We start from the raw sequence: 57,671 nt of genomic DNA, 5'->3' as shown, positions 1-57,671 counted from the left end.
TGCAATCTGATTTTCAGCAATCATAAAACTGATTTTTAAAACATCAGCTCTGCTTGCTTTGTCGGTATCGATTTGTTTTCCTGATCTTCTTTGTTTAACCGCCATAGTTTGCAAATTCAAAACCGATAATTTCGAACCTTTTTCAACTGTTTTTACAAGATCATCATTTTTAGCAACCAATGTATCACGAACTTTACGCGTATCTTCTAATACAACTTGCGTACTGTCACGCTGAGTTGTTAAAGTAGCGTTTTGTTTTTTCAATGCATTGTTTTCTTTCATCAGATTGTCCATTTCACGTTTTAAACGCAAATAGTCATTTTTGAATTTTGCCATTGAAGCCACATCACCCTGTGATTTTTCTAATTCGGCTTTTAATTGTACTAATTTTTCTCTTTCGGCAGACAATTCATCGGAAAGCGACGTATTTTCGGCAATTGCTTCGTCATATTTTGCAATTGACGCTTGTAATTCTTCACTTAATTTTTCCTTATCTGTCATTAATTTGTTTTCAGACGTCTGATTATCAGTACTCATTTTGTACATATAACCCAAACTTCCCAATAACAACAATGCTAAGACAATAATAATTGCTTTTAGACTAGAATTACTTTTTTGATTTTCCATGGTATATAGTTTTTTTCAAATTTAATTTTTTTTTATTTAAACCCAATTATTAAACGAAAGTTTTACAGAAAATAGTATTTTTGGCTACAACATTTACTGTTTTTATGGACAAACTTATTCGTTTTACACTAAGCGACTTAACAAAAATAACCAACCACAGAAGTACCGAAATTAAATTTGGGGAACGTATTCAAACCGTGCCTAAAGAAATGGATACGCTCGAATTTCTGGAAAGCAGTGATGCCGAATTTGTGCTTTTCGGAATACCCGAAGATATTGGTGTACGCGCAAATTTAGGTCGTCCCGGAGCTGCATCTGCCTGGGAAAGTACTTTGAAAAGTATTGTTAACATTCAGAACAATCGCTTTTGTAAAGGAAGCCGTCTGATGATTCTAGGCCATTTGGACGTAAAATCAGAAATGGAAGAAATTGAAGAGTTGAGTATTAACAATAAAGAGGATCGAAAGAAGTTCTTCAAACTCGTTGATAAAATTGACAAGGAAGTTTCCCATATTATAGGTAAAATTGTAAAAGCCGGAAAAATTCCAATCATTATTGGTGGCGGACATAATAATGCCTACGGAAACATTAAAGGTTTAGCTTTAGCCAAAGGAAAACCGGTAAATGCCATAAATTTTGATGCTCATACCGATTTCCGAGCCTTGGAAGGACGTCACAGCGGAAACGGATTTTCCTATGCGTATGAAGAAGGTTTCCTGAAAAAATACTTCGTTTTCGGTTTACACGAAAGTTATACCTCAAAAAGCATACTGGAAAATATAAAAAAAGCAGAAGATAAAGTAAAATACAATACTTACGAACAAATTGCCGTACGCAAGGAAAAAAACTTTGAATCGGAAATGGAATTGGCCCAAAAACACATTGGTACCGACCCGTTCGGAATCGAAATTGATCTGGATGCTATTCCGAATATTCCCAGCAGCGCTATGACTTTAAGCGGTTTTTCGGTAGAACAATTACGTCAGTTTCTAGATTATTTCGGGCAACATCCAAATGTTTCATATCTGCATATTTGTGAAGGCGCACCCGATTTGGATTTTGAGAAAAACAATCATCTCGTCGGAAAATTAATCGCCTATTTAATTACCGATTTTATGAAAGCAAAATCGATTAAATAACAATGTCGAAATTTTAGAGTACTTTTGTAAACGATAGTCAATAAACACTATCGTTTTTTTTATGCAATTTGACGAACTAAATTTACTCAAAAATATACAGCACGCGATAGCCGATGAAGGTTACACAAATCCAACCCCTATTCAGGAAAAATCCATTCCGATTATATTAGACGGAAACGATTTGGTAGGCTGCGCGCAAACCGGAACCGGAAAAACAGCGGCTTTCGCTATTCCTATCCTAAATCTTTTACACCGTATTGTTGGTTCTTCCAGCAAGACAAAGCACATCCGAACGCTTGTAGTTACTCCAACTCGTGAATTAGCCATTCAGGTGGCCGAAAGTTTTGATACCTACGGAAAATATACCAATATCAGAACATTAGTGATTTTTGGCGGTGTGAATCAGATCTCGCAAGTAGACCAACTAAAAAAAGGGGTCGACATATTAGTGGCTACTCCCGGACGTTTGTTGGACTTAAACAAACAAGGTTTCATCGACTTGAACCATTTACACCATTTGGTTTTGGATGAAGCCGATTTGATGCTAGACATGGGATTCATTAATGATGTGAAGAAAATCATCAAATTAACGCCGGATAACCGACAAACACTGTTGTTTTCTGCAACCATGCCGATAGCCATCCGTGAGCTTGCTGACAGTTTCCTGACAAAACCCGAATATGTTTCCGTAGCTCCGATTTCAAGTACTGCCGAAAAAGTGAATCAGAAGGTTTATTTTGTTGATAAGGAAAATAAGAGAAATCTTTTATATCAGATTATTGAAGGTGAAAAACTGGAAAGCGTTTTGGTTTTCGTGCGTACAAAACACGGCGCCGACAATGTGGTAAAAGCCCTGAAAAAACAAAACATCAATGCGGAAGCCATTCACGGAGACAAATCGCAAAATGCACGTCAACGTGTGCTGGAAAGTTTCAAACGCAACGAAACCACTGTTTTGGTGGCTACCGATATTGCAGCTCGTGGTATTGACATTGAAATGTTACCTTATGTAATCAATTTTGATTTACCGAATATTCCGGAAACCTACGTACACCGCATTGGTCGTACCGGACGTGCCGGAAACTCGGGTATGGCGATTTCATTTTGTTCCAGAGACGAAAAAACGTATTGGCAGGATATTGAAAAACTAACGCGTCAGAAAGTAAAAGTGGTTACAGATCATCCTTTTCAGTGGAGCGAAGTGAATCCTGATGCAAAACCGGATTTGAGAAATAAAAAGAAACCTCAGGGTCCAAAGAAAAAACCAGAATCGAATTCACGAAAATCGGAAGCTTCCAAAAAAAATAAAAAACGTTGGTATTAACATGTATTACAGGTAATTTATGATTTTAAAGAAATTATTTTCATTCTTCTTTCTGACCTTGGTTTGTCTTGTAAATGCACAAGAAACAAAGCAAAAAGATACAATTACAGATAAAAATTTAAAATTCAATTACAAACAGTTAATCATTCCGGCAGGATTAATCGGTTATGGAATTATTGCATTGGACAATCATGAGCTGCTTGGAATAAATACGCAAATTCGCACCGAAGTATATGAACATATTGACGAAAAAGTATCCATTGATGATTTTTCGCAATATGCTCCCGCTGCAACGGTTTATATTCTGAATAATGTTGGTGTGGATGGTAAAAACGATTTAAAAGACAGATCCATTATTTTAGGAACATCTTATTTAATGGTTGCGGCAACGGTGACCGGATTAAAACATATTACAAAAGTAGAAAGACCCGATGCTTCTTCTTTTAATTCATTCCCCTCAGGTCACACCGCAACCGCTTTTGCAGGCGCAGAATTCATGTGGCAGGAATACAAAGATGTTTCGGTTTGGTATGGCATCTCCGGATACCTTGTTGCATCTGGAACCGGTATGTACCGAATGTTTAACAACAGACATTGGCTTACAGATGTTGCAGCCGGAGCCGGAATTGGAATTCTGAGCACTAAAGTAGCGTATTGGCTATTCCCATATACCAATAAATTATTTTCAAAAAAAAATAAGAATGTTGAATCGGTCGGAATCCTTCCTTTTTACAATGGTAAGCAAACCGGAATTGGGATGGCCTTAAAAATCAACTAACTGATTAACAATACATTAACCTTAATCATATTGTTGTTTTTTCTTTTTTTCAGTATTTTTATAATGTAAACTATTTAATAATTTTAAATACAAACATTATGGATTTATTAGCAAACAGTGGTTCAAAATCAACCACACATTCGTTATTAGACGAGTTTTTCCCCAAAGACATTATGGAGTGGAGTTTCAAAAATTTTACCGACATCGGCAGCACCATGCCATCGGTAAATTTATCGGAAACCGAACGTGAGTACCAAATCGATTTGGCTGCTCCCGGAATGAAAAAAGAGGATTTTAAGGTTGAAATTGAAGATAAAACCATATCCATTGCTTCGGAAAAAGAAGAAAGATCAGAGGAAATGAACAAAAAAGAGAATTATACCCGAAAAGAGTTCTCTTACAGATCGTTCTGCCGTTCGTTCCATCTTCCGGATGCCGCTGAAACCGAAAGAATCGAAGCGACGTATAAAGACGGAATTCTTCATATCACAATTCCAAAAAATTCAAATCGTTTATCAAATAGCAAAAAGAACATCCCGATTCATTAATTCGAAAGTTGAACTGTTACTGCATTTTTAAAAAATTAATCGTGAAATCAATTGATATGTTAACTGGTTTCACGATTGATTTTTCTGTAAAAATATAAAGTCTTATTTCGTTACACTTTGGCTTTGGTTTCTTCCTCTTTTTTATTTGAAATATGGATTATCATTTTATACAAATAATTGGGATCAAATGGCTTAACAATAACTTCATTCATTTTAGAAGCCTGAACCTGTTCGATAATTTCCTGTTTATCAAAAGCCGTTACTGCAATAATTGGCGTTGTAACTCCTTTTTTACGAATCAATTTTGAAGTGTCAAATCCATTTATTTTTGGCATGTTGATGTCCATCAGAATTACATCAAAAACTTCATTTTCAAGTACTTTCAACGCTTCATAGCCATCATCGACAATAACACTTTCAAAATGACGGATATCCAAAATTTTCTTGGTAACAATCTGATTGATTTTATTGTCTTCCACAACCAGAATTTTATAGGTACGTTCTTCGGAGAAATCGACTTCTAGGTTTTTCAGTAAATCATTCCGTTTGGTCTCATCAGTGTCGAAACCTATGGTGAAAATCATTTTTGTACCTACATTTTCTTCACTTTCACAATGAATTTCACTACCATAAAGATTTACCAATTGTTTTACAATCGATAACCCTAAACCGGTTCCCTGATAATCGTCTTCTTTACGCTCAATCTGAACAAATTTTTCAAATATTTTTTGCTGATGTTCTTTTGCGATTCCGATACCATTATCAATAACCATAAAAGTCACAAAGCAAAATGAAGCTTCGTTTCGCTCCAATTTGGCAACAATTTTGACTTTACCATCTTTCGTAAATTTTAATGAGTTGCTTACCAGATTCATGAAAATCTGAGACAAACGCACTTTGTCGCCAATGATGAATTCCGGAATGGCCTCATCAACTTCCAAACATAACTTGTTGTTGTTTTTTACGGACAGGAACTGTAAACTCTCGACTATGGAAGTCAACTCGTCGGAAAGGTTGAAAATTGAATTTTCCAACACTATCTTTTTTTCTTCGATTTTGTAAACCTGAAGAATATCATTCACAAGAGAAAGTAAATACTTGGCCGAAAACTTAAGCGATTTGAGATAGGTGCTGTTTTTCAGTTCTTTGTGTTCATCGGCAATCAAATCAGTAATTCCAACCACTCCGTATAAAGGTGTGCGTAATTCGTGGCTGATGGTAGAAATGAACTGTGATTTCAGTAAGGAAGCTTCCTCGGCCTGTTCTTTGGCCACAAGCAATTCTTCATTGGCAATTTTCAGTTTTCGGTTGGACTTTTTTCGTAGCTGATTGCTTCGGTAAAGCGCATAAACCAACAATAACAAAACGAAAAACACAACAATAAACATTACCACAACAAGCTTGGTTTGTTTTAGTCGGTCATTTTGTTTTAATTTTTCAACCTCTATCTTGTCAATTTCCCTTTTATATTCGTCGAGTTGAATACTGGAACCGGCAACATTAACTTCTTTTACCCGTTCAATATTGTAAATCTTGTCTTTTAAATCATTGTATTTATCCAAATACAGATAAGCATTTTTATAATCTTTTATCTTGAAGTAAAATCTCGAAAAATCGTCGTAAAGTTCGGATACATTTGTTTCAAGCAATTCCACTTTATTATTTTCGCAAATTTTCAATGCGTTTTTAAATGAAGCTTCAGCTTTAGCAAATTCATTACGATAGGCGTAATAAGAACCGTATAATGAATTCATGGAAAGGCTGGATTCCATAATGTCCAGCTTTTTCACCAATGGTTCGGCTTTTTTTAAATAAGGATACCCGGAAAGATATTCTTCTCTTGCAAAATAAGCCGCTGCGATATTCAGATTTGAAAACATAATTTCGGTACTGTCTTTTATCTTTTCAGAATAAACCAATGCCTTTTTATAGTTTTCAATACCTTTTTTAAAATCGACTTTTCTGAAACAATACAGATTTCCTAGATTGTTATAAAGCCATCCTTTTAAAGTATCATTCGTAGTTTTATTAGCGTATTTTATTCCGTTATTATAAAAACCGGCGGCTTTTTTGTAATCGGAAAATTCCTCGAAGTTTAAACCTATCAGATTGTACGAGCGGGCAATTAACTGGTTGTCTTCTATTTCATAAGCTTCATTAAGTGCTTTTTTTGCATAATCCAATGACTTATTACACTCTAATTTATTCAAATGCTCTCCCGATTTCGATAATAAATCTAAAATAGTCCTGCGACTGACACTTTCAGATTGCGCCTGAACGCACTGAAAAATCAGCACAAAAAACAGTAGAAATAAATAAAATCGGTTAGTTTGCATTAAAAAATTAAAAAGTACAATTTACTAAACCCTACCCAAATAACATTCAAAAAAAACATGGAAAATTTCAAATTTTGTTAAATTATTTAACATTTGTTTAGACTTGTTCTTTTTGTATTATTTATCCGAAGAAAAAAAGCGACCCTAAGGCCGCTTTTCTATTATTTAGTTTCTGATCAACTTTTTGTATTTGATTCGCGTTGGTGCCACATCACCTAAACGCTTCTTACGATTCTCTTCGTAGTCAGAGAAACCTCCTTCAAAGAAATATACCTGAGAATCGCCTTCAAATGCTAAAATGTGCGTACAAATTCTGTCCAGGAACCAACGGTCGTGGGAAATAACCACCGCACAACCGGCAAAATTCTCCAAACCTTCTTCTAAAGCACGAAGTGTGTTGATGTCCAAATCATTCGTTGGCTCATCCAGTAACAATACGTTCCCTTCTTCTTTCAAGGTCATCGCCAAATGCAAACGGTTACGCTCTCCACCAGAAAGCGTTGCCACTTTTTTATTCTGGTCGCTTCCGCCAAAGTTGAATCTAGACAAATAAGCTCTAGAATTTACCTGACGTCCGCCCATCATAATTAATTCCTGACCGTCACAGAAGTTTTCCCAAATGGATTTGTTTGGATCGATATTGGAATGCGATTGGTCTACATAAGCAATTTTCACCGTATCTCCGGTTACGAATTCACCGCTATCGGGTTGTAATTCATTCATAATCATTTTGAAAATCGTGGTTTTACCAGCACCATTTGGTCCGATAATTCCAACAATTCCTGCTTGTGGTAAAGTGAAATTCAAATCGTCATACAACAATTTGTCTCCGTATGCTTTTGCAACGTGTTTCGCTTCGATAACATTGGTTCCCAAACGCGGTCCGTTAGGGATATACAATTCTAATTTTTCGTCAAGTTCTTTTTGATCTTCGTTCAATAATTTATCGTAATTCTGTAAACGTGCTTTTTGTTTGGTCTGACGGCCTTTTGCTCCCTGACGTACCCAATCCAACTCGCGCTCTAACGTTTTACGACGTTTGGAAGCTACTTTTTCTTCCAATTCCATACGTTTCGATTTTTGATCCAACCAAGACGAGTAGTTTCCTTTCCACGGAATACCTTCACCTCTGTCCAATTCCAAAATCCAACCCGCTACATTATCAAGGAAATAACGGTCGTGCGTTACTGCAATAACTGTTCCCGCATATTGTTGTAAATGTTGCTCTAACCACAATACCGACTCGGCATCCAAGTGGTTGGTAGGCTCATCCAATAACAATACATCGGGTTGTTGTAATAACAAACGACATAAAGCCACACGACGTTTTTCACCACCGGACAATACACTAATTGGTGTATCCGAATCCGGACAACGCAAAGCATCCATAGCAACTTCCAGTTTGTTATCAATCTCCCAAGCGCCTGCAGCATCAATACGATCCTGCAATTCGGCCTGACGATCCATCAGTTTCTGCATTTTGTCGGCATCCTCGTAGACTTCCGGAAGTCCGAACATATCATTAATTTTATTAAACTCATCCAAAATCGCCATTGTTTCGGCAACCCCTTCACGAACTACTTCAATAACCGTTTTGTTTTCATCTAACAATGGCTCCTGTTCTAAATAGCCAACAGTATAATTAGGTGCAAACACCACATCACCCTGATAGTTTTTATCAACACCCGCAATAATTTTCAGCAATGATGATTTACCGGAACCGTTCAAACCTAAGATACCGATTTTAGCTCCGTAGAAGAAACTCAGATAAATGTCTTTTAAAACCTGCTTGTTTGTGGAAGAGTAAGTTTTACTCACCTTCGACATCGAAAAAATTACTTTCTTATCGTCTGACATAGTGCAATTTATATTGTTACTTGTTAATAATCTTCAAAAACTTTTGAATTAAATCTAAACGCAAAGATAGTCCTAATTAAAAAGAAAGCAAATGCTGAAATTGGAATCTTAGCAATTCATCCGTTAAATCCTTTATTGCTCTGAATATACATCCAGTTCTTTTATCTGTTCTTGGTATTCGGATGGCAAAAGAATGTTCTTGACAAAACCATCCAACCTCATCGCTCTACTGATTTTATACATTGGCACTACCGGCGTCAACAAAGAAAAATTACTTAAATTCAATAAACTTTTTACTCTTTCTGGAACCACTAATTTCTGACCTTCAATCAAAATCCTGAATCGAATACTTCCTAAATGTTTTTTATACTGTCTGAATAGGTCTTCTGAAAACGCACTTTTTTGGAGATTCCCAATTAAATGTTCCTTTCGAACCGGAAGCCATGCCTTATAGTTGGGCGGTAATCCTTTCAACCCCATTCTTATTCCCACACGGTAAAAAACATTGTAAACTTCTTCTTTTTCGTCATCGGTTAATTTATTTTCGAGCAATTCATGCGCTGCAATTGAATAATATATTAACATAAAAAGAACATCGCGATACGCCCAATCCGGAATTGCTGCACCGCGGTTTTGTTCTACAGCAGTATGAATTTTTCGCATGGTATCAATAGTGCTGTTAGCCTCATCCATCGACGAAAAAACAATTTTCCGCGCATACCGAACGGTAGAAAACAACCTACCTAAGGGATCCGAAGGCAGCTTCCCGGTAAAATACAACCAATCGACCGCCTTATTGAGTGCAAACTCGGCAGCAGCTCCGGCAAAAATAAAAAGTATCGTATCACTCTTCCCCCAGATTTTTCGAACAACAGATTTTTTCTCAACAAAGAATTGCATAGCATCAAATTATTTGCTGCTAAATTATGAAATTTTCAAACATAAAGTACTTTGTATTTCAAAGTTTATTATATTTGTATCGATCAAATCTGGTTTCACACTAAAATTTAAAAAAGATAAACCACACAAAACGAGTAATTTAAAAACAGTGCATAAATTCAATAACCTAAAAAAACAAAACGCTATGATTATGATGATGCAAAACAAAAGACTTACAGCTATCATGTTTACAGTAACATTTTTATTACTGATACCACTAATCGCAATGCAATTTACAGAAGAAGTAAATTGGTCATTTTCCGACTTTATTGTCGCAGGTTTTCTGCTATACGGTACTGGAATGCTGTGTGAATTTGTACTGAGAAAAGTAACCAAAATTCAATACCGAATTGCCATTTGTGCGGTAATCTTGCTTTTGCTTCTACTTGTTTGGGCAGAACTTGCCGTGGGCATTTTCGGAACACCGTTTGCTGGTTCATAACTTTCGATTTACAAACAGTAAGCATTTAAAACAAAAGGACTTTAGTCAATTCTAAAGTCCTTTTGTTTTAAATGTCCGAAGCAAATCAGAATTTCTAAAAAACCGCAAACAAAAAAATCCGAATCAAGACTCGGATTTTCATACTACTATTGCTGTATTCTGATTTATACTCTTCCTTTCAAAGCGTTAAATACCCATGCATTTGCAAGGAATCCAACACCCACAGCCGCAAATCCCCAGCCTGCCACATCGGCATAACGGTAAATTCCAAGACCGATTAAAAGCAATCCCATAATTACCATGATTAAGGTTGCCCATCCTAAAACCGTATTTTTATTCATCATTGTTTTAAAGTTTAATCATTTGAGGTGGGCAAATATCGGTATTTTAATTGTTTTTAGAAAGTATTTCTGTTTCAGAATAATAGAAAACAATTATCCTTGTTTAGTAACAGAAGCCAATTTAGCACCCAGCCATCCCATAGGGATATAAGCTCCAACAAGATCCAGAACAGAAAACCAAACCGGCGATGGCAACTGATACACCATCATGGCGCCACCTACAAGGAAACAAACGCCTATTCCGAGTGCAATTCGCATTTTGTTGGTTGCTGCAAGCCGTGCAGCAATAAAAGCTGCGGTTAAAGTACCCAAAGCATGGGCCAGAAACGGAAAAATAAAATGCTGGGGTTCAAACAAATGCATGGCAGCTTTTAAGCCTTCTACTGTTGTAACGTCAGCCCCTTCCGGCGGCGGTATTATTGAGCCACTGATAGAAATCAGGCTCCCGTTTACAAAAGTACCCACGATAATTCCTATCAGGACCGCTAAAATGTTTTTTACAATCGGATGCATAGTTTTTGTTTTTGGTTGATACTGCAATATACTATTTCCTTAGTGTAGTAACAAATCGTGAAAAGCTGTCCGTAACCACTATAACATTTTATTGTTTGCGTTTTTCGGGATGATAATCATAATAATCCGGATGCTCCTGCCGCTGCCAGTCCCATTTAAAACCGGTTTTCATAATATCGACACCAAAATCTCTCTTACATGAAAATAAATTATCCGGATTTACCACAAACAACATGTTAAATCCCAATAACAACAGCGTTACGATAAACAGTAAAATGGTAATTACTTTCGGAATCCGGATGTGCCACACAAAACGATGAATCAGATAAACCACACCCAACCAAAACAGGAAATAAACGGCAAGATCAACCGACAATTCGAGCAGAAAAAACTGAGAAGACATGGAAGTATGAAATCCCTGGCAGGTATAAATCAACGGGAAACCATACATAATGGTGTCTGGACCGTCCACTACCAACACATACCACCATTTAGTAAACAGTAAAAACGACATTATCGTTAACGGAAAAACCAATTTAAGCACTAACTGTTTCATTGTGTCTTACTTCCTAATGGTTCTGTACACAGAATTTCATCAAAGGCAGGTTGTGTTTTCTTATACAATCCTTTCAAAATCAACGGTAATTCTCTCTTCTGTAGGTCTTAAAAACAACAGATATACAATTATCAGTATTCCCAATACCATAAAATCCGGTTTTATAAATAACAGCGCAAAAGCCGCCCCTTCAAGAATAGCCCACCGGATAACGGAAGCCGTCTGATACACCGGTAATTTCTCCAAAAGGTCCTGTTTGGGGTTAACTTGCTTTAATTGCATTTTGAACAAAAAGTTACTCAATACGAAAGCCATAACCGGAATAAGTACATAAACAATTTCGGAAGAATCAATAGTTTCGATTTTTAAGGTTTCAATTGAAAACTTTCCTATCGTTGCATACGCAATAATTACTCCGCCACATATGGCAAGATGTATGGTTTGAAGTACTTTTATTTTTTCTTTCATGGTAATGTTTTAAGTGTATTTATTTAAATCTTATTTTGGGAAATCTGTTGACTATAATTTCTAACCCTTCCATTACAGAAGACCAATATCCTTTCGAATTTTAATTTGTGCTTAATTCTTTCTTCAACCTTTCTACATAAGGGCCAAATTTTTTGTCATTATCAATTTGTGTTTTTTTTATCCACTCGTTAAATTTTTTAATATTCTTTTGGCGAAAGTACACTCCTAAAATATTAAAAGCATTTTCTGCATTATAGGTTTTATCAGCAATTTCAGCTACTACCTTATCATAAGTTTTTACAGCATCATCCAGTTGATCATTATGTATTTGTGAATAAAGAAGTTCTTTATAGATGTAGGCATCTTTGGGTTCGGTTTTGAGTGCTGCTTTTAGAATACTGATTGCCTTTTGAGATTGACCCAAGCAATTATATGAAAAGCCTAATTCAACTCTAAGCCCTTTATAGTCGGGATTAATTTTATTTGCTTTTTCCAAAAATTCCAATGCTTTGGCACATTCGCCCCAACCATTATACATATATCCCCATTTATATAAACGCTCAATGGTATTTTCATCTTCTTTATAATATTTGAGCCATTCAGGAAACTTGGAAACTCCCAATTCTGCAAAATGTGATTCCGGAATAATTGCGACCAATACATTGTTAGGTTGTAATCGATGTTTAATAGCCCCTTCCATTTCCTTTTTTTTAAGAAGGTACTTCCCATTGCTGTCAATTTTGAAAGAACCTGAATAATCGAATGTTAATCCCGCCTCTGAATCAATGTATATAAAACCAAAAATATGTGATCCAAGAGAGTCGGCTGAAAAAGCTACCCATTTGTCTTCGCTTTGCGTAAATTTTGTATTGAAATTTAATTTATCTTGAGCAACAGAATAAATTGTCGAGAATAATACGATAAACAAAATAAGTTTCTTCATAATACTGTTTGGTTAAAATTGATTGTAACTCCTAAATACATGAACCCCAAAAGCCAATCCAATCAACACCGGATTCCTTTAGCAGTTTCACCCCGCCAAACTACAAAAAACCAATAGAATTTCCGAATTTTCTTATCAACACTACGGCCGAGTTATTCACATAACAACAACACGCTATCGTAAATTCATTCTTTTTCATTCTTTATCTGTCTTTCTGCATTCATTATCTGTATCAGCGCATTTATTATTTGCTTTAACGCATCTTTATTTTACTTCGGCGCAGCCGTTATCTATCTCAACGCATTCTTTATTTGCTCCAACGCATCCTTTATCTGCCTTGCCGCATTCATTTTCTATATCGGCGCATCTTTTATTTGCCCTGTCGCATTTCTATTTCACATCGGTGCAACTGCATTTGAAACACCTGCTTTTCTTCTTCATAAATCAACATTAAAAAAACAAAAAATGTTTTTAATTTCTTACAATTAAATTTTTGTTTATCAATTAGCTTTTTTAATTTCGCAAAATAATTCTTACGAATTAAATACAAAAACACAAATAGTAAACCACACAACATGGCAACACCTTCTCAGGCATCTTATGCCGCTCGTCTCGCAAGAGCAGAACAATTTTATCAGTTCATCAGCAACTTTCAAAACTATGATCCCGGTATTCCGGAGCTCACTCCTTCAGGATTTCAGTTATTGGTATCGCAACTGAGTACCATTCAAACCGAGCACACAACCACCCATCATGAATTTTCGGAAGCAGTACGAATGCGTAAAAACACTTTCAACGCCAATCCGGATTCCATCAGTAAAAAACTCACGTTAGTCAACTCCTACATTAAAGCAAAATCAGGGGTAAACTCACAGCAATTTATAGATGTTAATAAATTCGTTCGAAAAATCAGAGGCGAAAAGCCACTTCCGGTTACGTCAAACTCTACACAGGAATCCATCAGCCGTTCTGAAAAATCGTATGGAAGTCAACTTCAAAATTTCACCGATATTATTACCCTTTTACAACAATTCGGCACCAATTATGACCCAACTAACGTAGCCATTAAAATTCCTGCATTAAATACTTTGCTAACGCATGCCACAACCGTAAACAACGCGGTAACTCAAAAGTTCAGTGCCTATCAGCCAAAGATAAACGAACGTCAAACCGGTTTCAAAACCCTGTCCGAAACCACTTCCCGAATCAAAGAAATGGTAAAATCACAATACGGTACAAAATCCACAGAATACAACCTCATCAAAGGATTAGATTTCAGAAAATAACCCTAAAAAAAGGGACATTCTTACCGAATGTCCCTTTATATTTCAAATGATTTTCGAAATTATGCTTGCGAGTTGCAAAAGGAATTTCAATTATTTTCCTTTCCAGTTAAATGCCTTATTCCAATCATAAAACTTCGCTACATCGTTTTTATGGGAATTCAGCCATGCTTGTACCACTTCGTCTTTAGAACCTGAAAAAGCGATATAAGCAAAAGGCTCTATAAGTCCCTTAGCTTTCATTTCGGTGAAATAAGGTACGTAGTAATCCCAGTAAAAACCGTAATTATCTTTTTTGGATTCTTCCAATGATGAAAAGAAAGTCCCTGTTTTACGAATGAATCGCTCGATTTGGGTTTCATTTTTATATTTATCATCATAATCTAACGCGGCATCCATGGACAGAATCAAATCGGTCGATTTGAAACTATTCTCTTTTTGCTTCCCGTCAAATCCTTTAAGAATATTGGAATCTAACTGAAGTGTAATCTCATTTTCTCCTTTCTTTTCCGCATTGGCTGTCATTATCCTCTTAATGTAACTCAGATTTTCAGCTCCTCTTGAGCTTTTAGGTTCCAATACCATAAAACGATAATATGCTAATAGCGCTCTAACCCTCGTTTCACTGTTGTCTGATAATCTTCCCAAAGCATTGTGGGAACCGGGATGATTAGGGTTCAAGGAAACCGATTTTTCAAAACTCATTATAGCTTCATCGATTTTATTCATACCGGCCAATGTCACCCCTTTATTGTAATACAGTTGATAATAATTTGGGAAATCTTTAATTCCTTTATTATAGATTTTTACCGACTCTTCTGGTTTTTTCAAGCCATCGTAAGCATTTCCGTAACACACATAAAGTGTTTTAAAACCGTTATCAACGGAATGCCTTTTAAATGCTTTTTCACAACATTCAATTGCCAAAGCATATTTACCTGCAGCATTTAATGTCATCGCCTTTTCGGTAAGCGCAAAAAGATTATCCTTATCTGCTTCCAATGCTTTATCATACTTAATTAGTGCGTTTTCATAATCACCCTTGTCATGATAAACAATTCCTTCTTCAACAAGATTATTTGCTTCCGTGCTGTTCTGACCAAACGTTACACCACTTAATAAAGTAAGTACAAATACTAAAAATCTTTTTTTCATAAATTTTACAGTTTAATGATATTTTGAGGCATTTTCCACATACAAAAATGAATTATTATTTAATATTTACAACATTGAAATTTGAAATAAGGGATAAAATACCACATTTTAGTGAGGAGCTATCACTAAATTTAGTGATACACATTCGGCAATTGTAATAGAAAAGGGACACTCTTACCGAATGTCCCTTTTTACACTATATATTTTAAATTAATTACTGCTTTCCTTAACAATGATTTATACTGTTGTTGTCCCTGAGTTGAAGTCGGCACTAACAGTTTTTGACACCAACCACACTATCGGTAAAATTGCAATCATACAAAGGGCAAACAAATAATTCGGACTAATACCACCTTCATTAGTATCCGTTTGGATAACATTATGGGTAACATGAAAAAACACATTGCCGGCCCAATGCATCATTCCGGTAAACCATAAGTTTCCTGTATTCAAAAGCGGAACAATAAAAACAAGACCAAGCATAAAAATATACGACCAGGATTCCGGCCCATCCGTCAAACGGTAAATATGATTTAAAAGATAAACAAGAGCTGAACATAAAGCCAACAACACTGGTTTTAAAGTAGTATGAAACTGCGAATACAGAATTCCGCGGGTGAGAATATCTTCCGAAAACGAAGAAAATAAAACCCCAAAGGCAAACGGAAGACTCATCGTAACCATCGTTTTAAGATTTGGCACATTGATAACTTGTTCCACTCCTAATAAAAGACTAACCCCAAAAGGCAATCCGTACAGCAATATTCCCATTACTAATCCAATGCCCGCCAGTTTAAACACTTTTCTGTTAAACGGCAACCCCCAAGCTTTCAATCCGTTCCCGGAATACCAGTTCCCAAGAAACCATGCCAAAACGAAGAACAATCCCTGGAGCGCTAAAAACCCAATGACATTATTTTTAAAAACAATCATGTATTCTGCTCCATGATAAACTAAAAAAAGTAAAACAAAAACAACAATTATCTTCCAATAGTGCTTCATTATAAAACGTTTAATTTATTCTTTATTTGTAAAGCTTGCTTCTCTGCCTTCTCCCTCTTCCTCTTCCTCTAATTAAATATCTTCACCAACATCTCCTTAAGCAAATCGTGTTGCGAAATATTATTGGCGCCCACCCCTTTACTTTTCACATCAATATCCCGAAGCGTACTCACAATCGCGCTCACTTTCTTCATCGGATAGTTCTTCAGCGCCACATCATAATCTTTCAGGAAATACGGATTCACTTTCAGCATTTTTGCGGCGTTGGCCGGACTTTTGTCTTTCAGTCCGTGATACTGTAACAACTGTGTAAAGAAGCCGAACACTAATCCGATAGTCAGCACAATTGGATTGTCTTTTGGGTTTTGTGCGAAGTAATCCGCTATCTGATACGCTTTCAGTTGGTTCTTTTCGCCAATCGCCTTACGCAATTCAAACGGGTTAAAATCCTTACTGAAACCGATATTTTCCTCGATAACTGCCGGTGTAATCGTTTCTCCGGGCTTTAGGATAATCGCCAGTTTGTCGATTTCATTTGCAATTCTGCTTAAATCGGTGCCTAAGAAATCTACAAACATCGCTGCGGCTTTCGGTTCGATGTTAAGTTTCTTGCCGGCCAACACGCGTTTCATCCAATCGCCCACCTGATTTTCATACAGCTTCTTACTTTCGAAAACCACACCCACTTTGTCCAGTGTTTTGGTAACTTTCTTGCGTTTGTCGAGCGTTTTATATTTGTAGCAGATAACCAAAACCGTTGTAGGCTGTGGGTTTTCGGCATACGATTCTAATTTATCAATCGTTCGGGACAATTCCTGTGCTTCTTTTACAATCACCACTTGGCGGTCGGCCATCATCGGAAAACGTTTTGCGTTCCCAACAATGTCTTCTATCGTTACATCGCGTCCGTACAAAACGGTTTGGTTAAAATCGCGTTCGTGTTCCTGTAAAATATTATTTTCGATGTATTCCGATAACTTATCAATGTAATACGGCTCCTCGCCCATTAAAAAATAAATCGGTTTGATGTTTCCGGCTTGTATGTCCTTGATGATTCTTAAAACTTCGTCCATGGTTCTTCTGTAGTCAGTATGCAGTGTTTGGTAATCAGTTGTTTCTAATTCAATTTAAAATTATATTTGCTTCATGCAAAAACTGAATTTCCCTGCGTATGCGTTTCGGTTCAAAAATAGTGAAAATAAAGTCGCTGTGTTTGATGAAATCCGTAAAAAATTTGTGGTCCTCACTCCCGAAGAATGGGTGCGCCAACACGTAGTACAGTTTCTGCTAACCGATAAAAATTATCCTAAATCGTACATTAACGTTGAAAAAGTGCTCAAAATAAACGGCATTACCAAACGGTATGACGCGGTGGTTTTTAAACCCGACGGCAGTATTTTTCTGCTGATAGAATGCAAAGCGCCCGAAGTTCCCATCTCGCAAAACACTTTCGATCAGATTGCCCGCTACAATATGACACTCAAAGCCGATTATTTAATGGTAACCAACGGACTAAATCATTATTTTTGTAGGATGGATTTTGAAAACGAGCACTATCAGTTTCTTCGGGAATTGCCTGATTTCAAAAACCAATAACCAAATCCGCGATTCATCTTTTGAAAAAAACAGCAGTAGTCATCTTAAACTGGAACGGTGTAAAACTATTAGAACAGTTTTTACCCTCGGTGATCCAACATTCTCCTGAAGCTTCTATATATGTTGCCGATAACGCTTCTACTGATACTTCCGTGGAATATATCAAAACCCATTTTCCTTCGGTTACGATTATAGAAAATACGGCGAATTTCGGTTTTGCGAAAGGCTATAATGAAGCGTTACGATTTGTAGAAGAAGATATTTATGCCTTGGTAAATTCTGATATTGAAGTTACCGAAAACTGGTTACAACCGATTGTTACCTTATTTGACAACGAACCTGAAACCGCTATTATTCAGCCAAAAATACTCGATTATAAGAATAAAGACTACTTTGAATATGCAGGTGCAGCCGGTGGTTTCATCGACAAATACGGATTTCCTTTCTGTCGCGGGCGCATCTTCGAAACCATTGAAAAAGATAACGGACAGTATAACGACACTATTGAAATCTTCTGGGCTTCCGGTGCCTGTTTCTTTATCCGAAAAGAAGTATATCGTGAACTGAAAGGTTTTGATGATGATTTCTTTGCCCATCAGGAAGAGATTGATTTGTGTTGGCGTGCCTTTAACAAAGGACACATCATAAAATATTGCGGAACCTCAACGGTTTATCATGTGGGTGGCGCTACATTAGAAGCCGGTAATCCCCGAAAAACCTTTCTTAACTTCAGGAATTCTGCCTGGATGATGCTTAAAAACCTTCCGGTATCGCAATTGTTTCCGGTGCTTTTCATTCGTATGTCTTTAGATGGTATTGCAGGAATCCGTTTTTTATTTCAGGGGAAACCCAAACATTTATGGGCTATTTTGAGTGCACATTTTTACTTTTACTTCCACATTTTCAAGTTTTTAGGCAAACGAGAAGGGATTCCGTCTAAAAATTACTTCAAAATAAATTCGATTGTTTATCGTTACTTCCTTAAAAACGGTAAGGTTTTTGATACTAATTTTTAACATTAGTTTATCGTTTTAAACTTTTGAGCCCTTTGGGAACTCTGTAACTTTGTACATCAATTAAAATCAATAATCATGAAGAGATTCTTTATTATCCTTTCAGTAGCCGCAATTTCACTAACATCGTGTGGATCGAAAAAGAAAATTGCTGAATTAGAAGCCAAAAACAAAGAAATTCAGGATTTGCTGAACAGCTGTACGGTTAAACTAAACAGTTGTCTTACCGAAAAAGATGCTTTAAGCAGCCAAAACGAATACCTGAAAAAAAACAACACCGATTTAATAAACAGTTCCAAAGAAATGACTGTTTTAACTACAAAAGGTGCCCAAAATCTTGAAAAGTCATTAGAGAGTTTAAAAGAGAAAGATCTTAAGATCTCCCGTCTTCAGGATGCTTTAACCAAAAAAGACAGTGTTACGTTAGCTTTGGTTACCAGTTTAAAACGTGAAGTGGGAATTGACGATCCGGACATCAATATTAATGTTGAAAAAGGAGTGGTTATGATTTCCATTGCCGATAACCTTTTATTCAAATCAGGAAGTTATGAAGTAAGCGACAGAGCCAAAGGCGTTTTGAGTAAAGTTGCCAAAGTAATCAACAGCAAACCGGATTTCGAATGTATGGTAGAAGGTCATACCGATAACGTGCCGATTAAAAACGCGGTATTGTTAGACAACTGGGATTTATCGGTTAAAAGAGCAACTTCAATTGTTCGTGTTTTACAGAAAGATTTAGGTGTAAATCCGAAACAGTTAATTCCTGCGGGAAGAAGTTCTTATATTCCGTTAGCGGATAACGATTCCCCGGCAAACAGAGCTAAAAACAGAAGAACCAGAATTATCATTATGCCGAAAATCGATCAGTTTTACGACATGATTGAGAAAGAAATGAAAGGTTTGAGTAAATAAGCCGAACGCAGATAGCAGTGTTCAGTGTTCAGTGTTCAAATTAAAAAAACGCCTTGATAATATCAAGGCGTTTTTTTTTCAAACTTTATTCTATTCTTTATCATCTATTCTCTACAGAATATCTAAACTTCCTTTTCCTTCACGGATAACTTCAGGTTCATGTCCGGATAAATCGATAATGGTAGACGCATGATTATCACCGTAACCGCCATCGATGACTAAATCGACCAGATTTTGCCATTTTTCGAAGATTAATTCAGGATCGGTAGTATATTCCAATACCTCATCTTCATCGTGAATGGACGTAGAAACAATCGGATTTCCTAACTGGCGAACGATTTCCAATGCGATTTCATTATCGGGTACACGAATACCTACTGTGGTTTTCTTTTTGAATTCTTTCGGCAGATTGTTATTTCCCGGTAAAATGAAAGTGTACGGCCCCGGTAAGGCTCTTTTAAGAATCTTAAACGTGGAAGTGTCAATCTGTTTCACATAATCGGAAATATTGCTTAAATCGCTGCATACAAACGAAAAATTGGCTTTTTCAAGCTTGATTCCCTTAATTTTTGCAATACGTTCCAATGCTTTGGTATTGGTAATATCACAACCTAATCCGTATACCGTGTCCGTCGGGTAGATAATCAATCCGCCTTCCTTTAGTACTTTCACTACCCTAGCGATTTCTTTTTCGCTTGGATTCTCGGGATATATTTTTATGAATTGTGCCATTTTATGAGGATATTTAATAAAGGTACAAGAAAAAAGGTTCAATAAATCGGCTGAACTTCATTGCTTTTATTCGTTACTATCGCTTTTAGGTTTGACCGTTAAACTCAAAATAAAACTTACTATCGAAGAAACAACTATCGAAATTAGAATTCGCGGTACTGTAATCTCTTCATTATTAATGAATTTTGGAATTACAACACCATTCATCAACGTAAACACAACAAAAAAAATGAAGAACGTCTTCCAGTTTACTTTTTTAAAAATATTCATAATCTTATAAGTTTATCCAATCACATCTAACTTCGCAAAACGCAACAATAATTTCTTGATTCCGCCAACCTCAAATTTGATTTCGGCTTTTTTATCGGCTCCGACGCCTTCCAGATTAAGTATCTGTCCTTTTCCGAATCTTTCGTGCATTACGACATTCCCTACCGCCAGATTATTATCAAACAAATTTGCTGAACCACTTGGCGCTGAACCCGAAACAGGCTTCAATTTACGAATATTTAAATTAGGACTTGGCTCATTACTGGTAATATGTTTCGGCGGTGTTCCTGCTATTGGTTTTGCCAAACGCAATTTCGATTTGTCTACATCTCCAAAAATATCGGTATTAATCATTGGTTTGTAACGATAATTGGTTTCTACCGGCGTTAAATATTCCAGATATTGCGAATCGATTTCTTCGATGAAACGCGAAGGTTCGCTGTCTACCAGTTTCCCCCAACGATACCTCGATTGCGCATAGGTTAAATACGCCTGATGTTCCGCACGGGTCAAGGCTACGTAGAACAAACGTCGTTCTTCTTCCAGTTCGCTTCGGGTGTTCATACTCATCGCGCTCGGGAACAAATCTTCCTCCATTCCCACTATAAATACGGTTGGGAATTCCAGTCCTTTAGCTAAGTGAATCGTCATCAAGGCCACGCGGTCGTCATCTCCGGTATCGTTATCTAAATCGGTTGCCAATGCGACATCTTCCAGGAATTCGGATAACGCACCACGGGCACCGTCAACTTCTTTTTGTCCTTCGATGAAATCCTTGATACCGCCCATTAAAACCTCTATGTTTTCAATGCGGGCAATCCCTTCCGGCGTTCCGTCTTTTTTAAGTTCCTGAATCAATCCGGTTTTCTTGGTAACGTGATCGGTTAAATAAAGTGCATCCTGATTTTCATTGATGATTTGAAAACTCTTAATCATCATCACAAAATCCTGCAACTTACTTTTGGTACCCGAATTCAGTTTTAAATCGATTTTATCGATATGTTCCATCACTTCAAAAATGGAACGTTTGTAATGATTGGCTGCAACCGTAAGTTTTTCAATAGTTGAATTACCGATTCCACGCGCCGGATAATTGATAACGCGTACTAAAGCTTCTTCGTCTTTCGGGTTGATGACCAATCGTAAATAACACAAAACATCTTTGATTTCCTTGCGCTGGTAGAACGACAATCCGCCATAAATACGGTAGGGAATATCTCTTTTTCGTAAGGCATCCTCCATCGCACGGGATTGTGCGTTGGTTCGGTATAAAATCGCAAACTGACCGTTCATCATTTGCTTTTGCATTTTTTCCTCGAAAATGGTGGAGGCTACAAAACGGCCTTCTTCCCCATCGGTTAAACTGCGGTGAATTTTAATTTTTGGTCCGAAATCATTGGCGGTCCAAACCACCTTCTCCAATTTCGTTTTATTCTTGTCAATGATTGTATTAGCAGCTTCTACAATATTTTTGGTCGAGCGGTAATTTTGCTCCAATCGGTACGTCTGAACACCTTCGTAATCTTTTTGGAAATTCAGAATGTTATTGATATTCGCTCCACGGAAAGCATAAATACTCTGCGCATCATCTCCTACCACACAAATATTTTGAAATCGGTCGGACAAGGCACGAACAATCAGATATTGCGAATGGTTTGTATCTTGGTACTCATCCACCAAAATGTATCGGAATCGGTCTTGGTATTTCGCCAAAACATCCGGAAAACGGTTTAACAACTCATTGGTTTTCAACAATAAATCATCAAAATCCATTGCGCCCGATTTGAAACAACGCTCTACGTACTGCTGATAAATTTCACCGATTCTTGGCTTTTTACTCATCGCATCGGCTTCCATCAGTTCGGGATTGTTGAAATAAGCTTTTACGGTAATCAGACTGTTTTTATAAGACGAGATTCTTCCGAAAACCTGTTTAGGTTTATAGATGTCTTTATCCAACTGCATTTCTTTGATAATCTGACCGATCAAACGCACGGAATCCTGTGCATCATAAATAGTGAAATTACTCGGATAACCTAATTTATCGGCTTCGATTCGCAATATCTTGGCAAAAACCGAGTGAAAAGTTCCCATCCAAAGGTTTTTTGCTTCGGGACCAACGATATCGGTAATACGTTTTTTCATTTCACGTGCCGCTTTGTTGGTAAACGTCAACGAAAGGATGTTAAAAGCATCTACACCTAAGTGAATTAAATTGGCAATACGAACAGTTAACACACGGGTTTTTCCGGAACCGGCTCCCGCAATTACAATCATTGGACCGTCTTTTTGCAGTACGGGTGCACGTTGCGCTTCGTTAAGCTGATTTATTATCTGTTGCATTTTATTGGAATCGCTGAGTCTCAAAGTAAACTGTATTTCTTAGTTCATGATATTATAATCGACAAAAATAAATATAAAAAAAAGACATTCAAGTGTTGAATGTCTTAATTATTCTTTAGTTTACTTTCGATTCTTTTTCGAGTTCACTAATAATCTTAGTTTCTTCGGCGGTTAAGACCATTGCTCCGGTGTTAAGCCAAAATTTAGTAGTATAGTTGTTTCCTCTTTTATAGAGAGATTTATCATCATAAACGGATTTTGGGTCGTAGCTGAAATCTTCTTTTTTATAATCGGTAACCACTAAATCACTTTTATATTCAAGAACCTCATCGAATTTCCTTTTGTTCCAAACTTTTATTTTCCCTTTCTTGGAAGAAAAAGCCATAACGTAATTACCGTTACTGATTTTAAATGATGTTTTTACTCTCATATCGAGTAACATCGCTTTTACAATAAGGATATTAATTACCTTAGAATATTTCAAATTGTCCAAATCGGAATAAATTTCAAAGTCGGAAATTAAATTGGTAGACGGGTCGTAAGCAATTACCCCTTTATACAAAAATTTTTCTAATGCTGCCTTGGGCTGAAAACTGATAAGATACACTTCATTGCCTGATTTTTCAGTTTTCGATTTCAATTCAAATTCATAATCCTCGTAATTTTTACTATCAAACAGAACTTTCTCAATCGTATAAAAATCATATTGACGACGTATTCCTAAACGAACATCCAAACCGGAAGCTATATCCTTGGTTTCATCATCATCAGTAATTAATTTTTCGGCCCTGCTTTGGTGTACAATTAAATCCGATTTTGTTTTTTTTGTTGTTCCGCTTATATGATAATCCAATAAGCCGTCGGTAAATCGTGTGTATTTATCGTTTACCCTAACAAACTCACGGTAATACGAGTTTAAAACGATTGGCTTGTTTAATTTTTCTTTTGAAGTAGCGATTACCTTAGCCAAAACTTCATGAATTGGCGATTTGGTAACGATTACTTCTTCCAACATTTGCTCGTTTGGTTCCAGTAAAACAATACTTCCTTTGTCGCTACAATCTGCCGAAAACAACATTTTAGCTTTATATCCCAAATGCGAAATTATAATTTCTGAAGGTTTTGAAACACTTAACTGGAAATCACCCTCCTCATTAGAAATGGTACCCAATGAAGAATTACTAACTACTACTGAAGCGCTTTGAATTGGTTCTTTAGTGACAGCATTTTGAAGCGTTACCCGAATTGTTTTTTCTTGAGCTGCAATTGTTCCAGCACAAATGAAAACAAATAAAAACAGGATGTATTTTTTCACTTATATTTATTTTCTCACAAATAAAGCAAAAAAAATTAAATGAAAAATCATTTACACACGATTTATTTTCTACAATTTATTCGCCAGACTTTCGATGATTTTCTTTTCTTCTTCGGTTGGAGTTAATCCGGAATCAAATTCCCAATAGTTGGTTAAAATGGTATTTCGTTTATTGAACAGGGATTTTTCTTTGTAAACATCGGTTTTATCATAAGGAACCGGTTTCGTACTGAAATTGGTGGTTACCAGATAGTTTTTGACTTCAATACGTTCTTCTTCTTTCTTTTTATTGGTGGTTTTGAAACCTATTTCTTCTTTGGAATTTGCCAAATAATAGTCTTTGCCATCGTTTTTATAGGTAGCATTAAAAACCGAATTAAAGATTTTTCCTTTAATCACTAAAAAATCGGTAACACCTTTGAATTCATATCGTTCGGTAAGTACGGAAGAATTAATTTCAATAATAATATTCTTTTTATAATCATAGACCACGAAAAAATCAGGCAAATATTCATCCAATGTTGGCAACGGTCGGATATTCATAATATAATAATCCTCATTCCCGGGATAGGTTTTAATCTCATACTCGTATTTTTTCTTCGAATAGGCTTCAACAACCTTATTCAGATATTTAAATTCGTAGTAATTCCCCATGATGTCGTTCAAGTTATAGCCTAACGTACTTTCATCAACCACATCATCAATAAGTCCATAAAAACGATTTTGTTCTACAAGAATATCGGTTTTAACATTCGTTGGTCTTCCCTGAATGTAGAAATTCAGAAGTCCATCATTAAAGGAAGTATATTTATCATTCCGTTTAAAAAACTCTCTGACATAAATTTTAAGATTTACCGGAATGGTTAATTTATCGCTGGAATTCTGAACCAGTTTTTTTAAAATTTCCTGTGGATGTTTTGTGGTGATAATAACCTCTTCCAGCGTTTTGTTACTGCTATCCATGTAAATGATATTCTCCTTCAGTTTTAAGGAAGCCGAATTGACCGTAATGGTTTTGTAAGAAGTATGTGAAATTTGAATCTTAGAAGGTTTTTCCAATGAAATTTTAAAAATACCGTCTTTATTACTGACCAAACCCTGTTTTGTATTGAGTACTGTAATCGAAGCGTCTTCGATTGGAAGGTTTGTTTCGTAATCTTTAAGAGCTACTGTAATTTCAACATTCTGAGAGAAAACATTGAAAGAAACAAATAGCAGCAAAGCAAGTAAGACCTTATTCATAGGTTTCTTTTGAGGTTAAACAAAAATAAATAAAAAGACTACAGTAAATACAAACCAATATTAATATTCTTTTATTTTTGTAGAAATAAAACAAAAAAAATGGATTACTCAAAAATCATTGAAATAGCAGCCTATTCACTTCCCTCATTGATTACGGGCGGAGTGGCCTATTATTTTTTTAATTCGTATTTAAAAAACGAAGAAGGACGAAGACGCTTTTTATTGCACAAAGAAGGTCAGAAAACAGCTTTACCTTTGCGTTTACAGGCGTATGAGCGAATGGCCTTGTTTTTAGAACGTATTAATCCGGGTAAATTATTGGTTCGGATTGCTCCGCTTTCTACCGATAAAAACGATTATGAAGCGCTTTTGATTCGCCATATCGAACAGGAATTTGAACACAACCTGACGCAACAAGTATATATTTCAGATGAATGCTGGAACATCATCCTTACAGCGAAAAATACGATTATTCAAACCATCCGAAAAACAACGTTACAGGTTGAAAATGCCGATAAGTTAAGAGAAACAATACTGACCAATTTAATGGAGAGTCAGTCGCCTACCGTATTGGCACTTTCTTTCATCAAAAATGAAATTGCCGAAGTAATCGGATAATAAAAAAAGCCCTGAAAAATTCAGGGCTTTTTTTATTATCTACTTCTGACTACATGGACAACACCGTTTAAGGTGTGAACCCCTGTATCATTGGTATATGTCCCGCTAAAAGTCAAATCTATATATTCCCCAATATTTCCATGATTAATCAAATTAAAAGACATAGTGTTTACTGGTGTATCTCCCCAACCGGCATATATACCTCCAAAAGGACCTGAAATACCATAATGATATGTGTCTGTTGTATATACTCCAGGAGTGCTTATATCTCCGGTTACTTGAATATTTTGACCAGTTGCTGTCCTTCCTACAACCCATAATTCTGTCCCTAATCCCCCTCCTAAAATTGGAATTGGACCTGCCCAATCAATATCATATGCAAAAATAGTTTCTCCACTATCTACTTGATACGAAATATATTCGGTAGCCAATGCATCTCTTTCCGAATTGCTGTCATCATTTCGATCACAACTAACAAATAATATTAAAGTAAAAATACTTCCCAAAAAAATATTCCTTAATTTCATATAACCTTTTTTTATAAAGATACTTTTTTTTAAATAACAACATACAATTCTTACAATAATTTCTGCAATTGTACTTTTTCAGGCTCCGGTAAAGTCGGCAATAATTCCTCAAAATATTTTTTAAAAGTATCTTGTTTAACCATCTCTCTGATTTTCTCCCGACAGAATTTGGTGAATTGCCATTTATGATGTGTTAATCCGTTTACGAGATTGGGCAATACATTTTTATCGGCTTTATTTAAAAACAAAAGGTTTACGATGGCGTTTTGTCTGGTGTTTGCTTCAAATTTTGGTGTAGAATATCCTAACAATTCATCATAGAATGTAACTTTATTCACGTTTTGATAGTCTTTTGTAGCCAGAGCCAAAGTGAGCCATGCAATTCGCAATTTTTTATCATTGAAACCCATCCAATCCTTAGTTTTGTCTAACAAACTAAATCGCTCCTCCGGAAATTGCCCCATCAGGTTTTTAAACGTGATTTCCCTGGTCTGATAGGACGCATCATTTAACAACGTATTGTATTCCGATTTGAAATCCGAAGGAATTTGCTTCATCGTAACGGCAATTGCTTGTCTAACTTTCAGATTATTGGTTTGCATTGCCTTTACAAGTAATTCTTTCTTCTCTTCAAACGGCACTTCCTGAACCTGATAAATTACTTCTTCCTTCAACGGATAAAAGGCATCTGAACTCAAAATCGTTTCAAATTGTTGCTTTTTTTCGGAGAAAGGCTTTTCAAACTGTTCGGACAACGCCAGATAATCGGAAATGAATTTGTTCTGTTTCAATATCGCCAACGCTTCCTGCACTTGAAACCCGGATTGTTCCAACCATACTTTCTTAAATGTATTGGTGTCAAATTTGGATACTTTATTTACCTCAGCTAGAAAATCATCGGTATTTACATTTTTGAATCCGTAGTTGTCCAGATAATTTTTAACTGCTTTTCTGAAAACATCATCACCAATATTGGTACGCAAATAATGCAACGCCCAGGCGCCTTTCTGATAAAAGGACAGTGAGCTTGCCTTTTCATTCATCAGCGGAATGGTATCGGTTATGGACGCTCTTTGCAAGGCTTCCGCCGTTTGATACAATTCAAAATTAAAATGGTCTTCTCCAAACAATTCTTTTTCAGCCAAAAGTGCATAATACGTAGCAAATCCTTCCTGCAACCAATGGTGTTTTCCGGATTGTGCCGTAATCATGTCACCAAACCACTGATGGGCCAATTCATGTGCATTCACGTTTACATAACTTCTGTCGTTATAACCGATTTCATCCACTACAAAATCCTGAGCGAAGATTGTTGAACTGGTGTTCTCCATTCCGGCATATAAAAAATCCATCGCCGGAACCTGACGGTAGACTTCCCAAGGATAATTCACTCCTATTTCGCGTTCAAAAAAATCGAAAATTTCTTTAGAATGTTTGTAGGTTGTGGCGAATTTTGAAGCATCTTCTTTTTTAACATAGAATTCCAAATCGGTTCCTGATTTTGAAGTTTCAGTTTGCTTAATAAATTTCCCGATGGCAAGCATAACCAAATACGAACTCATGGGTTTTTGCATCTGATAGCTCCAGGTTTTGATGTTTCCTTTACTGTTATGACTGACATTTTTCAAAACACCGTTGGAAAGTACTTCAAAATCATTTCGGAAATCAACCGATACATTAAAAACGACTTTCTCGTTCACATCGTCAAAACTTGGTAGCCAATGCGATGTATATTTTCCTTGTCCTTGCGTCCAAATTTGACCCGTAGCAGCATCTCCAACAAAATACATGGTTTGTTTTGGTTTAGCTGAATATGAAAATTCCACTTTATTCTTTCCTTTCTTGAAACCTTGATAAAGATTGAGTGATTTACCCGAATTTTTGAATGGAACCGATTTTCCGTTGATTTTCATTTCCGAAAACTCCATCTTGATCGCATCGATTTTAATTGTATCTATTTTCGATTTTACTACGAAATCATAAATCACCTTTCCGCTAATCGATTTCTCAATAGCGTTGGGTTGTAAATGAGCGTTTATCGATATAAAATCGACTTTCTTGGTTTGTTGTGCGAAAACAAATGGGGTTATAAAGAGGAATAAATATTTCATTTTTATGCTATCAGAATTCCAAAAATACAAAGGAATTTCGGACTTTTTAGTAAGTTTACAATCAAATTCAACTTTGTGAAATCCCATGATTGGAAAACGCAATCACTAATGACTATTTTTTTTTATTGGGATACCATGTTCCAATAAAAAACAAATATTATCTACACATGAAAAAGAAAGCCATTTTTAATTGGAGCAGCGGAAAAGATTCGGCGCTGGCATTATACAAAACCCTTCAGCATCCGGATATCGAAATTGTTTCGTTGCTTACGAGTGTGAATAAACAATACAATCGCATTTCGATGCATGGCGTTCGCGCAGAACTTTTGGAACAACAAGCCGAAAGCATCGGTTTACCACTTTATAAAATGGAAATTCCAGAAATACCCACAATGGAAGTTTACGAAGAGGTGATGCGTAAAACATTAAAGGAATTTACAGATAATGGTGTGACACAATCTATTTTCGGTGATATTTTTCTGGAAGATTTACGAAAATACCGTGAAGACAAATTAGCCGAAATGCAACTCGAAGGCATCTTTCCGTTGTGGAAAATTGATACCAAAGTTTTGCTTCAGGAGTTTTTGGATTTGGGTTTTAAAACGGTTGTAACCTGCGTAAACGAACGCAATCTCGATAAAAGTTTTGCCGGAAAAATAATCGACGAACAATTCATAGCCGATTTGCCTGATGATGTTGATGTTTGCGGTGAAAACGGCGAATTTCACACCTTCACTTTCGACGGACCGATTTTCTCAAAACCAATTGCTTTTGAAATTGGCGAAGTGGTGTATCGCAAATATGAAAAACCAAAAACAGATTCTTCTAACACAGTTTGCGACACTAACGATTCGGATGCTTTTGATTATGGGTTTTGGTATTGCGATTTGATTCCGAAATAAGTTTATTCGATAGCTTTTATTGCTTCTTCAACATACTTTACATCGTTAACAACTTTAGTAATTATCCCTCTTTTATTGATAATGAAATGTGTCGGATAGATTTCTAAATTTAAAGCTGAATCCATAAATTCTTTCTGATTGGGCACAACCGCATAATCAAAATTACATTTGGAAAGGAATTTTTTCAGCGCTGCTTCAGAATCAGAAGCCAAACTCACAAAAACGATATCGTCGCGGTTTTTATACTGTTGCACTATTTTATTCAGTTCCGGCATTTCTTCCACACATTTTTTACAATGAATGAACCAGCATTTCAGTATTACTATTTTTCCTTTTGTATTTTCGGAAGTATGCACATGACCGTTTAAATCGACAAAACGAAAAGGTTTCATTTGCTGCCCTTCTTTCAGAAAATTATTCAATTCGGTCTGGGCAACATTTTGCATTGTACTGCTTATATTTTCATCTGCATTTGGCTTCAACTCATAAAGTTTATAAGTGTTATTCTGCTTATCCGAAGAACAACGCAACGGAATGTATTTTCCCGTACAAAGCGATTTTAAAAAAACTTCTTTACTGACTTCCTTTAAATTAGCGTCATGCGGTTTAAATTCTGAAGAAAGTTTTATGGAATCGTTATAATACAACCACCAATCTTGGTAAGAGTTTTCAATTCGAGCGCCAATTACTTTAGTATCATTTAATTGCTGACAGGATACTGTTATAAGAAAACTAATCAAAATGGGCATGAAACACCTGTTCATAAATATTTTTGTGAGATTTACCTCAAATATACTTTTTAAAATAAATCTGAACATCTTTTAAAATAAAAAAATTAAGTTTTATCTTCGTTTTCCAGACTTTACAAGCCAAAATGAACAACCTTCTTGAAACTCCCATAGAATATTTAAAAGGCGTTGGCCCTCAGCGCGGGGATTTGCTGCGCAAGGAACTCGATATTCACCGTTATGGGGATTTGATTAATTTATATCCGAATCGTTATATCGACCGAACGCGGTATTACAAAATCAACGAACTGCAAAACAGTAATTCCGAAGTACAGATTGTCGGGAAAATCATCAATATCAAAACCGTAGAACAAAAAAAAGGCAATCGCTTAACGGCAACATTTATTGATGATACCGGACAAATGGAACTCGTATGGTTTCAGGGACAGAAATGGATACGCGAAAGTCTGAAATTAAATACACCTTATGTAATTTTCGGAAAAACTACTTCGTTTAACGGTGTTTTCAATATGGCGCATCCGGAAATGGAATTGTTGGAAGAACACAAAGCGAGTTTACGCTCGGCGATGCAACCCGTGTACCCGAGTACCGAAAAATTAGCCAACAAAGGCATTTCGAACAAAGTCATCAATAAAATGATGCAGCAATTGTTCCTCGAAACGCATGCTTTATTTACAGAAACCTTACCCGGTTATTTATTGGAAGAATTAAAACTGATTCCGAAAAATGCAGCGCTATTCAATATTCATTTTCCTAAAAGTCAGGATTTGTTAGCCAAAGCACAATTCCGATTGAAATTTGAAGAATTGTTCTTTATTCAGTTGCAGTTAATTACGAAGAACCTCATCCGAAAACATAAAATCAAAGGGCACCCGTTTGAAAAAGTGGGCGATTATTTCACCATGTTTTACAACAACCATTTGCCGTTTGATTTAACTAATGCGCAGAAAAAAGTACTCAAAGAAATCCGTAACGATTTAGGCAGCAATGCCCAAATGAACCGACTATTACAAGGTGATGTAGGTTCCGGAAAAACAATTGTTGGTTTAATGAGTATGCTTTTGGCAATCGATAATGGGTTTCAGGCCTGTTTGATGGCCCCAACGGAAATCCTTGCTTCACAACATTTTAATGGGATTACCGAATTAGCGAAAGACTTAAACCTCAACATAAAATTACTAACCGGTTCCACCAAAACGGCTGATAGAAAAGTTATTCACGAAGAACTGGAAAACGGAAGTCTGCATATCATAATCGGAACCCATGCTCTATTGGAAGACAAAGTAAAGTTCAAAAATTTAGGTTTGGCGATTATTGACGAGCAACATCGTTTTGGGGTAGAGCAACGAAGCAAATTATGGCAGAAAAACGAAGTGCCACCCCATGTTTTGGTGATGACCGCTACTCCTATTCCCAGAACATTGGCGATGAGTTTGTATGGTGATTTGGATATTTCGGTGATTGATGAATTACCGCCGGGAAGAAAGCCGATTCAAACCGTACATCGTTTTGATAGTAACCGACTGAAAGTATGGAAGTTTCTGAAAGACGAAATCGCCAAAGGAAGACAGATTTATATCGTTTATCCGCTCATTCAGGAATCGGAAAAAATGGATTATAAGGATTTGATGGATGGTTATCATGGAATTACTCGCGATTTCCCATTACCTCAATATTCGGTCTCCATTGTTCACGGACAAATGAAACCCGCTGAAAAGGATGCTGAGATGAAACGTTTTGCGGAAGGAAAAACCAATATTATGGTGGCCACAACCGTTATTGAAGTAGGCGTAAATGTTCCCAATGCCAGTGTGATGATAATTGAAAGTGCGGAACGTTTCGGATTGTCGCAATTGCATCAGTTACGTGGTCGTGTGGGACGTGGTGCCGATCAGAGTTATTGCATTTTAATGACCGGACACAAATTGAGCAACGATACCAAAACCCGAATCGAAACCATGTGCCGTACCAATGACGGATTTGAAATTTCGGAAGTCGACTTAAAACTGCGCGGTCCCGGTGACATTATGGGAAAACAGCAAAGCGGCGTTTTGAATTTACAGATAGCCGATTTGGTTCGAGACAAAGATATTTTGCAATTGGCACGTCATCACGCGATTAAACTATTAAAAGACGACGCTGCAATGGAAAAACCAGAACATCAAACGCTGAGAAAAGTATTTATCGAAATCAGTAAGAAGAAAACGATTTGGAATTATATCAGTTAGCAAGTAGCAAGCTTAAATTTTGTTCTTTAAATGAAAAATCTTTCAATCTTTCAATTATAACTTAGAAACTCAAAAATATGGTACAATACAACCCAAAAGACTGGATTACATTTATTTTCCGATTTCACAAAGCCGATACTTTTCGTCAATTATTACCCATGATGTTTTTCATCGGACTTTATTCGGGTATTGTGGGTTATCTCGAGGTGGAATATTTAAATCTTCCTGAAAAAAGTTACGTTCGTAACCTTGGTGCCATGCACGGAATGCTAGGTTTTGTTATTTCCTTATTGCTTGTTTTCCGAACTAATACTGCCTACGATCGTTGGTGGGAAGGACGCAAAATGTGGGGAAGTTTGGTAAACAACAGTCGGAATTTTGCGTTAAAACTATCCGCAATTTTAAAAGACGAACACGACAGGGCTTACTTTCGAAAAACAATCCCGAGCTACGCTTCCATTTTAAACAAACATCTGAAGAATGAAGAAACCGGATTAATGCTTTTTGATGGTTTGGATTTGAAAATCGACCACGAAAAACACCGTCCGAATCAAGTGGCAAAAATGATGTTTGAGAAAATTAATGATTTATACACATCCGGAAAAATAACCGGCGACCAATTAATTATTCTGAATGCAGAAATTCAATCCTTTACCGATATTTGTGGTGCTTGTGAGCGAATTAAAAACACGCCTATTCCCTACTCTTACAGTGCTTTCCTTAAAAAATTCATTTTCTTTTATGTGATGACTTTGCCTTTTGGTTATGCTTTTTCTTTGGGATATTATGTGGTTCCGGTAGTGGTTTTCATCTTTTATGTTTTGGCGAGTTTGGAATTGATTGCCGAAGAAATTGAAGATCCGTTCGGGGATGATGAAAACGATTTACCAACGAAGAAAATCGCTGAAAACATCAAGCGTCATATAGAAGAAATTTTGTGATTTCAGATAAAAATTAACAAAAATGCTGAGGCTCTGGAAAAATAAATAAGTACATTTAGTTGTTTGAAAATAACTGTTTTATTTATTCTAAGTCCCAAATGCATCAGAATAGAATTTTACTGAGTACACCTCATTTATCGAATGAAAAATCTTTAAAAACTTTGGTGGAAAACAGAACCGTTTATTCGCTTGACAATTGCGAATTGAATCTATTTGAAACCTATCAGGAATCCAGTTTAGTTCCTTTAAAATTCAATGATTTGGTGGTAACCAGCATGCTGCGCGGTAAAAAAGTGATGCATCTTTTCGACGATCCTGAATTCGAATATTTGCCGGGTGAAACGGTTGTGATTCCGTCAAATGTAGAAATGAAAATTGATTTTCCGGAAGCCACAAAAAGTAATCCCACGCAATGTTTGGCCTTAGCCATCGACCATTTTAAAATAAATGAAATTCTTCAGTTTTTAAACGAGCGTTATCCGAAAGAAGGAACCAATAATTTTTGGAAACTTGATTCGGAAAATTACTTTTTTTACAATAATATCGAATTGGCGACTACCATCAATAAACTCATTAAGGAATGCATGAGTACGTCCATCACCAAAGATGCGCTTGCCGATTTAACGCTACAGGAATTACTCATCCGGATTATTCAGACGCAAACCGTAAAAGCAGTTGATACTAATAAAGTTATTGATAAAAACAGTCCGCTTATCCCTATTCTGGAACACATTCGTGCCAACATCCGCGAAAGCATTAACCTGAAAGAACTGAGCGACAAAGCGTTTATGAGTACGACTACTTTTTATCGTTTTTTCAAAAGAGAATTGGGCATGAGTCCGATTGAATTCATTTTGAATGAAAAAATGAAATACGCCAAACAATTACTCAAAAATCCGAGTATCCAGATTAACGAGGTGAGTTATGCTTCGGGTTTTGAAGATTGCAATTATTTCATCCGAATTTTTAAAAAATATGAAGGAGTAACTCCGAAACAATACCAATTGATGAACATTAATAATTAATCGAACGTATTGTATCGAAGCGTTTCAAGATCTAATGTTTCTTCTTCGGTAAACAATCGGTAGTCGATTTTAAACGTTTTTCCGTAAGGAGCTTCCAACGAAAAACCGCCTACTCCAAAACCTTCTACAACATCCAAGGTAAAATGGGCATGTTTCCAATATTCGAATAAGTCTTTATCGACCCAGAAATCACAGTCTTCCACCTGACCGATGCAGACATCATTGGTTCTCGGAAAAAACGAGCCGACTTCAAGACACTGAGGCTGCGTTCCTTCACAACAACCACCCGCCTGATAGAAAAACAATGCTCCGAAATTCTCCTTAAGAAAAGCAATCGTTTCTTTTGCTTTTTCTGTAGCTTCTATTCTTTTTATCATCTTTAAAATTTAAAATTAGTATTAAAAAAAGTGCTCCCTAAGGAGCACCTTCCAACCGACTAACAACCACGAAACCGGATTAAAAAAATCCTAATTTATTTTTATCATAAGAGATTAACATGTTTTTGGTCTGACGATAATGGTCTAACATCTGTTTGTGATTTTCACGACCAATACCCGACTGTTTGTAGCCTCCAAACGGAGCACCCGCCGGATAAGCGTGATATTGATTCACCCAGACGCGTCCGGCCTGAATCGCGCGCGGCACCTGATACAACTCGTGTGCATCTCTGGTCCACACACCTGCTCCCAATCCGTAAACAGAATCGTTGGCAATTTCAATAGCTTCTTCAGTAGTTTTGAAAGTTGTAACGGCCAGTACCGGTCCGAATATCTCTTCCTGAAAAATGCGCATTTTATTGTGTCCTTTAAAAATGGTTGGTTTGATGTAATAACCACCATCCAAATCATCGCCGAATTTATTTTCATCACCGCCAATTAATAACTCGGCACCTTCTTCTTTTCCTAAATTAATGTACGTCATAATCTTATCCTTCTGAATTTTGGAAGCCTGTGCTCCCATCATTACATTAGGATCCATCGGATTTCCGGTTTTAACGGATTCCACACGCTGAATCAGTTTTTCGATGAAACGGTCATAAATAGATTCATGTACGATTAAACGCGAAGGACACGTACAGATTTCGCCTTGATTTAAGCAATACAATGCGGCACCTTCCAACGCTTTGTCCAAAAACGCATCGTCATGATCCATTACAGAAGGGAAGAAAATGTTTGGTGATTTTCCACCCAATTCTAACGTAACCGGAATAATGTTTTCAGTGGCATATTGCATTACCATTCGTCCTGTCGCTGTAGAACCTGTAAAAGCAGCTTTGGAAACTTTCGGATTGGTTACTAAATGTCTACCCAACTCGGAACCAAAACCATTCACGATGTTTATTACACCGGCAGGAACCAAATCGCCAATAATTTCCATTAAAACCATGATAGAAATCGGCGTGTTTTCAGCTGGTTTCAATACAACACAGTTTCCTGCAGCCAAAGCAGGTGCTAATTTCCAAACGGCCATTAAAATCGGGAAATTCCATGGAATAATCTGAGCCACAACTCCGATAGGTTCGTGAACGATTAAAGAAACCGTATGTTCGTCTAATTCGTTTACCGAACCTTCCTCGGCGCGGATTACACTGGCAAAATAACGGAAGTGATCGATGGCTAAAGGAATATCGGCTGCCATGGTTTCACGAATAGCCTTACCGTTATCTACGGTTTCTGCTGCTGCGATTAACGCAAGATTGTCTTCGATAACCTGGGCAATTTTGAATAATAAATTACTTCTGTGTGTTGGAGACATTTTGCTCCATGTTTTGAATGCTTCTGCTGCAGCATCTACTGCAATTTCCAGATCTTCTTTAGAAGAATGTGCCGCTTGGGTAAATACTTTCCCGTCAATTGGGGAAATCACATCGAAATACTTTCCGTTAACCGGAGGAACGAATTTCCCACCGATATAATTATCGTATCGCGATTTAAAATTTGGTCTTTCAATTAAATTGCTCATAATCTTGTTTGTTTGTTTTTACCAAATTTAGACTTCGATCCAGCAAAAAAATAGCACATTTACTTCAATTGATAGCACAATCGCATCATCTTGGGCGCTTTTGATAAATAAATCGATTTGGGATTCATCAAATCAGCGGTTTTTAAGTAACTTTATCTGAAAATTCGCAATTATGAAGAAAATAACATTGTACACCATTACCGCATTCTTCCTGTCTTTGGCGCTGTTCAGTTGTAAAGAAAAGGAACCGGAAACAAAATCGGATCTGAAAGAGTACTTCAAAAAAAGTGAAGTATCGCTCCAAACCGGTGGTATGCAGTTCATTCCGATTGAAACTCCGAAAGGCACCTTCAAAGTATGGACAAAACGTTTCGGGAACAATCCAAAAATAAAAGTATTGTTGTTAAACGGTGGTCCTGGTGCAACCCATGAATATTTAGAATGTTTTGAAAGTTTTCTTCCGGCCGAAGGAATCGAATTTATCTATTACGACCAATTGGGTTGCGGAAATTCCGATGATCCGAAAGACGTTTCCATGTGGGATTTACCCCGTTATGTGGAAGAAGTGGAACAAGTTCGAAAAGCCTTGAATCTTGATAAAGACAATTTCTACCTACTCGGACATTCCTGGGGCGGAATTTTAGCCATGGAATATGCGCTGAAATACCAAGGCAACATGAAAGGGCTTATTATTTCTAACATGATGTCGGATGCTGTAGCATATGGAAAATATGCCGATGAAGTATTGGCCAAACAAATGAATCCAGAAGTATTGAAAGAACTCCGAGCCATCGAAGCTAAAAGCGATTTTTCCAATCCTCGTTATATGGAATTACTGATGCCCAACTTTTATGAAAAACACATTCTGCGATTGCCTGCAAAAGACTGGCCGGAGCCTGTAACCCGTTCTTTAGGAAAAACAAACCAATCTTTATATGTAACCATGCAAGGTCCGAGTGAATTCGGAATATCAGGAAAACTCGAGAAATGGAATCGCATGCCGGATTTGAAAAACATAACTATCCCTACATTGGTTATCGGAGCAAGATATGACACTATGGATCCGAAACACATGGAAGAAATGTCCAAATTAGTTAAAAAAGGAACCTATCTGTTCTGTCCGAGAGGAAGCCACATGGCGTTTTATGACGATCAGGAAACGTATTTCAGAGGATTGATTTCGTTCCTGAAAAAATAAATAACAATTTATGATCTTCTAAAAAACAGTTCGCCTAAAAAACGAGCTGTTTTTTTATCATGATTGGTTCATAAAACCCGTAAATCCACTATACAAATTAAACCACAATTATTATCTTTGCAGACTTATAAAACGATACAGCAATGCGTATATCCTATAATTGGTTAAAACAATTCATTAAAATAGATTGGAATTCTGAAGATGCTTCTGCGTTACTGACCGATTTAGGTCTTGAAGTGGAAGGTGTAGATAAATATGAAAGTTTAAAAGGCGGACTTTCCGGAGTTGTGGTGGGTCATGTATTAACGTGCATACAACATCCAAATGCCGATAAATTAAAAATTACCACAGTAGATTTGGGTGACGGAAACGCTCCGGTTCAGATTGTTTGTGGTGCTCCGAATGTGGCTGCCGGTCAAAAAGTTCCTGTAGCGACTATCGGAACAAAACTGTATGACAAAGACGGAAATGCTTTTGAAATCAAAAAAGGAAAAATACGCGGTGAAGAAAGTCACGGAATGATTTGTGCTGAAGACGAATTAGGTCTCGGTGAAGGTCATGACGGTATTCTGATTTTAGATGAAAAATTAGTTCCCGGAACACCCGCATCAAAAGTATTCAACATTGAAACGGATGAAGTTTTTGAAATCGGATTAACACCAAACCGTGCCGATGCCATGAGTCATTGGGGCGTAGCGCGTGATTTACGTGCAGGATTAATTCAAAAAGGAATCAACCATTCGGAATTAATGACACCATCGGTAAGTAAGTTTAAAGTGGAAAAACGCACGCTGAAAATCGATGTAAAAGTTGAAGATTCAAAATTAGCACCGAGATATTGCGGAGTAACCATTTCCGGCATTACCGTTAAACCATCGCCAAGTTGGTTACAAAACCGCTTGAAAGCCATCGGATTAACTCCGAAAAACAACATTGTTGACGTTACCAATTACGTTTTACACGAATTAGGACAACCTCTGCATGCTTTCGACGCAGCCAAAATCAAAGGAAATAAAGTGATTGTAAAAACACTTCCGGCCGGAACTAAATTCGTTACGCTGGATGAAGTGGAAAGAACCCTTCACGAAGAAGATTTAATGATTTGTGATGAAAACGGTCCGATGTGTATTGCCGGTGTTTTCGGTGGAAAAAATTCGGGTGTTACTGAAAACACTACAGCTATTTTCCTTGAAAGTGCCTATTTCAATCCGGTTTCTGTTCGTAAAACCGCAAAAAGACACACATTAAGCACCGACGCATCATTCCGTTTTGAAAGAGGAATCGACCCGACAATCACTGAATACGCAATGAAACGTGCAGCCCTTTTAATTCAGGAAGTAGCCGGTGGAGAAATCACCTCCGATCCTATCGATATTTATCCGAAGAAAATTGAAGATTTCTCTGTTTTACTGAACTTCAACAACGTAAACAAAATCATCGGACAGGAAATTCCGAAAGAAACCATTAAAAAAATATTGGTATCTCTAGACATCAAAGTAAACAGTGTTTCCGATGCCGGTTTAGGACTAACTATTCCCGCATATCGTGTTGATGTACAAAGGGAAATCGATGTTATTGAAGAAATTTTACGCGTTTACGGATACAACAATATTGGTTTCACCACCAAATTAAATGCCTCAATTTCCAACTCCTCCCGTACGGAAGACTACAAAGTGCAAAATGTAATTGCAACCCAATTGGTTTCCCAAGGATTCAATGAAATGATGGCGAATTCTTTAACTTCTCCGGAGTACATTAAGCTTTCGGATAAATTAAAAGAAGAATTCAATGTATTGATGCTGAATCCGTTAAGCAATGATTTATCGGCAATGCGTCAGTCGTTGTTGTTTAGTGGATTAGAAGCCGTGTCGTATAATATCAACCGAAGAAATTCGGATTTAAAATTATTTGAATTCGGAAAAACCTATCACAAAATGCCGTCTGGTTATAATGAAGTTAAACATTTAACCTTATTTGTAACCGGGAATCGTTTGATGGAAAGCTGGACCACTGTTGAAAAACCATCGGATTTCTTTTTATTTAAAGGCTATATCAATGCGGTGTTATCGCGTTTAGGAATTGAAAAAACAACTACGCAACCACTTGAAAATGATGTTTTCGCGGAAGGAATTGCTCTGAATGTTGGTAAAGAAACCATAGTGGAATTCGGAACCGTTAAGAAATCGATTTTAAAACATTTTGACATTAAACAGGAAGTTTTGTTTGCCGATTTCAATTGGGGCGAAGTTTTAAAATTAGTTTCCACAAAAATCAAGTTTGTTGAAATTCCGAAATATCCGGAAGTGCGAAGAGATTTGGCACTATTAGTCGATACTAATGTTCAGTTTGAGCAAATCTACTCGATAGCCAAGCAAACCGAAAAGTCGTTATTGAAAGACGTGAATTTATTTGATGTTTACGAAGGAAATAATCTTCCGGAAGGTAAGAAATCGTATGCTGTGAGTTTCACGATTCAGGACGCTTCAAAAACGCTTACCGATGCTCAGATTGATAAAATTATAAGTAAACTGCAACAGAATTTCGAAAAAGAAGTTGGCGCTCAGTTGCGATAACAAACAAAAAAAGCGGATTGTTTTTCAATCCGCTTTTTTTTATAGCAAAACTCATGGTTATACCACCTTATGATTTTGGTAAGACAACTGTATCAACCACATGAATTACCCCGTTCGACTGATTTACATCGGCAATGGTTACTTTAGAACTGTTTCCGTTTTCGTCTGTAATGTATAGCTCTTTTCCTTTCATCCAAGCGGTTAATGTTCCACCACTAACGGTTTTCATACTGGCTTTTCCGTTACCCTTTTTAATTGCTTTCGCGATATCCATAGCGTTCATTTTTCCGGCAACCACGTGGTAGGTTAAAATGGTTTGCAACATTTTTAGGTTTTCCGGTTTTAATAAAGTTTCAACAGTTCCTTTCGGTAATTTGGCAAAGGCGTCATTGGTTGGAGCAAAAACGGTGAAGGGTCCGGCAGATTGCAAAGTTTCCACTAAACCGGCCGCTTTTACGGCTGCTACTAAAGTGGTGTGGTCTTTTGAATTTACTGCATTTTCTACAATGTTTTTAGAAGGATACATGGCAGCGCCACCTACCATAACTGTTTTTTCTTTTTGGGCAAAAGCTGTCGTTCCGAAAAACATTGCAAATGCAATCACTGCAACCGATAAAATTCTTGAAGTTTTCATAAATGATTATTTTTAATTGTTTTATACAGTCATTTACGAGAGAACTTTATTCTTGGTTTTAAAAAAATAAAAAAATCCCGAAAACAATTTACTTTCGGGATTTAATATAGTAGTAATCAATAGTTTATTTTTTAATGAATTTTGTATTCGAAGTCCCTTTATCCGAATTAATTTTAACAAAATAATTACCGGAAGACAAACTCGAAACATCAACTGATTTTGTATTCTTAGCATTTGGAATTACCAAAACCAACTGTCCTAACTGATTGTAAATACTGACAGACGAAACTTCAATGGTTTGTTTGGTTTCGATATTCAATACATTGTTTACCGGATTCGGGTACACTGTAAAATAAGTTCCGAAGGCAAAATCCTGAGTACTTAACGCCTGAATGGCTGTCACAGCCGTATTGGTTACAATCGGGAAGTTATAATCGAAATAAATGCTTGCCGAGTTGCTGAACGTATTTCCGGTTACCAAGGTTGGTTTAGTTTTTATTTTGAAAGCCACGTAACCGTCATTGTTTGCATCATCAAACGGTAAATTGATGTTTTCGAAAATGAATTCCACTTTGTTACCGGATGTAATATTGGTTACAAACGAATGACTTCCTTTTATCGGTACTAACGAGTTGATATCGAACTTAGCGATATCAATCATGTCTTTTACCACAATATTTTGAGCATTAGCAGTACCGTTATTTTCAAATCGAATCATGTAATGCACATACTTCCCTACTTCACTTGGGGCTATTGTTGCTCCTTCTAAACAGGTTTTATCGTTTGGATCGTATGAATTTACCACTGTTTGGTTTAGTGCAAATGTGTTATCGTCCGGGGTTTCATCAGTAGGAGCTGAAGTTATAGAAACAGTATAGTTTAAAACGTCTCCTCCATTTACAGCCGGGACTTCCATTGGTGAATTTACATTTAATGTAAAGGTAATTTCACGAGTTTCAAAAGGAAGTAAATTAGCGAAATTCCAAGATAAATTATTCGTAGTCTGATTTGCTATAGTTGGAATTGCAGAAACAAAATCCAAAACAGCATCGTTAAAACTTAAGTTAATGCTTCCGGATTGTGTGTTGGCTCCTTTATTTTTATAAACCAATTTATAAATTGCATCAAAACCCGGGCGCGCACGCACTATAGGTATCAATATAACTTCCAAATCCGGATGCACACCATTAGCTGTCACACAAAAATTCTGGGTAAACGGACTGGCTTGTGTTGGAAAGGTCACAACTACATTAGAAGGTGAAACATTAAAATAAGATGGGTTTTCGAAATAAGGCGTAACTGTATGTGATCCTGCTTGGACCGGTATCGAAAAACCACCTGCAGAGTTAGAGATAAATGCCCCGTTGTTTATACTATCTGATATTGTAAAACTTAAATTTGGAAAAGCGGAATCGGAAGCATCACATCCGTTGCTGTCATTATCCAATTTATTATTGCCTTGAATTGTATAGAATTCTCCTCCTGGTGTGAATGAGCAATACGAATTTACCGTACAAGTATAACCATAACCAGTAGCCTGATTTTGTACTGCATTGATAAACTGCTCGTCTACACATATATATGCTACATTTGGTGATTCACTGAAATCAATTTCTGTTTGTCGCCCATTCTTCATAAAAATCCTTGTAAGAGGGGAATTATTAGTGCAAAATAAATCAGTTAAATTTATCAGATTTTCGACATTTATTTCCGTTAAATTGTTGAAACTGCAATCAATACCAGTTAAATTAGTATTAGTACTTAAATCAATTGATGTCAACAGATTTGAACGAAATGAAAGTATTTGTAAATTATTAAAAGTACTAACATCTAAAGCAGTAAGTAAATTATCATCGATAAATAAGCTTAGCAGATTGGGTGCATTTAAATTAAAAGATGTTAAAGATGTAATCTGATGGAGCTACATTCAAGATATGAAAGATTTGAGAGGTGATTTAGATTTAATACAGGCAAATGATTACTACCAAATTCAAGGTTAGTGATATTATTGGAATTATTTAGATTCAATGCACTCAAGTTATTTTGACTACAGTTTAAATAGGTGAGATTAGGCTTGTTACTCACGTCCAAAGAAGTTAGCCCATTTGACCAACAAAGCAATGTCGTCAGATTGTTATTAGATGTCACATTTAAAGAAGTCATCGAATTCAGACTGCAGTTCAAATATTGCAAAGCTGTTAAAGCATTTAGATTGAGAGACGATATACTATTATCAACACATATAAACGAAGCTAAATTTGTGAAATTTTCTAAACCGGATACATCGTAAATTTTAGAAAAATAGTTATTTGGATTAAATGTAATGTCAAGATACTTAACATTTAGCGCCTCTGAAAACTCTATTTCCCCATTGCTATTAGCATCAATTTTAATTGGATTCCCAGATAAATCTTTCGCAATGTTATTAGTTGGATCGGATAATAGTAATTTGGCTTTAAAATGCGTATTTGTAAAAGTAACAACCTTTGCATTTGCCCCAGTCATAAAAGACAGCACGAATAATAAATAGTAGAATTTCTTCATTTGAGAGTACGTTAATTGGACCAAATGTAAACATAAATATTCTATATAAACGAATTTTCCTATAAATTAACAAATGTGGCAAAATTTATTTATATTAAATTCGGCCATAAAAAAAGCCCCCACTTTCGCGAGGGCTTTTAACTATTCAGATTAAGAAAGAATTAGTTTCCTCCTTTTTCCATTTTCGCTTTTAATTCAGCAAGAATATCATTGTTATCTCCTAATGTAGATGCTTGTGCATTTGTAGAAGATGTAGTGTTAGATTCGGCCGCTTTCACGTTTTTCTCTTCTTCTTCACGGAAAATAGCCGTGTGAGAAGCCACTACTCTTTTAAATTCTTTGTTGAACTCGATTACTTTGAAATCAGCAGTATCACCTTTTTTCAATTTCTTTCCGTCTTCTTTTTCAAGGTGACGTGTAGGAATGAAAGCAACGATATCTTCACCAAATTCTACAGTAGCTCCTTTGTCAACGATTTCAGAGATAGTTCCGTTGTGGATAGTTCCAACTGCGAAACCTTCTTCATATTTGTCCCAAGGATTAGCAGTAGTTTGTTTGTGACCTAAAGATAATTTACGTCCTTCAACATCTAATTCTAATACTACTACGTCTAATTTATCACCAACGTTAACAAATTCAGACGGGTGTTTGATTTTCTTAGTCCAAGAAAGATCAGAGATGTATACTAAACCGTCAATTCCTTCTTCTAACTCAACAAAAATTCCGAAGTTAGTAAAGTTTCTAACGATTCCAGTGTGTTTAGAACCTACTGGGTATTTAGCAGTAATGTCAGTCCAAGGATCTTGCGTTAATTGCTTGATACCTAAAGACATTTTACGGTCTTCTCTGTCTAAAGTTAAGATAACTGCCTCAACAGTATCACCCACTTTTACGAAATCCTGAGCACTTCTTAAGTGAGTAGACCAAGACATTTCAGATACGTGGATTAAACCTTCAACACCTTCAGCAACTTCAATAAATGCACCGTAATCAGCGATTACAACTACTTTACCTTTTACTTTATCACCAACTTTTAAGTTAGCATCTAAAGCATCCCAAGGGTGAGCGTTTAATTGTTTTAAACCTAATTGGATTCTTGTTTTCTCATCATCGAAATCAAGGATTACCACGTTAAGTTTTTGGTCTAATTCAAGAACTTCAGATGGGTGGTTGATTCTTGACCAAGATAAGTCAGTGATGTGGATTAATCCGTCTACACCTCCTAAGTCAATGAACACACCGTAAGAAGTAATGTTTTTAACAACACCTTCTAATACTTGTCCTTTTTCTAATTGACCAATGATTTCTTTTTTCTGTACTTCAATATCCGCTTCGATAAGCGCTTTGTGAGAAACAACAACGTTTTTGAACTCATGGTTGATTTTCACAACTTTGAACTCCATAGTTTTGTTTACATATTGATCGTAATCACGGATAGGTTTCACGTCGATTTGAGAACCTGGTAAGAAAGCTTCAATACCAAATACGTCAACGATCATACCACCTTTAGTTCTGCATTTAACGAAACCGTTAACGATTTCTCCAGTTTCATTAGCAGCGATAACTCTATCCCAAGCTTTGATTGTACGTGCTTTTCTGTGAGATAATACTAACTGACCTGATTTGTCCTCACGAACGTCAATTAATACTTCTACTTTGTCTCCAACTTTTAAGTTTGGATTGTAACGGAACTCGTTTAAAGAAATTACACCTTCAGATTTAGCGTTGATGTCAACGATAGCATCTCTTTCAGTGATTCTAACAACTACACCTTCCACTACCTCTTCAGCATCTGTAGAGATAAAAGTTTTAGCTACTAATTCTTCGAATTCCTGTAAGTTTTTCTCGTCTACTGCATCGATACCTTCTTCGAAGTTATGCCAGTTAAAATTCGCTAAAAACTCTTCTTGTGATTTTAATGTTTCAGACATGTCTGATAAAAAATTTGTATGCCGTGCCTCTCGAGTTTCGTAATGCGATAGAAAACAACAGCAGTGTTTTACATAAATAGTTGATACCTAATGGAAACTCTTCTCTGCCAAAAGGTTTGCAAAGGTAATTCTTTTTTTAATATTACAAAAGTTATTGAAAAAGAAAATAGAATATAGAGAATAGAATAAAGACTTGATTATCAGAAGCGAATGGTTCGGGCATTTTTGGAAAGCATATTCCCGCTGTCCGCGCTACACGGTAGCTTGCTCCCATCGGGGCTATTGAGGAATTGTATTGCATGTCAGCCAACAAAAAACCCGATAAAACTCATCGGGTTTGTATTTTAATGTGCAATATTCTCCACATCTTTCGGATTGTGCTCGTGTTTGAACAATACCGCAAACGCTATGGCAACTATAAATGCATAAACTGCGAATGAAATCCAGATATTATGCCAATCTCTTTGTCCATCGTGAGTAAAGTATTTGTCTATTGCCCAACCGGAAGTAAAACTTCCCAAAACCGCACCAAATCCATTAGTCATCATCATGAACAACCCTTGGGCCGAAGATCTGATTTTAGAATTCGTGGAAGTCTCCACAAACAAGGAACCAGAAATATTAAAGAAATCGAAGGCCATTCCGTAAACGATACACGACAGGATAATCATCCACAAGCCGTCTGTAGGGTTTCCGAAGGCGAACAATCCGAAACGAAATACCCAGGCAAACATCGATATCAACATCACTTTTTTGATTCCGAATTTTTTAAGGAAGAACGGTATCGCTAAAATAAACAACGTTTCCGATATTTGGGAAATCGACATAATGATTGTCGAATATTTCACTACAAAAGAATCTGCATATTCCGGCACACGTTTGAATTCATCCAAAAACACGTCACCGTATGCATTCGTCAACTGTAACGCCCCGCCTAAAAACATCGAAAATATAAAAAACAAAGCCATTTTATAGCTTCCAAACAACTTAAAAGCTTCCAATCCAATCGACTCCATAAAAGAAGCTTTTTCGCTTTTTAAATGTTGTGGCTTACATTTAGGCAACGTAAAAGAATAGATTCCCAACAATATTGCTGCGATTCCGGCAATATAAAATTGATATTCTGAAGCTTTATTTCCGGAAAGATTGGTTACCCACATCGCAACGATAAACCCAACGGTTCCCCAAACACGAATCGGAGGAAAATCTTTAACCACATCGGCTTCACTATCATTTTTTAAAGATGTGTAAGAAATGGAATTGGATAGCGCAATTGTAGGCATGTAAAAACACATGGCCAACAACATAATATAAATAAAATCCGTTGGTGTTGTTACTTGTGGAAGGTAAAACAAAACGCAGCCATACAACACATGAAGTATTCCGTATAATCGTTCTGCATTAACCCACCTGTCTGCAATGATTCCCGTTAGAGTCGGCATAAACAAAGAAGCAATCCCCATGGTTCCAAAAACCAAACCAAATTGAGTTCCGTCCCATTGTTTGGTTCCAAACCAATAATTTGCAATTGTGATAAGCCAGGCACCCCAAACAAAGAACTGTAAAAAGTTCATAAGGGTTAAACGTAATTTAATATTCATAAGTAGTTTTAAGTTGGGTTAATTTTAATCAAGCCGGTAAATCTAACACTAAAAACAAAAAATCCAAAATAATTTAAACTAATCTATTAATTCAAACTATTTTGGATACAATGCTTAATTGATTTAAGCGGTTACTTTATCGCTGACTAAATTCAAAACCAATTGGAATTGTTCTTTTTTAGACATCGCAGAATTATCAACTTCAATTGCATCTGCGGCTTTTACCAAAGGAGAATCTTCACGGTGAGTATCAATATAATCACGTTCCATTACATTTTGCAAAACATCTTTGTATGTAACGTGCTGTCCTTTTTCCACCAATTCATCAAACCGGCGTTGTGCTCGGGTTTCCGGACTGGCAGTCATGAATATTTTAAGTTCGGCATTCGGAAAAACCACGGTTCCGATATCACGGCCATCCATAACAATCGCTTTATTTTTTCCCATTTGCTGCTGCTGTTCTACCAATTTGGAACGCACTTCCGAAATTTCCGCAACTTTACTTACCAAACGGGAAACTTCCAACGTACGGATTTCTGTTTCCACATTCTTACCGTTTAAAAACATTTCGGCAAAACCCAACTCAGGATTAAATTCAAAATGCAGGTGTAAATCGGGTAAACTTTCAATCAGTTTGTTTTTATCTAAATGATTTTCAGAAACATAATGATGCTGCATGGCAAAAAAAGTCACGGCACGATACATTGCACCAGTGTCTACATAAACGTATCCCAAATGCTTGGCCAATTGTTTCGCCAGCGTACTTTTTCCTGTTGACGAATATCCGTCTATTGCTATTGTGATTTTTTTCAACTTTTATTTCTTTTATAAAGAGTATCTGACTCCGTATATTTTTATTTTCTCTCTTTTTTCTGAATTACTCTATGTAATTCTTCGACAGGCTCAGAATTACAAATAGTAAACTTATGTTTTTTTTTCTGTGACCCTCTTCTGAATTACTTTATGAGATTCTTCGACAGGCTCAGAATGACAAATAGTGCGCTTATAGCACAGCTTTTTGTTATATACTTTTGCTTCCTACTTCCTACTTCCTACTTCCTACTTCCTACTTCCTGCCTTCTGCTATCCACTTCCCAACTTACTGCAAATTGATTGTCAATCCAAACAAACTCATATTGGCAGCAATGGTATATCGCGAATACGAATAATCGAATTTAATTTTATTGAATCGCAGTCCAAAACCGGCAGAAATCCCTGAAAAATTACGCTGATCGACAATTTTCAACTCCTCACCTCTTCTGAAATTATAACTCAGCCTAAAATTAATACTTTTTTTCGGGAACAATTCCGCCCCTATAATAACATGTCGGAACGCGTTGTTAAAAAAAGTAACTTTTTCTTCTTTTCCCGGACCGTCAATTGTGGCTTCGGTTCGATTTGGATTACTGAACGCAATATTCCACTGTTGCAGATTCTCAAGTGTTAAATGCCATCGAAGCGGAACATTTTCCAATTCCTGTGAAATTCCGGCAATCACTTCCATTGGCAGTTTTTCTCTGTCGCCGGCATAAGTAGTTATTTGTGTTCCGATATTCCGAACTACAACCGCTATATTGATATCATTTTTTTCGTCAACATACAAACCACCAATATCGGCAGCTGCTCCAAAAGACTGATACGATTCCAAAGTAGACGAAATCAGTTTCACATTGGCTCCTATATAAATTGGTGTCCACGGAATATTATAAGCATAACCGCCCGATAGCGCAATTTCACTACCGGTGAAATCACCACTTTTCTGACCGTTTTCGTCATATCCTTCAAATTGTCCGTAATTAACATAATTCACGCCTAAATGTAGGGTTTGCACATGACGATCCCATGTATAAGCATAAGCACCTGTGCCATAAGTAACCTCCCCGAAATAACTTCCGTAATTCAGCGAAAGATGGTTGTCCATTTCCGGATTGATGGTAGCCGGATTGTAAATTCCCTGATTTACATCCTGATCGTAAATGGTTACTGTTTTTCCACCCAAGGCAGCCTGACGCGGAGAAGTGACCAAATTCAGAAACTGATAGGTATATTTTCCTCCAATCTGACTGTAAGTAACAGCACAAATCAGCAGAAAATAAAGAGTCAGTAGTTTCTTGTACATTTTGGTTTTTCGTTTCTGAATAAATAACGCAAATGCGAAGATAAAATTATAAACGGGATTACACAAAAAAAGAGATTCCAACTTATTGCTAAATTGGAATCTTCTTTATTTATATTTTTTTGGCGTTCTTCACCTTTTGGTTTGTTATGGCGATGTTGAGGACTTCCTCCATCGTATCGACATAATGGAATATTAATCCTTCGATATATTCCGGTTTGATTTCATCAATGTCGTGTTTGTTTTCCTTACAAAGAATGATCTCCTTAATATTGGCTCTTTTGGCCGCTAAAATTTTCTCTTTAATTCCGCCTACCGGCAATACTTTTCCACGAAGTGTAATTTCGCCGGTCATGGCTAAACTTTTCTTAACACGTTTTTGAGTAAAACTGGAAACCAAAGACGTTAACATTGCCACTCCGGCACTTGGTCCGTCTTTAGGGGTTGCACCTTCCGGTACGTGGATGTGAATGTTGTATTTCTCAAGGGTTTCAGGTTCGATACCTAATTTTTCGGCATTGGATTTTATGTATTCCAAAGCGATGGTTACCGATTCTTTCATTACCGTTCCCAGATTTCCAGTCATGGTCATTGCTCCTTTTCCTTTGGAAATAATGGATTCTATAAATAAAATATCACCACCAACGCTGGTCCACGCCAAACCGGTAACTACTCCGGCTGTTTCGTTGTTTTCGTATTTATCACGCTCTAATCGTGGTGCACCCAATACTTTTACAATGTCTTCATCGGTTACTTTTTTATTGTATTCTTCTTCCAAAGCAATACATTTTGCCGCATTTCGAACTACCGAAGCGATTTTTTTCTCCAACGAACGCACACCGGATTCTCGGGTATACCCCACAGCGATTTTCTCCAGTTGTTTTTTACCGATTTGTAAATCTTTCGAAGTTAATCCGTGTTCTTTTAACTGTTTCGGAAGCAAATGCTGTTTTGCGATTTCTACTTTTTCCTCAATCGTATAACCCGTCATGTTAATTACTTCCATACGATCGCGCAGCGCCGGCTGAATACTTGTCATACTGTTGGAAGTCGCAATAAACATAACTTTAGACAAATCGAAGCCCATTTCTAGGAAATTATCGTAGAAATCCGAATTTTGCTCCGGATCCAACACTTCCAATAATGCCGAAGACGGATCTCCGTTAAAACTACTCGATAATTTATCAATTTCATCCAAAACAAAAACTGGATTTGATGTTCCGGCTTTCTTTAAACTTTGAATAATTCGTCCCGGCATTGCACCGATATACGTTTTACGATGTCCTCGAATTTCCGCTTCATCGCGCAATCCTCCTAACGAGATGCGAACATATTGTCGGCCCAAAGCTTCTGCGATTGATTTTCCAATTGAGGTTTTACCCACCCCCGGAGGTCCGTACAAACATAAAATTGGCGATTTCATGTCGTTTCGCAATTTCAACACCGCTAAATGTTCGATAATACGTTTTTTAACATCGTCCAACCCGAAATGATCGCGGTCTAATATTTTCTGTGCGTTTTTTAAATCAAATTTATCTTTAGAATATTCATTCCATGGTAATTCCAAAAACAACTCCAAATAATTGCGTTGAATTCCGAAATCAGGCGCTTGCGGATTCATACGTTGCAACTTGGAAATTTCCTTATCAAAATGTTGCGCTACTTTTTCATCCCATTTTTTGGATTTGGCTTTGATGCGCATTTCTTCGATTTCCTGATCGTGTGAAACGCCACCCAGTTCTTCCTGAATGGTTTTCATTTGCTGATGAAGGAAATATTCGCGCTGTTGCTGATCCAAATCGAAACGGACTTTGGACTGAATATCGTTTTTCAGTTCTAATTTCTGAAGTTCGATATTCATGAAACGCAATGTTTCTAACGCTCTGTCTTTTAAATTATTAATAGTCAACAACTCTTGTTTTTCATCCACGGAAAGATTCATATTGGACGAAACAAAACTGATTAAAAACGGATTGCTTTCAATGTTTTTGATAGCAAAAGTAGCTTCTGTTGGAATGTTCGGACTCTCCTTAATGATTTGGATTGCCAATTCTTTTACCGAATCCATAATGGCCAAAAATTCCTTATCCTTGGCTTTCGGACGTATTTCGGTAACTTCTTTTATTTTCGCTTTCAGATAGGGTTCTTCTGTAGTAACCGAATCGATTTCGAAACGTTTTTTTCCTTGCAGGATGACCGTTGTGTTTCCATCCGGTAATTTCAAAACACGGAGAATTCTCGCCACTGTACCCACATTGTGAATATCTGCAGCGGTTGGCTCTTCTACGTTTTCATCACGCTGTGCCACAACTCCGATAATTTTATCACCGGCATTGGCATCATTAATTAATTTAATGGATTTATCTCTTCCTGCAGTAATAGGAATCACAACCCCTGGAAAAAGCACGGTATTGCGCAAAGGCAATATGGGCAATTCTTCCGGGAGCAATTCGTTATTCATTTCTTCTTCATCTTCGGGAGTTAATAGCGGAATTAATTCGGCATCGGTATCGATTTCCTGAAGTGACAGATTGTCAAGTGTGAGTATTTTTTGATTTGACATACTATATTTGCGACTTTTTGTCATTAAACAATAAAAAACAAACAATTATTTTGATGCCCTCAAAATAACTATTCTGCTGAATATCAATACAAATTTACATTATTATTGAAACTCTCAGGTACTATAGGACAATCTTTATGCCATAAAAAAACCCGAAGCAATTTCGGGTTTTAAAAATAGTATTGAAAATATTATTGTTTCGTATAGATTATAGTGATTCCTGAGGTTAAGAAAACCGGAACATCAACCGGAATACCAACTATAGTTCCTAAATCTTCTCTTATTGTTAAAGTATCTCCTAAAATAGTATATGTATCTGTAAACGTTTCTCCAGATTCTGTATACGTTAAAATCAACTGACTTCCGGAACGCACCCAAGTTCCTGTTATGATTGGATCTGTAAAACACTCTAATGCATCTGTAGCAGAAATATCAACACCTCTTGAATCAGCACTAAACGTATTGTTTTCATTAAGCGTTAAAAACATATTGTTATAACAAGTTGTTTCAGACATTTGATTAGTTGAAGCAGTACCGTCATTATTCAAATCTGTTCTGACATCCGTATTGAAAGCAGTTAAACGATATCTTCCAGTAATAACAGTGGTATCTCCGGTAACAACAGCAGGATCAATAGGTTCTGTATCACCGCAAGAAGTAAATAAAGCTGCTCCAAACACTATGAATGTTGCTAAAATTTTAAATCTTTTCATAATTATTTATCAGTAGATTTTTTAAAAGTTTTCCAAATATAATATTATTTTTCTTTCATCGTTATTTTTTAGGTACTCTTATCAATAAAAAAACACCGGCTATAAAAAATACTGCCAAAAACACGATTGAATTTCGCATACTTCCGGTTATCTGATCTATTAATCCGTACAAAACCATTCCTATAACAATTCCTATTTTTTCAGCAACATCATAAAAACTAAAAAAGGAAGCTGTATCTTTAGTTTCCGGCAAAAACTTAGAATAAGTGGAACGAGAAAGGGATTGAATCCCGCCCATAACCAATCCAACAAAACCGGCTGTAACATAAAAATGAACCGGAAGCGTCACAAAAAATGCGGTGATACAAATTACTACCCAAATGCAATTGATTCCGATAAGCGCATTGATATTTCCAAATTTCTCAGACATTCTCGAGGTAATTACCGCACCTAAAACCGCTACCAGCTGAATTACCAAAATACTGATAATTAATCCCATAGTTCTTTGAGAATCTGATTCCCATGCGATTTCCTGCTCACCGAAATAAGTTGCCACTAACATAACGGTTTGCACAGCCATACTGTAAACAAAAAAACTAAGCAAATATCGTTTCAAACGAAGGTTTTCTTCCATCAGATGCCAAACTTTCTTCAACTCTCTGAATCCGTTAAAAATGACAGCAGTATGTACTTTCCCGTTTCCGTTAGTTCCTTTCGGCAGGTAATAAAAAGCATATTGACTGAAAACAATCCACCAAATTCCAACCGATATAAAGGAATAACGCATGGCTTTCATAGCAGCCTCCCCTTCGGTTCCAGTAATACCGAAAAGTGTTGGTTTCATAACCATCGCTAAATTAAAAATAAGCAAAACCACACTTCCCAAATAGCCCATGGAATAACCTTTGGCACTGATTCGGTCCTGTTGTTCCGGAAAAGCAATATCCGGAAGATACGAATTATAAAAAACAAGGCTTCCCCAAAAACCTATCAGTCCGAAGAAATAACATGCCAAACTGAAATAAATATTTTCCAAATCAAACCAACAAAGTCCAATACTGGAAGTAGCCCCTAGATAACAGAAGAATCGCATGAACGATTTTTTATTTCCGGCATAATCGGCAATTCCGGAAAGTAGGGGTGAAAAAAAGGCAACCATCAAAAAGGCAGCAGCTGTTGTAAAACTAATTAATGCCGTACTTTTTAATGTAGTTCCGAAAACTTCAATATTCAGATTCCCTCTTTCTTTAAAAAGACTTCCGTAGTAAATAGGAAAAATAGCAGAAGCAATAACCAAGCTATAGACAGAGTTGGCCCAATCATAAGAAGCCCAAGCATTTAATAATTTAGAATTCCCTTTTTCAAGTTGTTTCATAGTAGTTTTTAGATATAAAAAAATCCCGACTTACATCGGGATTCGAATATACATATTTTTTCTTACTTAAAGGTCACTCCAAATTTTGCTGCCTCGGCTTTTGCATTTGGAATTAATTTTTTCAAATTGGCAATTCTGGTAGCATCAGAAGGATGGGTACTCATAAATTCTGGCGGTTTTTGCCCTCCGGAATTCGCCGACATTCGTTCCCAAAAAGTAACTGCAGTATCGGGATTATAGCCCGCAATAGCCATTAATGTCAGTCCTATCATGTCTGCTTCGCTTTCATGAGCGCGGCTGAATGGTAACATTCCTCCAAACTGAGTTGTAGCCCCATACGCTGTCATTGCTAATTGTTGCGTTTCTTCACTTTTATTACCGGTTGCCGCTGCAACACCAACTGCACCAACTTGTTGCAACAATCCGGCACTCATACGTTGCTGTCCGTGATTTGCCAATGCGTGTGCCACTTCATGGCCCATAACGGTTGCCATTCCGGCATCATCTTTACAAATAGGCAGAATTCCGGTATAAAAAACAATCTTCCCACCTGGCATACACCAGGCATTCACCTCTTTGCTGTCTACTAAATTGTATTCCCACTTATAATCTTTCAGGTAGCCTTCATAACCATTAGCGTTAAGCCATTTTTCAGAAGCTACTTTAATTTTCATACCTACACTTTCTACTCTTTGTGCATCTTTGGTTCCTTTAACGACTTTATTTTCGCCAAGAAACTGATTGTATTGTTGAAAAGAGGAAGGGAAAATTTCGCTGTTTGACACTAAAGCCATAGTGCTTTTACCAGTAAACGGATTCTTTGCACAAGAAATCACTAATGCTAACGAACCTGCTAAGATAAATCCGGTTTTTAAATTCATAACGTAAGATTTTTAATAAACAAAATTAATGAATTGTCCTTTTACCATTGTTAATAAAGGTACAAAATATTATACTTCTTTTCAGTTACAAATAAAACGCCAAACGATATTTAAGAATTATTTATCATTTAAAACCTTCGGAATAAAGTAAATTGCAGCATATTTTACAATAATGAAAAAGCCAAAACATCAGCAAACCATCAAAATCCCAAAAGGAATACTTTTTACCGCTAAAGCTCTGGAAATCATATCTCCAAAACTGGCCACTAAATTTGCTATTAAATTATTCACCACGCCCATCCGTCATAAACTTCCAAAAAGAGAAATCGAAATGGATGTTAAAAGCAAGCAACAATTAGTAAAAATTGAAGCGATAAATAAAGAAATCATGCTGTATCAGTATGGTTCAGGTGAAAAAAAAGTTTTATTGGTTCACGGTTGGTCCGGAAGGGGTACACAATTGGTTAAAATTGCCGATGAATTACTGAAATTAAGCTATTCCACGATTAGTTTCGATGCACCAGGTCACGGAAAATCACCGGGTAAAACCAGTAATATGACCGAATTTATAGCTGCTGCAATGGAAATTGAAAAGCAATTCGGACCGTTTGAATTTGCCATCGGACATTCCTTGGGCGGTATGACAGTTATGAACGCCATTAAAAAAGGGCTAAATGTAAAAAAAGCAGTGATAATTGGAAGTGGTGATGTCGTTCAGGACATTATGGACGATTTTGTACTAAAACTTGGTTTGAAAACAGAGATAAGCAAACTGATGCGAATTGCCTTTGAAAATAAATTAGGGGAAACCATGAACAGTTATTCTGCGTATATAGCTGCAAAGGAAGTTTCGATTCCGGTTTTGATAATTCATGATGAAAATGATGATGATGTTCCGGTAACTGCCGGTCAACACATCCATCAACACCTGAAAAACGGACAAATAATGATTACCAAAGAGTTAGGACATCGAAAAATTTTAGGAGACAGTAAAGTCATTCAAAGAATTGTAGAATTTATTCGATAAGTATTATGAAAAAAATTGTTTTATTATTAGTATGCAGCATCTTCTTTTCTTGCAATGGTCAGGAAAAAAAAGTTGCTAAACAATCCTCTAAAGTCGTGACCACAGAGGAACAATGGAAAGCAAAACTGACTCCGGAACAATACGAAGTTTTAAGAGAAAAAGGAACCGAAAGACCCTTTACAGGAGAATATTGGAAACACTTCGAAAAAGGAATGTATGTTTGTGCAGCTTGCGGAAATCCTTTATTCACTTCCGATGCGAAATTTGATTCCGATTGTGGATGGCCTTCGTTTGATCAAGCCATTGAAGGTTCTGTAAAATATACTCATGACAGCAGTTTCGGGATGGACAGAACCGAAGTAACCTGCGCCAAATGTGATGGGCATCTCGGTCATGTTTTTGATGACGGACCGGTTAAAACAACCGGAAAACGTTTTTGTACCAATTCCGTTTCCATAAAATTTATCCCTGCAAAAAAATGAAATATCCGATAGAAAAATCCGAAGCACAATGGAAAGCCGAGTTGGGTGACGAAAAATACAGAATTCTACGCCAAAAAGGAACCGAATATCCGCATACGGGTGAATATAACCTGCTTTTTGAAAACGGAACCTATTGCTGTGGCGGTTGCGGAGAACCTTTGTTTGAAAGTAATTCCAAATTCGACGGACATTGCGGTTGGCCTTCTTTTGACGAATCCCTTCCCGGAAAAGTCGAATATCTAAAAGACACTTCCCACGGCATGCTTCGTACGGAAATTCTATGTGCAAATTGTGGCGGACATCTCGGACATGTTTTCAATGATGGCCCAACCCAAACCGGCATCCGATATTGTGTAAATTCCTTATCTTTAGATTTCCATAAAAAATAAAGCAATGAATTTATTTGAAGAATCGGTTGATTGGGCAGCAAATTTAAAACCACTCCTTGAAAATTACAAAGGGAGAAAGCATCCGTTGGAATATCAAAATAGTTACCAATTAATGGTTATGGTTATTTTGTCGGCTCAGGATTCCGATGCAAATATTAATAAAATTGCACCATCGTTTTTTGAAGCCTATCCAAATTTGGAAAGTTTGGCCGTTTCAAATGTTGATGCTTTAATTCCACACATTTCTAAAGTCCGGAATTTTGGCACAAAAGCGAGTTGGATTATCGAAATTGCACAACTACTGAAAGAAGACAAAAATATTCCGCTAACGATGGAACGTTTAATAGCTTTAAAAGGAATCGGAAGAAAATCTGCAAATGTGATTATGAGGGAATCAAATATTCCTGCAGAAGGAATTATTGCTGATTTACATGTGATTAGAGTTGCTCCCAGAATTGGCTTAATAGCCGAATCCAAAGACGGCAACAAAGTGGAAAAACAGCTAATGCAGGTTTTACCAAAAGAAATCTGGGGTGAAATCGGGATGTCCATTTCTTTTTTAGGACGCGAAATTTGCAGGCCAACCAATCCGAAATGTGATAATTGTCCAGTTAAGTTTTGCTGTTCTTACTACAAAAACATATAAATTAAGGTTTTTATAAAATTTCAAACCACAAAAATCAAACGGTTAGTTTTTTTGGAGCGAAAGGTTTGGTTTTGATTGCTATACGCAGTTCCCGTGTTCTGTTCTACTTCGTGCCACTCCACCCGGGGCTAATGGGTAATCCATATTCGTTTTGTAGTTTAGAAAACAGCTTGTCAATTACAAAACCCTCACCGAAAAAATTTTATCAAATGAAGAGTAAAATATCTTTACCTCACGCCCTAAATTAAATCATTGATTTAC

At 36.6% G+C, this 57,671-nt stretch carries 52 protein-coding genes (1 of these 52 running past the window's edge); 20 read left to right on the top strand and 32 right to left on the bottom strand.

What is annotated here, in order from left to right; genetic code table 11:
- Positions 1-627, bottom strand: the 5' portion of a protein-coding gene (locus tag FCR2A7T_RS10255) for a hypothetical protein (RefSeq protein ID WP_023571219.1). The gene continues 249 nt to the left of window position 1, outside the view; 627 of the gene's 876 nt are visible here — the first part of the coding sequence; its start codon is at positions 625-627; the stop codon falls past the left edge of the window.
- A gap of 104 nt (positions 628-731) precedes the next feature.
- Here FCR2A7T_RS10255 and FCR2A7T_RS10250 point away from each other — a divergent pair, with 104 nt between their 5' ends.
- From FCR2A7T_RS10250 to FCR2A7T_RS10235, 4 genes are all read left to right on the top strand, one after another.
- A complete protein-coding gene (locus FCR2A7T_RS10250) occupies positions 732-1,766 on the top strand; it encodes a formimidoylglutamase (protein ID WP_035118237.1) in 1,035 nt (344 codons plus the stop codon).
- Positions 1,767-1,827: 61 nt separating this feature from the next.
- Positions 1,828-3,090 (top strand): DEAD/DEAH box helicase, encoded by a 1,263-nt coding sequence (locus FCR2A7T_RS10245; protein ID WP_023571217.1) that lies wholly within the window; start codon positions 1,828-1,830, stop codon positions 3,088-3,090.
- 19 nt (positions 3,091-3,109) lie between these two features.
- The gene (locus FCR2A7T_RS10240) at positions 3,110-3,868 is read left to right on the top strand and encodes a phosphatase PAP2 family protein (RefSeq protein ID WP_023571216.1); all 759 of its coding nucleotides are present in this window, start codon (positions 3,110-3,112) and stop codon (positions 3,866-3,868) included.
- A 98-nt stretch (positions 3,869-3,966) separates the two neighbouring features.
- Entirely contained in the window at positions 3,967-4,416 is a 450-nt protein-coding gene (locus tag FCR2A7T_RS10235) for an Hsp20/alpha crystallin family protein (RefSeq protein ID WP_023571215.1), read from the top strand.
- A gap of 110 nt (positions 4,417-4,526) precedes the next feature.
- Here the strand turns inward: FCR2A7T_RS10235 and FCR2A7T_RS10230 are convergent, their stop codons facing one another.
- The 3 genes from FCR2A7T_RS10230 to FCR2A7T_RS10220 form a co-directional block, all read right to left on the bottom strand.
- Positions 4,527-6,626 carry a tetratricopeptide repeat-containing hybrid sensor histidine kinase/response regulator gene (locus FCR2A7T_RS10230; RefSeq protein WP_240471521.1) on the bottom strand — a complete coding sequence of 700 codons (2,100 nt, stop codon included), beginning with the start codon at positions 6,624-6,626 and terminating at the stop codon, positions 4,527-4,529.
- Positions 6,627-6,917: 291 nt separating this feature from the next.
- On the bottom strand, positions 6,918-8,609 hold the full coding sequence (gene ettA, locus FCR2A7T_RS10225) for an energy-dependent translational throttle protein EttA (RefSeq protein ID WP_023571213.1): 1,692 nt from the start codon (positions 8,607-8,609) through the stop codon (positions 6,918-6,920).
- A 132-nt stretch (positions 8,610-8,741) separates the two neighbouring features.
- The gene (locus FCR2A7T_RS10220; protein ID WP_023571212.1) at positions 8,742-9,509 is read right to left on the bottom strand and encodes an oxygenase MpaB family protein; all 768 of its coding nucleotides are present in this window, start codon (positions 9,507-9,509) and stop codon (positions 8,742-8,744) included.
- 190 nt (positions 9,510-9,699) lie between these two features.
- Here FCR2A7T_RS10220 and FCR2A7T_RS10215 point away from each other — a divergent pair, with 190 nt between their 5' ends.
- Positions 9,700-9,990, top strand: coding sequence for a hypothetical protein (locus tag FCR2A7T_RS10215; RefSeq protein ID WP_035118498.1), 291 nt, complete (start codon positions 9,700-9,702; stop codon positions 9,988-9,990).
- Between the two features lie 164 nt (positions 9,991-10,154).
- Here FCR2A7T_RS10215 and FCR2A7T_RS10210 read toward each other — a convergent pair whose 3' ends face one another.
- The 5 genes from FCR2A7T_RS10210 to FCR2A7T_RS10190 form a co-directional block, all read right to left on the bottom strand.
- The gene (locus tag FCR2A7T_RS10210; protein WP_023571210.1) at positions 10,155-10,331 is read right to left on the bottom strand and encodes a CAL67264 family membrane protein; all 177 of its coding nucleotides are present in this window, start codon (positions 10,329-10,331) and stop codon (positions 10,155-10,157) included.
- 93 nt (positions 10,332-10,424) lie between these two features.
- Entirely contained in the window at positions 10,425-10,844 is a 420-nt protein-coding gene (locus FCR2A7T_RS10205; protein WP_023571209.1) for a hypothetical protein, read from the bottom strand.
- A gap of 88 nt (positions 10,845-10,932) precedes the next feature.
- A complete protein-coding gene (locus FCR2A7T_RS10200; protein ID WP_023571208.1) occupies positions 10,933-11,400 on the bottom strand; it encodes a hypothetical protein in 468 nt (155 codons plus the stop codon).
- Positions 11,401-11,460: 60 nt separating this feature from the next.
- Positions 11,461-11,868: a hypothetical protein gene (locus FCR2A7T_RS10195; RefSeq protein ID WP_023571207.1), complete on the bottom strand. Its 408-nt coding sequence runs from the start codon at positions 11,866-11,868 to the stop codon at positions 11,461-11,463.
- Between the two features lie 100 nt (positions 11,869-11,968).
- The gene (locus FCR2A7T_RS10190) at positions 11,969-12,811 is read right to left on the bottom strand and encodes a tetratricopeptide repeat protein (RefSeq protein ID WP_023571206.1); all 843 of its coding nucleotides are present in this window, start codon (positions 12,809-12,811) and stop codon (positions 11,969-11,971) included.
- Positions 12,812-13,386: 575 nt separating this feature from the next.
- Here FCR2A7T_RS10190 and FCR2A7T_RS10180 point away from each other — a divergent pair.
- The gene (locus tag FCR2A7T_RS10180) at positions 13,387-14,097 is read left to right on the top strand and encodes a hypothetical protein (RefSeq protein WP_023571205.1); all 711 of its coding nucleotides are present in this window, start codon (positions 13,387-13,389) and stop codon (positions 14,095-14,097) included.
- Between the two features lie 90 nt (positions 14,098-14,187).
- Here FCR2A7T_RS10180 and FCR2A7T_RS10175 read toward each other — a convergent pair whose 3' ends face one another.
- The 3 genes from FCR2A7T_RS10175 to holA form a co-directional block, all read right to left on the bottom strand.
- Positions 14,188-15,249, bottom strand: coding sequence for a tetratricopeptide repeat protein (locus FCR2A7T_RS10175; RefSeq protein WP_023571203.1), 1,062 nt, complete (start codon positions 15,247-15,249; stop codon positions 14,188-14,190).
- Positions 15,250-15,486: 237 nt separating this feature from the next.
- On the bottom strand, positions 15,487-16,251 hold the full coding sequence (locus FCR2A7T_RS14820; protein WP_023571202.1) for a type II CAAX endopeptidase family protein: 765 nt from the start codon (positions 16,249-16,251) through the stop codon (positions 15,487-15,489).
- Positions 16,252-16,319: 68 nt separating this feature from the next.
- Positions 16,320-17,324: a DNA polymerase III subunit delta gene (gene holA / locus FCR2A7T_RS10165; protein WP_023571201.1), complete on the bottom strand. Its 1,005-nt coding sequence runs from the start codon at positions 17,322-17,324 to the stop codon at positions 16,320-16,322.
- Positions 17,325-17,397: 73 nt separating this feature from the next.
- Between holA and FCR2A7T_RS10160 the strand changes: the two genes are divergently transcribed.
- From FCR2A7T_RS10160 to FCR2A7T_RS10150, 3 genes are all read left to right on the top strand, one after another.
- Complete coding sequence (locus FCR2A7T_RS10160) at positions 17,398-17,847, top strand: type I restriction enzyme HsdR N-terminal domain-containing protein (RefSeq protein ID WP_023571200.1); 450 nt, start codon at positions 17,398-17,400, stop codon at positions 17,845-17,847.
- 20 nt (positions 17,848-17,867) lie between these two features.
- The gene (locus FCR2A7T_RS10155) at positions 17,868-18,863 is read left to right on the top strand and encodes a glycosyltransferase family 2 protein (RefSeq protein WP_023571199.1); all 996 of its coding nucleotides are present in this window, start codon (positions 17,868-17,870) and stop codon (positions 18,861-18,863) included.
- Between the two features lie 75 nt (positions 18,864-18,938).
- Entirely contained in the window at positions 18,939-19,772 is an 834-nt protein-coding gene (locus tag FCR2A7T_RS10150; RefSeq protein ID WP_023571198.1) for an OmpA/MotB family protein, read from the top strand.
- 111 nt (positions 19,773-19,883) lie between these two features.
- Here FCR2A7T_RS10150 and FCR2A7T_RS10145 read toward each other — a convergent pair whose 3' ends face one another.
- The 4 genes from FCR2A7T_RS10145 to FCR2A7T_RS10125 form a co-directional block, all read right to left on the bottom strand.
- Positions 19,884-20,504 (bottom strand): L-threonylcarbamoyladenylate synthase, encoded by a 621-nt coding sequence (locus FCR2A7T_RS10145; protein ID WP_023571197.1) that lies wholly within the window; start codon positions 20,502-20,504, stop codon positions 19,884-19,886.
- 282 nt (positions 20,505-20,786) lie between these two features.
- Positions 20,787-23,117 (bottom strand): ATP-dependent helicase, encoded by a 2,331-nt coding sequence (locus FCR2A7T_RS10135; RefSeq protein ID WP_023571195.1) that lies wholly within the window; start codon positions 23,115-23,117, stop codon positions 20,787-20,789.
- A 115-nt stretch (positions 23,118-23,232) separates the two neighbouring features.
- A complete protein-coding gene (locus FCR2A7T_RS10130) occupies positions 23,233-24,432 on the bottom strand; it encodes a carboxypeptidase-like regulatory domain-containing protein (protein WP_023571194.1) in 1,200 nt (399 codons plus the stop codon).
- A gap of 69 nt (positions 24,433-24,501) precedes the next feature.
- Complete coding sequence (locus FCR2A7T_RS10125) at positions 24,502-25,674, bottom strand: carboxypeptidase-like regulatory domain-containing protein (RefSeq protein WP_023571193.1); 1,173 nt, start codon at positions 25,672-25,674, stop codon at positions 24,502-24,504.
- Between the two features lie 99 nt (positions 25,675-25,773).
- Here FCR2A7T_RS10125 and FCR2A7T_RS10120 point away from each other — a divergent pair, with 99 nt between their 5' ends.
- Positions 25,774-26,292, top strand: a complete 519-nt coding sequence (locus FCR2A7T_RS10120) for a DUF7935 family protein (RefSeq protein ID WP_023571192.1) — start codon at positions 25,774-25,776, stop codon at positions 26,290-26,292.
- Positions 26,293-26,327: 35 nt separating this feature from the next.
- Here the strand turns inward: FCR2A7T_RS10120 and FCR2A7T_RS10115 are convergent, their stop codons facing one another.
- Both FCR2A7T_RS10115 and FCR2A7T_RS10110 read right to left on the bottom strand, forming a co-directional pair.
- Positions 26,328-26,819: a hypothetical protein gene (locus tag FCR2A7T_RS10115; RefSeq protein WP_023571191.1), complete on the bottom strand. Its 492-nt coding sequence runs from the start codon at positions 26,817-26,819 to the stop codon at positions 26,328-26,330.
- A gap of 50 nt (positions 26,820-26,869) precedes the next feature.
- The gene (locus tag FCR2A7T_RS10110; protein WP_035118494.1) at positions 26,870-28,930 is read right to left on the bottom strand and encodes a M1 family metallopeptidase; all 2,061 of its coding nucleotides are present in this window, start codon (positions 28,928-28,930) and stop codon (positions 26,870-26,872) included.
- 167 nt (positions 28,931-29,097) lie between these two features.
- Between FCR2A7T_RS10110 and FCR2A7T_RS10105 the strand changes: the two genes are divergently transcribed.
- Positions 29,098-29,832 (top strand): Dph6-related ATP pyrophosphatase, encoded by a 735-nt coding sequence (locus tag FCR2A7T_RS10105; protein WP_023571189.1) that lies wholly within the window; start codon positions 29,098-29,100, stop codon positions 29,830-29,832.
- A gap of 2 nt (positions 29,833-29,834) precedes the next feature.
- Here the strand turns inward: FCR2A7T_RS10105 and FCR2A7T_RS10100 are convergent, their stop codons facing one another.
- Complete coding sequence (locus FCR2A7T_RS10100) at positions 29,835-30,581, bottom strand: TlpA family protein disulfide reductase (protein ID WP_051369549.1); 747 nt, start codon at positions 30,579-30,581, stop codon at positions 29,835-29,837.
- Positions 30,582-30,706: 125 nt separating this feature from the next.
- Here FCR2A7T_RS10100 and recG point away from each other — a divergent pair, with 125 nt between their 5' ends.
- The 3 genes from recG (at position 30,707) to FCR2A7T_RS10085 (ending at position 34,775) form a co-directional block, all read left to right on the top strand.
- Positions 30,707-32,809 carry an ATP-dependent DNA helicase RecG gene (gene recG / locus FCR2A7T_RS10095; protein WP_023571187.1) on the top strand — a complete coding sequence of 701 codons (2,103 nt, stop codon included), beginning with the start codon at positions 30,707-30,709 and terminating at the stop codon, positions 32,807-32,809.
- Positions 32,810-32,886: 77 nt separating this feature from the next.
- The gene (locus FCR2A7T_RS10090; RefSeq protein ID WP_023571185.1) at positions 32,887-33,750 is read left to right on the top strand and encodes a bestrophin family protein; all 864 of its coding nucleotides are present in this window, start codon (positions 32,887-32,889) and stop codon (positions 33,748-33,750) included.
- A gap of 98 nt (positions 33,751-33,848) precedes the next feature.
- Positions 33,849-34,775 (top strand): AraC family transcriptional regulator, encoded by a 927-nt coding sequence (locus FCR2A7T_RS10085; protein WP_023571184.1) that lies wholly within the window; start codon positions 33,849-33,851, stop codon positions 34,773-34,775.
- Here the strand turns inward: FCR2A7T_RS10085 and FCR2A7T_RS10080 are convergent.
- Together FCR2A7T_RS10080 and FCR2A7T_RS10075 are read right to left on the bottom strand one after the other, a co-directional pair.
- Positions 34,772-35,152 (bottom strand): DUF779 domain-containing protein, encoded by a 381-nt coding sequence (locus FCR2A7T_RS10080; RefSeq protein ID WP_023571183.1) that lies wholly within the window; start codon positions 35,150-35,152, stop codon positions 34,772-34,774. The two genes, FCR2A7T_RS10085 and FCR2A7T_RS10080, sit on opposite strands and share 4 nt — an antisense overlap.
- Before the next feature lie 79 nt (positions 35,153-35,231).
- Entirely contained in the window at positions 35,232-36,737 is a 1,506-nt protein-coding gene (locus FCR2A7T_RS10075) for an aldehyde dehydrogenase family protein (RefSeq protein WP_023571182.1), read from the bottom strand.
- A 172-nt stretch (positions 36,738-36,909) separates the two neighbouring features.
- Between FCR2A7T_RS10075 and FCR2A7T_RS10070 the strand changes: the two genes are divergently transcribed.
- Positions 36,910-37,935 carry a proline iminopeptidase-family hydrolase gene (locus tag FCR2A7T_RS10070; RefSeq protein ID WP_023571181.1) on the top strand — a complete coding sequence of 342 codons (1,026 nt, stop codon included), beginning with the start codon at positions 36,910-36,912 and terminating at the stop codon, positions 37,933-37,935.
- 143 nt (positions 37,936-38,078) lie between these two features.
- The gene (gene pheT / locus FCR2A7T_RS10065; RefSeq protein WP_023571180.1) at positions 38,079-40,508 is read left to right on the top strand and encodes a phenylalanine--tRNA ligase subunit beta; all 2,430 of its coding nucleotides are present in this window, start codon (positions 38,079-38,081) and stop codon (positions 40,506-40,508) included.
- Between the two features lie 67 nt (positions 40,509-40,575).
- Here pheT and FCR2A7T_RS10060 read toward each other — a convergent pair whose 3' ends face one another.
- The 11 genes from FCR2A7T_RS10060 to FCR2A7T_RS10015 form a co-directional block, all read right to left on the bottom strand.
- A complete protein-coding gene (locus FCR2A7T_RS10060; protein ID WP_023571179.1) occupies positions 40,576-41,142 on the bottom strand; it encodes a fasciclin domain-containing protein in 567 nt (188 codons plus the stop codon).
- A gap of 124 nt (positions 41,143-41,266) precedes the next feature.
- Positions 41,267-42,778: a T9SS type A sorting domain-containing protein gene (locus FCR2A7T_RS15320; RefSeq protein WP_023571178.1), complete on the bottom strand. Its 1,512-nt coding sequence runs from the start codon at positions 42,776-42,778 to the stop codon at positions 41,267-41,269.
- 263 nt (positions 42,779-43,041) lie between these two features.
- Positions 43,042-43,686, bottom strand: coding sequence for a hypothetical protein (locus FCR2A7T_RS15315; RefSeq protein ID WP_023571177.1), 645 nt, complete (start codon positions 43,684-43,686; stop codon positions 43,042-43,044).
- Positions 43,687-43,847: 161 nt separating this feature from the next.
- A complete protein-coding gene (gene rpsA, locus FCR2A7T_RS10050; RefSeq protein WP_023571176.1) occupies positions 43,848-45,617 on the bottom strand; it encodes a 30S ribosomal protein S1 in 1,770 nt (589 codons plus the stop codon).
- A 344-nt stretch (positions 45,618-45,961) separates the two neighbouring features.
- On the bottom strand, positions 45,962-47,218 hold the full coding sequence (locus FCR2A7T_RS10045; protein ID WP_023571175.1) for a nucleoside permease: 1,257 nt from the start codon (positions 47,216-47,218) through the stop codon (positions 45,962-45,964).
- Positions 47,219-47,341: 123 nt separating this feature from the next.
- On the bottom strand, positions 47,342-48,031 hold the full coding sequence (gene cmk, locus FCR2A7T_RS10040) for a (d)CMP kinase (RefSeq protein ID WP_023571174.1): 690 nt from the start codon (positions 48,029-48,031) through the stop codon (positions 47,342-47,344).
- Positions 48,032-48,317: 286 nt separating this feature from the next.
- Positions 48,318-49,337 (bottom strand): type IX secretion system protein PorQ, encoded by a 1,020-nt coding sequence (gene porQ / locus FCR2A7T_RS10035; RefSeq protein WP_023571173.1) that lies wholly within the window; start codon positions 49,335-49,337, stop codon positions 48,318-48,320.
- 109 nt (positions 49,338-49,446) lie between these two features.
- Positions 49,447-51,897: an endopeptidase La gene (gene lon, locus FCR2A7T_RS10030; protein WP_023571172.1), complete on the bottom strand. Its 2,451-nt coding sequence runs from the start codon at positions 51,895-51,897 to the stop codon at positions 49,447-49,449.
- 191 nt (positions 51,898-52,088) lie between these two features.
- Positions 52,089-52,577 (bottom strand): lipocalin family protein, encoded by a 489-nt coding sequence (locus FCR2A7T_RS10025; RefSeq protein WP_158634615.1) that lies wholly within the window; start codon positions 52,575-52,577, stop codon positions 52,089-52,091.
- Positions 52,578-52,671: 94 nt separating this feature from the next.
- Positions 52,672-53,985 (bottom strand): MFS transporter, encoded by a 1,314-nt coding sequence (locus tag FCR2A7T_RS10020; protein WP_023571170.1) that lies wholly within the window; start codon positions 53,983-53,985, stop codon positions 52,672-52,674.
- 62 nt (positions 53,986-54,047) lie between these two features.
- Positions 54,048-54,866 (bottom strand): M48 family metallopeptidase, encoded by an 819-nt coding sequence (locus tag FCR2A7T_RS10015; protein ID WP_023571169.1) that lies wholly within the window; start codon positions 54,864-54,866, stop codon positions 54,048-54,050.
- Between the two features lie 172 nt (positions 54,867-55,038).
- Here FCR2A7T_RS10015 and FCR2A7T_RS10010 point away from each other — a divergent pair, with 172 nt between their 5' ends.
- From FCR2A7T_RS10010 to FCR2A7T_RS09995, 4 genes are read left to right on the top strand one after another with little or no spacing between them, the layout of a single operon-like run.
- Positions 55,039-55,893 carry an alpha/beta fold hydrolase gene (locus FCR2A7T_RS10010; RefSeq protein WP_023571167.1) on the top strand — a complete coding sequence of 285 codons (855 nt, stop codon included), beginning with the start codon at positions 55,039-55,041 and terminating at the stop codon, positions 55,891-55,893.
- A gap of 5 nt (positions 55,894-55,898) precedes the next feature.
- The gene (gene msrB, locus FCR2A7T_RS10005; protein WP_035118221.1) at positions 55,899-56,375 is read left to right on the top strand and encodes a peptide-methionine (R)-S-oxide reductase MsrB; all 477 of its coding nucleotides are present in this window, start codon (positions 55,899-55,901) and stop codon (positions 56,373-56,375) included.
- Positions 56,372-56,764: a peptide-methionine (R)-S-oxide reductase MsrB gene (gene msrB / locus FCR2A7T_RS10000; protein ID WP_035118209.1), complete on the top strand. Its 393-nt coding sequence runs from the start codon at positions 56,372-56,374 to the stop codon at positions 56,762-56,764. The genes msrB (FCR2A7T_RS10005) and msrB (FCR2A7T_RS10000) overlap by 4 nt, the downstream gene beginning before the upstream one ends.
- Positions 56,765-56,768: 4 nt before the next feature.
- A complete protein-coding gene (locus tag FCR2A7T_RS09995; protein WP_023571164.1) occupies positions 56,769-57,410 on the top strand; it encodes an endonuclease III domain-containing protein in 642 nt (213 codons plus the stop codon).
- Positions 57,411-57,671: the final 261 nt, after the last annotated feature.

The organism is Flavobacterium cauense R2A-7, from assembly GCF_000498475.1.
Lineage (GTDB): Bacteria > Bacteroidota > Bacteroidia > Flavobacteriales > Flavobacteriaceae > Flavobacterium > Flavobacterium cauense.
This window is presented reverse-complemented; position numbering and strand designations above follow the sequence as displayed.

What these genes read in the sequence shown, in the direction of transcription:
- FCR2A7T_RS10250 (WP_035118237.1), top strand. Translation starts at nt 732, where the DNA reads ATGGACAAACTTATTCGTTTTACACTAAGCGACTTAACAAAAATAACC.
- FCR2A7T_RS10245 (WP_023571217.1), top strand. Translation starts at nt 1,828, where the DNA reads ATGCAATTTGACGAACTAAATTTACTCAAAAATATACAGCACGCGATA.
- FCR2A7T_RS10240 (WP_023571216.1), top strand. Translation starts at nt 3,110, where the DNA reads ATGATTTTAAAGAAATTATTTTCATTCTTCTTTCTGACCTTGGTTTGT.
- FCR2A7T_RS10235 (WP_023571215.1), top strand. Translation starts at nt 3,967, where the DNA reads ATGGATTTATTAGCAAACAGTGGTTCAAAATCAACCACACATTCGTTA.
- ettA (WP_023571213.1), bottom strand. Translation starts at nt 8,609, where the DNA reads ATGTCAGACGATAAGAAAGTAATTTTTTCGATGTCGAAGGTGAGTAAA.
- FCR2A7T_RS10220 (WP_023571212.1), bottom strand. Translation starts at nt 9,509, where the DNA reads ATGCAATTCTTTGTTGAGAAAAAATCTGTTGTTCGAAAAATCTGGGGG.
- FCR2A7T_RS10215 (WP_035118498.1), top strand. Translation starts at nt 9,700, where the DNA reads ATGATGATGCAAAACAAAAGACTTACAGCTATCATGTTTACAGTAACA.
- FCR2A7T_RS10210 (WP_023571210.1), bottom strand. Translation starts at nt 10,331, where the DNA reads ATGAATAAAAATACGGTTTTAGGATGGGCAACCTTAATCATGGTAATT.
- FCR2A7T_RS10205 (WP_023571209.1), bottom strand. Translation starts at nt 10,844, where the DNA reads ATGCATCCGATTGTAAAAAACATTTTAGCGGTCCTGATAGGAATTATC.
- FCR2A7T_RS10200 (WP_023571208.1), bottom strand. Translation starts at nt 11,400, where the DNA reads ATGAAACAGTTAGTGCTTAAATTGGTTTTTCCGTTAACGATAATGTCG.
- FCR2A7T_RS10195 (WP_023571207.1), bottom strand. Translation starts at nt 11,868, where the DNA reads ATGAAAGAAAAAATAAAAGTACTTCAAACCATACATCTTGCCATATGT.
- FCR2A7T_RS10190 (WP_023571206.1), bottom strand. Translation starts at nt 12,811, where the DNA reads ATGAAGAAACTTATTTTGTTTATCGTATTATTCTCGACAATTTATTCT.
- FCR2A7T_RS10180 (WP_023571205.1), top strand. Translation starts at nt 13,387, where the DNA reads ATGGCAACACCTTCTCAGGCATCTTATGCCGCTCGTCTCGCAAGAGCA.
- FCR2A7T_RS10175 (WP_023571203.1), bottom strand. Translation starts at nt 15,249, where the DNA reads ATGAAAAAAAGATTTTTAGTATTTGTACTTACTTTATTAAGTGGTGTA.
- FCR2A7T_RS14820 (WP_023571202.1), bottom strand. Translation starts at nt 16,251, where the DNA reads ATGAAGCACTATTGGAAGATAATTGTTGTTTTTGTTTTACTTTTTTTA.
- holA (WP_023571201.1), bottom strand. Translation starts at nt 17,324, where the DNA reads ATGGACGAAGTTTTAAGAATCATCAAGGACATACAAGCCGGAAACATC.
- FCR2A7T_RS10160 (WP_023571200.1), top strand. Translation starts at nt 17,398, where the DNA reads ATGCAAAAACTGAATTTCCCTGCGTATGCGTTTCGGTTCAAAAATAGT.
- FCR2A7T_RS10150 (WP_023571198.1), top strand. Translation starts at nt 18,939, where the DNA reads ATGAAGAGATTCTTTATTATCCTTTCAGTAGCCGCAATTTCACTAACA.
- FCR2A7T_RS10145 (WP_023571197.1), bottom strand. Translation starts at nt 20,504, where the DNA reads ATGGCACAATTCATAAAAATATATCCCGAGAATCCAAGCGAAAAAGAA.
- FCR2A7T_RS10135 (WP_023571195.1), bottom strand. Translation starts at nt 23,117, where the DNA reads ATGCAACAGATAATAAATCAGCTTAACGAAGCGCAACGTGCACCCGTA.
- FCR2A7T_RS10125 (WP_023571193.1), bottom strand. Translation starts at nt 25,674, where the DNA reads ATGAATAAGGTCTTACTTGCTTTGCTGCTATTTGTTTCTTTCAATGTT.
- FCR2A7T_RS10120 (WP_023571192.1), top strand. Translation starts at nt 25,774, where the DNA reads ATGGATTACTCAAAAATCATTGAAATAGCAGCCTATTCACTTCCCTCA.
- FCR2A7T_RS10115 (WP_023571191.1), bottom strand. Translation starts at nt 26,819, where the DNA reads ATGAAATTAAGGAATATTTTTTTGGGAAGTATTTTTACTTTAATATTA.
- FCR2A7T_RS10110 (WP_035118494.1), bottom strand. Translation starts at nt 28,930, where the DNA reads ATGAAATATTTATTCCTCTTTATAACCCCATTTGTTTTCGCACAACAA.
- FCR2A7T_RS10105 (WP_023571189.1), top strand. Translation starts at nt 29,098, where the DNA reads ATGAAAAAGAAAGCCATTTTTAATTGGAGCAGCGGAAAAGATTCGGCG.
- FCR2A7T_RS10100 (WP_051369549.1), bottom strand. Translation starts at nt 30,581, where the DNA reads ATGCCCATTTTGATTAGTTTTCTTATAACAGTATCCTGTCAGCAATTA.
- recG (WP_023571187.1), top strand. Translation starts at nt 30,707, where the DNA reads ATGAACAACCTTCTTGAAACTCCCATAGAATATTTAAAAGGCGTTGGC.
- FCR2A7T_RS10090 (WP_023571185.1), top strand. Translation starts at nt 32,887, where the DNA reads ATGGTACAATACAACCCAAAAGACTGGATTACATTTATTTTCCGATTT.
- FCR2A7T_RS10085 (WP_023571184.1), top strand. Translation starts at nt 33,849, where the DNA reads ATGCATCAGAATAGAATTTTACTGAGTACACCTCATTTATCGAATGAA.
- FCR2A7T_RS10080 (WP_023571183.1), bottom strand. Translation starts at nt 35,152, where the DNA reads ATGATAAAAAGAATAGAAGCTACAGAAAAAGCAAAAGAAACGATTGCT.
- FCR2A7T_RS10075 (WP_023571182.1), bottom strand. Translation starts at nt 36,737, where the DNA reads ATGAGCAATTTAATTGAAAGACCAAATTTTAAATCGCGATACGATAAT.
- FCR2A7T_RS10070 (WP_023571181.1), top strand. Translation starts at nt 36,910, where the DNA reads ATGAAGAAAATAACATTGTACACCATTACCGCATTCTTCCTGTCTTTG.
- pheT (WP_023571180.1), top strand. Translation starts at nt 38,079, where the DNA reads ATGCGTATATCCTATAATTGGTTAAAACAATTCATTAAAATAGATTGG.
- FCR2A7T_RS10060 (WP_023571179.1), bottom strand. Translation starts at nt 41,142, where the DNA reads ATGAAAACTTCAAGAATTTTATCGGTTGCAGTGATTGCATTTGCAATG.
- FCR2A7T_RS15320 (WP_023571178.1), bottom strand. Translation starts at nt 42,778, where the DNA reads ATGAAGAATGGGCGACAAACAGAAATTGATTTCAGTGAATCACCAAAT.
- FCR2A7T_RS15315 (WP_023571177.1), bottom strand. Translation starts at nt 43,686, where the DNA reads ATGAAGAAATTCTACTATTTATTATTCGTGCTGTCTTTTATGACTGGG.
- rpsA (WP_023571176.1), bottom strand. Translation starts at nt 45,617, where the DNA reads ATGTCTGAAACATTAAAATCACAAGAAGAGTTTTTAGCGAATTTTAAC.
- FCR2A7T_RS10045 (WP_023571175.1), bottom strand. Translation starts at nt 47,218, where the DNA reads ATGAATATTAAATTACGTTTAACCCTTATGAACTTTTTACAGTTCTTT.
- porQ (WP_023571173.1), bottom strand. Translation starts at nt 49,337, where the DNA reads ATGTACAAGAAACTACTGACTCTTTATTTTCTGCTGATTTGTGCTGTT.
- lon (WP_023571172.1), bottom strand. Translation starts at nt 51,897, where the DNA reads ATGTCAAATCAAAAAATACTCACACTTGACAATCTGTCACTTCAGGAA.
- FCR2A7T_RS10020 (WP_023571170.1), bottom strand. Translation starts at nt 53,985, where the DNA reads ATGAAACAACTTGAAAAAGGGAATTCTAAATTATTAAATGCTTGGGCT.
- FCR2A7T_RS10015 (WP_023571169.1), bottom strand. Translation starts at nt 54,866, where the DNA reads ATGAATTTAAAAACCGGATTTATCTTAGCAGGTTCGTTAGCATTAGTG.
- FCR2A7T_RS10010 (WP_023571167.1), top strand. Translation starts at nt 55,039, where the DNA reads ATGAAAAAGCCAAAACATCAGCAAACCATCAAAATCCCAAAAGGAATA.
- msrB (WP_035118221.1), top strand. Translation starts at nt 55,899, where the DNA reads ATGAAAAAAATTGTTTTATTATTAGTATGCAGCATCTTCTTTTCTTGC.
- msrB (WP_035118209.1), top strand. Translation starts at nt 56,372, where the DNA reads ATGAAATATCCGATAGAAAAATCCGAAGCACAATGGAAAGCCGAGTTG.
- FCR2A7T_RS09995 (WP_023571164.1), top strand. Translation starts at nt 56,769, where the DNA reads ATGAATTTATTTGAAGAATCGGTTGATTGGGCAGCAAATTTAAAACCA.